Here is a 55,798-nt window from a genome sequence, read left to right on the forward strand (position 1 = left end):
TGCTGCCGGTCCGGCAGCACGCCCCGAGGGCGATCTACTCGGCGACGCCCGAGTCGACTTCGGCCTGCGTCCAGTAGCCGGAGTCGATCAGCAGGGACGTGATGTTGTCCTTGTAGACGATGTCGGACTGCAGCAGGTACGAGGGCACGACCTTCACCCCGTTGTCATAGGTCTCGGTGTCGTTCGCCTCGGGCTCGTCGCCCTCGAGCATCGCCTCTGCGGCGACGACCGACTGTTCGGCGAGCTTGCGGGTGTCCTTGAAGATCGACGAGAACTGCACGCCCTTGTCGATCAGGGTGATGGAGGCGATCTCCGCGTCCTGGCCCGTGACGACGGGCAGGCCGTCGGCGATGGTGGCTCCGAATCCGCCGGTGCCCTGCAGGGCCGTGATGATGCCGCGGGAGAGCCCGTCGTACGGCGACAGCACTCCGTCGAGCTTCGTGCCGTTGCCGTAGGTCGAGGTCAGCAGGTCCTCCATGCGCTTCTGCGCGGTCTCCTGCTGCCAGCGCAGGGTCGCGGCCTGCTCGATCTCGACCTGGCCGGACGGAACCGCGAGCACGCCGTCGTCGATGAACGGCTGCAGGGTGTCCATCGCGCCCTTCCAGAAGAAGTGCGCGTTGTTGTCGTCGAGCGAGCCGGCGAACAGCTCGATGTTGAACGGTCCCTTCTGGCTGGTCTCCTTGCCGTCCGCGTCGAGGACGCCGAGGCCGACGAGGAGCGAGGTGGCCTGCTGCACGCCAACCTTGTAGTTGTCGAACGTCACGTAGAAGTCGACGTGCTCGCTGTCGCGGATCAGGCGGTCGTAGGAGATAACCGGGATGTTGGCAGCCGCCGCGGCGTCGAGCTGCGACGACAGCGCGGTGCCGTCGATGGCCGCGATGATGAGCAGGTCGGCACCCTTGGTGATCATCTGGTCGATCTGCTGACCCTGGGTGGGGATGTCGTCGCCGGCGTACTGCAGCTCGACCTGGTATCCGGCATCCTCGAGGCCGGCCTGCACGGCGTCGCCGTCGGCGATCCAGCGCTCCGAGGTCTCGGTCGGCATCGAGACGCCGATGAGCATGTCGCCCTTGTCGGCACCCTCGGCTCCTGCGGGTCCGCCGGTCGAGCCTGCTCCGCCTCCGCCACAACCGGCGAGGGCGAGGGCCCCGACCAGGCCGAGTGCGGCCAGTGCGTACTTCTTCTTCATCACGAGCTCCTTCGCTGTGCATGCGTGGTGGGCGCCATCGCCCGAGATCGGAATCCCTGCCATTCGGGACTCGCTCGGGAGACACTTTCCTTGAGTTCGAGTCTCGAAGTCAAGGGGCTGTGATCATTTCGTGACTTCCCGAATCGCGCGGGGGATCAGGATGCTGTTGACGTCAACCCATTCGCGGTGTGAATTCGTTCGGTTCGAGATTCGAAGTCAAGGTGGTCGTCGCGGGCGCGAGAAGATCGGGTCTTCCGTGGCCCCGAATCGATTCGATATCCTGAACGCTCCCCCCGATCATCCCCAGTCCTGCGAGCCGCTCCCTCATGGCCACCTCTCTCACCACGGGTCGTCCGTGGCGTGTCATCCTCTCGTTCTCGATCCCCCTCCTGCTCGGCAACGTCGTGCAGCAGATGTACCAGTTCGCCGACGCCGTCGTCGTCGGCAGGCACCTCGGCGTGCAGTCGCTCGCCGCCGTCGGTGCGACGGGCAGTCTGCTGTTCCTGCTGATCGGATTCGCCTGGGGTCTCACCAGCGGCTTCGCGATCCCCATCGCCCAGGCGTTCGGCGCGGGCGACGGGGCCGCGGTGCGTCGATCCGTCGCGACCGGCGTGATCCTCACGGGTGCGACGAGTGTCGTCCTCACCGTCGTCGCGCCGTTGATCGCGGCGCCCCTTCTCGACCTGCTCCAGACGCCCGCCGAGCTGATGCCCGAGGCCACGACCTTCACGCAGATCAGCTTCATCGGCGCGAGCGCGACGATGTTCTTCAACTACCTCTCCGCGATCATCCGCGCGATCGGCGACTCCCGCACCCCGCTGATCTTCCTCACCGTCTCGTGCGTCCTCAACGTCGCACTGGTCGTGCTGATGGTGGGTCCGCTCGCCTGGGGCGTCGGCGGCGCGGCGCTGGCCACGGTCATCGCGCAGGCGGTCTCGGTGGTGCTCTGCCTCGAGTTCGTCCGCCGCCGTCTGCCCATGCTGCACCTGCGTCGTGCGGACTGGCGCGTCTCTCGCGACGACGTCCGCGAGCACCTGCGGCTCGGCCTGCCGATGGGATTCCAGGCGTCGATCATCGCGATCGGCACTCTCACCGTGCAGGTCGCGTTGAACACGCTCGGCTCCGACGCGGTCGCCGCGTACACCACGGCCTCCCGTGTCGACGGCCTGGCGGTGGCGTTCCTGTCGTCGCTGGGACTCGCGTCGTCGATGTACGCGGCGCAGAACCTGGGCGGTCGGCGGCCCGACCGCATCCGCCGAGGAGTCATCGAGGGCACCTGGATGGCGGTGATCACCGGCGCCCTGCTGGGCGCGCTCATCATCACGTTCGGCACCGCCATGGTGCGGCTGTTCGTGGGGGAGGGGTCCGACGAGGTCGTGCGGCTCGCGCACCTCATGCTCGTCATCAACGGATGCGGCTACTGGGCGCTCGGGGTGCTGTTCGTGCTCCGCGGCGCGCTGCAGGGGCTCGGCCACACGCTGATCCCCACGGTCACCGGGGTGATCGAGCTCGTGATGAGGGTGGGCGCGGCCGTCGTGCTGGGCGCACTGATCGGCTTCGAGGGGGTGGCGCTCAGCAACCCGCTGGCCTGGCTCGGCGCGATCACGCTGCTGGTTCCCGCGTACGTGCGCGCGCACCGGTCGCTCGCGCGCATGCCGGTGGATCCCGTCGAGTCGACCGAGACGTCCGCCATCGCGATCGTCGGCCCTACGGACGGGTCCATGGTCGTCGACGCGGTCCTCACCCAGCCCGTGCGGGTGGTCCGCGGTTCGCGGTTCGCCTGGTTGACGCGGCGCTGACGCGGGGCGTCACGATCGCAGAACATCATCCTTGAGACGGATGCCCGGAATGCCGACACTTCGTAGTGTTGGTTGTACGGAGGTTCCGTTGACCGGGGGGTCGAGATGACGTCATCGAGGGTGGCAAGCGAACTGGCATCGATTCTGGTGCCGCTCGGTATGGCCGGGGCGGTGTTCGCGGCACTGTGCGCGATCGTCGCAGCCGTGGCCATCATGCGCGGCGCGGCAGGACTCGCCGGCGGAGCAGTGGGTCTGTGGATCCCCGGAGCCCTGCTCAGCTCCACGGCGTCGTTCGCGAGCCAGTGGACGCCGCTGCTCGTCTCGGGCGTCGCGCTCGTCGCGATGCTCGTGATCGGAGCGGTGGCGCGCGGGGTCGTGAACGCCGGCGAACCCGCACGGCAGGCGGCACGCGAGGCTCGGGCTGCCGCGATCGTCGACGCCGTCACGCTCGCCGACGGCGCGGCGCCCGCCGCTCCCCGCACCACGAAGCCGGCCACCACGACGGGTGCTCAGCCGGCGCTCGCCGGCTGACGCCGCGCCCCGTCGGCGCTCAGCAGTAGGCGCTCAGCCGTCGGCGCTCAGCGGTAGTCGCGGTCGCGGTGCTGCGCCGCCTCGTCTCCCGCGGCGACGCGCTCGCTCTCGCGCGCCCGCAGCTCGACGCGGCGGATCTTGCCCGAGATCGTCTTGGGCAGTTCGGGCACGAACTCGATGATGCGCACGCGGAGGTGCGCCGAGAGCCGGTCGTGGGCGTACGCGAAGATCGACCGCGCGGCGCCGGCGTCGTCGCCCACGGCATCCGCCCGCAGACAGACGTAGGCCTTCGGCACCGCCAGCCGCGTGGGATCGGGGCTGGGGATCACCGCGGCCTCGATCACGAGGTCGTGTTCCAGCAGCACCGACTCGAGCTCGAACGGCGAGATCTTGTAGTCCGATGCCTTGAAGACGTCGTCGGCGCGACCGATGTAGGTGAGGTAGCCGTCGGCATCGCGCTGGGCGATGTCGCCGGTGTGGTGGTAGCCGCCCACCCGTGACTCGGCCGTCTTCTCGGGGTCGTCGTAGTACCCGGCCATGAGCCCTGTGGGCGGATGCGCGAGGTCCAGCGCGATCTCGCCCTCGGCGTCGGCGAGCTCGCCGGTCGCGGGGTCCAGCAGCACGACCGGGTAACCGGGAAGGGGGCGGCCCATCGAGCCGACCTTCACGACCTGGCCGGGGGAGTTGCCGACGCAGGCCGTCATCTCGGTCTGCCCGAATCCGTCGCGGATCGTGCCGCCCCAGGCGTCTCGCACGCGGTCGATGACCTCGGGATTCAGCGGTTCGCCGGCGCCGACGAGTTCGCGCGGCGGGTGGGTGAGGCGCCCGAGATCCGCCTGGATCAGCATGCGCCAGACCGTCGGCGGGGCGCAGAACGTCGAGACGTGGTGGGTGTCCATGACCTGCATGAGAGTGTTCGCGTCGAAGCGGTCGTAGTTGTACACGAACACCGTGGCCTCGGCGAGGAACGGCGAGTAGAAGCTCGACCAGGCGTGCTTGGCCCAGCCGGGTGACGAGATGTTGAGGTGCACGTCGTCGGGACGCACGCCCAGCCACCACATCGTCGACAGGTGCCCGATCGGGTACGAGACGTGCGTGTGCTGCACGAGCTTCGGACGGCTGGTGGTGCCGCTCGTGAAGTAGAGCAGGGCCGTGGCGTCGGCGGGGGTCGGCGCATCCGGCTCGAATGTCGTCGGCGCGCTGGTCGAGTCGTCGAAGCGCGTCCACCCCTCGGGGATGCCGTCGCCCACCCCGATGCGCAGCACCTGCGCGTCGATGTCGGCGATGCGCTCGGCGAGTCCGCCCGTCGTCACGATCGCGCGGGCGCGGCCGTGCTCGACGCGGTAGGCGAGGTCGGATGCCGAGAGCAGCGTCGAGGTGGGGATCGACACGGCCCCGATCTTGGTGATCGCGAGCATCACCTCCCACAGCTCGATCGTGTTGCCGAGCATCACGACGACGTGGTCGCCCCGGCGGATGCCGATGCCGGTGAGCCACGCGGCGACCTGGTCGGAACGCGCCGACAGCTCGCCGTACGTCCACGACCTGCGGGTGAGGTCGGCCGAGACGATCTGCACGGCCGGGCGCTCGGGCCTCTCGCCGGCGATGACGTCGAACCACTCCAGTGCGAAGTTGAAGGTCGCGGGTGTCGGCCACGAGAATCCGTCGCGGGCCGCGGCGTAGTCGGTCGCGTTCGCGAAGAGGAAGTCGCGCATCTCTCGGACCGATGTCGTGGCTGCGGTGGCGCTGCGGCTCATGAGGGGCTCCCTTGCTCGACGGACGACGTGTCCATCCTCGCCCACGATCCTCTCAGCGCGCGAGCAGACCCGCGCCGTCGCGCAGCTCGAACACCAGTTGGGTCTCGGTACCGCGCACCACGGGGTGCACCGTGATGTGCTCGAGCACGATGTCGCGCAGCGCCGTGGCATCCTGCACCGCGACGTGCACCAGGAAGTCGTCGACGCCCGCGACGTGGAACACCTGCAGCACCCGGGGGATGCCGGCGAGCGCGTCGAACAGTGCGGTGACCTTCGGGCCGGTGTGGTTCGCCAGCCGCACTTTGATGATCGCCTGCAGCGGAGATCCGAGGGCGGCCTCGTCGACCCTGATGCGGGTGTCGCGGATGATCCCTCGTTCGCGCAGAGAGCGCACCCGGTGGGCGCAGGTCGATTCGGCGAGACCCAGGCCGTGGGCGAGCGCCTTGTTGGTGACCTCGGCGTCTCGGGTGAGCACGGCGAGGATCTCGAGATCGACCTCGTCGAGTTGCGCTTTCGCCAACGTGACCATCTCCCTGCAGCTCCGTTCCGCTCAGAATAGCGAGATCGCCCCCTGGAGCGAGTGATTCTGTCGAACTACGGCGGCAAGAACGTATTTCCGGCAACGTGGAAGCATGACTGCACCGTTGCATCCAGACACCGTCGCCGTGCACAGCGGGCGCGCCGACCTCGACGGACTCGGCGTGCACGCCCTGCCGATCGACCTCTCGACGACCAATCCGCTTCCCGACATCGAACGGGGCGGCGATTCGTACGAGGCGATGGCGACAGGGGGCCGTCCGCCCGCCGACGGCAGCCTCGTCTATGCGCGTCTCTGGAATCCGACCGTCGCCCGGTTCGAAGACGCGCTCGCCGAGCTGGAGCACGCCGAGGCGTCGGTCGCGTTCGCGTCGGGGATGGCGGCGATGACCGCGGTGATCCTCGCCCACGGTCCGGCGGCGGGTAAGCACCACGTGGTGGCGGTGCGTCCGCTCTACGGGGGCACCGATCACCTGCTCGGGTCGGGGCTCCTCGGCGTCGAGACGACCTACTGCGACGCGGCCGACGTCGCCGCGGCCATCCGCCAGGACACGGGTCTGGTCGTGCTCGAGACTCCGGCGAACCCGACCCTCGATCTCACCGACATCGCCGCCGTCGTGGCTCGCGCCGGAGACGTGCCGGTCGTCGTCGACAACACCTTCGCGACGCCGGTGCTGCAGAACCCGATCGATCACGGCGCGGCCATGTCGCTGCACAGCGCGACCAAGTATCTGGGCGGCCACGGCGACGTGATCGCCGGAGTCGTCGCCTGCAGCGAGACGACGGCCGAGGCCCTGCGCCGGGTGCGGGCGGTGACGGGCGGCCTGCTGCATCCGCTGGGCGCCTACCTGCTGCACCGCGGACTCACCACTCTGCCGGTGCGGATGCGCGCGCAGCAGGAGAACGCGCGACGCATCGTGCAGTGGCTAGGGGATCGGCCCGAGGTCGCCGAGGTCTTCTACCCGGGGCTCGACGGCGACCCCGCCGGCATCCTCGAGAGACAGATGCGGGGCACCGGGGCGATGATCGCGATGCGGATGCGGGGTGGCTTCGCCGCGGCATCCGCGGTGACCTCGTCGACCACCCTGTTCACCCACGCGGTGTCGCTGGGCGGCGTCGACTCTCTGATCCAGCATCCCGCCGCCCTCACGCACCGACCGGTCCCGGAGGAGGCGCGACCCGACGCCGACGTCCTGCGTCTGTCGATCGGTCTGGAGAACGTCGACGATCTGATCGCCGACCTCGCGCAGGCGTTCGCGGAACTGCCCGCGGCGCGCACACTCGTCGGCGTCGGACACGACTGAAAGACCGGGTCGTCTGCAGGATCGATGCACGGATGCAGGATGATCCGGCCGATCCGGCCCTGCATCCGTGCTCCGGCCCTGCATGTGTGCGGAGTGTGCGGAGGCCCTGACGGCGGACCTTGTGGCAGGTCGACCGCGGGTGCCGGGCCTACGGCAGGCGGATGGTCCCCGTGGCCAGGCGCTCGGTCGGCATCCGGTCGCGGTTGTACGTGATCTCGCTGTAGCCGTGCGGGGTGGGCAGGCCGTCGTCATCCAGGCTCACGAACACGATCTTTTCGATCGTGAGGATGCGCTTGCGGGTGATCATGTTGCGGGCGACGGCCCGCATGGTCAGCGACGTGGTGCCGAAGTGCGTCGCCTGCAGGCCGATCTCGATCAGATCGCCCTGCACCGCCGACGCCTCGAAGTTGATCTCCGAGATGTGCTTGGTCACCGCCCGGTAGTTGCCGAGCTGCACGATCGCGTAGATCGCCGCCTCCTCGTCGATCCACTTCAGCAGGCTCCCCCCGAACAGCGAGCCGTTCGCGTTCAGGTCCTCCGGCTTGACCCATTTGCGGGTGCGGAAGTTGATGCCGTCCTCGGACCACTGCCACTCGGGAGTCTTGTTCGTCGCCATGCTCCGAGGGTAGGAGCCTCATGAGTCGGGGGTGTTACGCGAGCGCGCCGACCCGATCCGCTCCGGGCGGATCCGCTCGGGGCGGATACCCGCCCACGGCGGAGCGAGGCGACGGATGCTGGGGTCATGAGCGAAGAAAACCCCCTCCCGCAGTTCGGGCCCGAGGCTCGCCGAGCACTGTTCCACGAACGCGTCCTGGTGCTCGACGGCGCCCTCGACGACGACAACGGCACGCTGCTGATGACGCAGCTGCTGACCCTCTCGGCCGAAGATCCGACCACCGACATCGCGCTCTGGATCCACTCGCCGGGCGGTTCCGTTCCGTCGATGCTCGCGATCCGCGATCTGATGACGATGGTGCCGAACGACGTGTCGACCCTTGCCCTCGGGCTCGCCTGCAGCGCCGGACAGTTCCTGCTGTCGGCCGGCGCGAGGGGCAAGCGCCGCGCGCTGCCGCATGCGCGCATCCTCATGCATCAGGGGTCGGCGGGCATCGGCGGCTCGGCGGGCGAGATCGAGACGCAGGCCGACGACCTGCGGCACATGCGCGACACGGTGCTCGGGCTGATCGCCGACGACACGGGCCAGACCCGAGAGCGGATCTTCGAGGACTCGCTGCACGACCGCTGGTACACGGCGGCCCAGGCGAAGGACTACGGCTTCGTCGACGAGATCACCGCGTCCCTCGGGGACCTCATGCCGCGTCGCCGCACCCGTGTCGGACTGGGGGCGAGCGCATGAGCGGCTACACGATCCCGAACGTCATCGCGCAGCATCCGCGGGGCGATCGGGTCATGGACGTCTACTCGCACCTGCTCGCGGAGCGGGTCATCTATCTCGGCACCGGAATCGATGCGGGCGTGGCGAATGCGCTCATCGCGCAGCTGCTGCATCTGGATGCCGACAGTCAGGATTCCGGCATCCAGTTCTACATCAACAGCGAAGGCGGCGACCCGGGGGCGGCGCTCGCGATCTACGACACGATGCAGCACATCCGCCCCGCCGTCGCGACGACCTGCGTCGGGCAGGCGATCGGACCTGCCGCGCTGCTCGTCGCCGCCGGAGCACCGGGGCAGCGCGCCGCACTCGCCCATGCCCGGATCGTGCTGCATCAGCCGGCCGGACAGTCGCGCGGGGCGATTCCCGACCTGATCCTCGCCGCCGACGAGGTCGTGCGGGTGCGCTCGGACATGGAGGCGGTCCTCGCCAGGCACAGCGGACGGTCGCTGAACGAGCTGCGCGCCGACACCGACCGGGACCGCGTCTTCACGGCATCCGCCGCCCTCGACTACGGGCTGATCGACACCGTGTTGGGGGAGCGGGCCGTCTGATGGTCCGGCGTCCGGCTGCGGGGCCTGGCGTCGGCCTGCCGGGTCCTGCAGACGGCGGGCGGAAGACAGGAGCCGTCAGGCGGCGAGGGCGAAGGCGCCGCGGGTGGTGGATACCGCCGCGGATGCCGGTGCCGCCGTGGCCTGGCGCAGCTCGTCGGCGACGGCGCTCGTCAGCTCGATCAGTGACGTGTCGAGCGCACCCGCGATCGCGGCGATCATCTCGCTCGAGGGCTCCTTGAGTCCTCTTTCGACCTCCGAGAGGTACTGGGGCGACACCCCGGCGTTCTCGGCCGTCTCGATCAGGGTCTCGTCTCGGTCATGTCGTCGCCGCCGCAGCTGGTCGCCGACCATCCGGCGCCACAGGGGTTCGGGCTCACCGGGGCGAGGGCGGGCAGGACGAGGTGCGCGGGAGAACGGGACGAGGTCGGCCATGCCTCACGATAAACCGCCGTCAGCGGGTGATTCGAGCCGTTCTGCTCAGAGCAGAAAGCTCGGCTCACGCGTCGGTGCGCTCCGCCGACGCGGTCTCAGAAGATGCCGCGGCATCCGTCGCCGCCCAGCTGGCGAGCATCCGCAGCTTCTCCTCGGATGCTGAGCCCGGCTCCGCCGTGTAGGTCGACATCTGCAGACCGGGATCGGCCGGCAGCTCGAAGGCCTCGTAGGTGAGTTCCATCTCGCCGACGACGGGGTGGCTGATCCTCTTGACACCGCTGCGGTGGAAGCGCACGTTGTGCGCGGCCCACAGGGTGCGGAACCGCTCGCTGCGGGTCGACAGCTCGCCCACGAGATCGGTGAGCGTGCGGTCGAACGGGTTGCGTCCGGCTTCGCCGCGCATCGCGGCCACGAGCTCCTGGGTGTTGCGCTCCCACTCGGGGTAGAACTCCTGCGCCGCCGGGTCGAGGAAGGCGAAGCGGGCGCTGTTGGGAACCGGGGTCGTGAACAGCGGGGCGTAGAGGGCGCGGCCCAGCGCGTTCGCCGCGAGGTAGTCGAAGTAGTTGTTGCGCACGATCGCGGGCGCTTCCGTCATCGCGTCGAGCAGGCGCAGGATGCTGGGACGCAGCGTCGCGGCCTTCTTGCGCGGCGTGCGGGCGACCGGTGAGACGTTGGCCGTGCGGGCGAGGTCGAACAGGTGCGCCGTCTCGGCCTCGTCGAGCTGCAGGGCGCGGGCGAGCGCGTCGAGCACGCTGTCGGAGACACCGGAGAGATCGCCGCGCTCGAGTCGGGTGTAGTAGTCGACGCTGACACCGGCGAGCAGCGACACCTCTTCGCGGCGGAGCCCCGGTACGCGACGATTGCCGCCGTATGCGGGCAGGCCCGCTTGATCGGGGGTGATGCGGTCGCGCCTCGACGAGAGGAATTCGCGGACCTCGGTGCGGGTGTCCATGTGATCGACGGTACGCCCCCCTCGCGGGATGAAGGGAGGTAGTGCCAGGCACTCCCTCACCTCCCCGAGGCCTGACTCAGAGCGCCGCAGTCACACCCGGGAGCAGCTTGGTGAGGATCTCGCCGAGATGCTCCCGCTCTGCGTCCGTGAGCGGGTCGAAGATCAGCTCACGGATCTGCGCCACGTGCACGGGGGCTGCGCCCCGGAGCAGTTCGCGACCGGCATCCGTCAGAGCGGCGGTCAGCGTGCGCTTGTCCGTGCTGCACGAGGTGCGCGTCACCCAGCCGAGCTCTTCGAGCGAGTCGATGGCATGGCTGAGCCGCGAGCGGCTGAGTCCGGCGGTCTGCGCGAGTTCGGTCATCGGGATCGCGCGGTCGTCCTGGCCTGCCAGCGTCACGAGGATCGCGTAGTGGGCGTGCTTGAGTCCGGTCTCCGCCTTCAGCGCGCGATCGAGCACCTGCGGCAGCAGCTGGACGAACCGGATGGTCGGCAGCCACGTCTGCATCTCGATGTCGTCGAGCCGTCGGTCGCTCGCAGGGCGCTCGCTCACGACGCTGTCGACCATCACGCGGCGGAGAGATCGAGCGTGTGAGCGGTGTGGTCGCGCTTGGCCTCGAGGTAGCGGTGGTTCGCGTCCGACAGGTGCACACCGGTGCGCACGTGCTCGGTCACACGGATGCGGAGGGATTCCAGCTGCGCCGCCTTGTCGGGGTTGTTGCTCAGCAGGCGGATGCGGTCGGCGCCCACCGTGTGCAGCATCTGCGCAGCGACCGTGTAGTCGCGCTCGTCCTCACCGCGGCCGAGGGCCACGTTCGCCTCGTAGGTGTCGAGCCCTGCGTCCTGCAGCGCGTAAGCGTCGAGCTTGGCGTACAGGCCGATGCCTCGGCCCTCCTGGCGCAGGTAGAGCAGGAATCCGCCCTCCTCGGCGATGCGCTCGACGGCCTCTCGCAGCTGCGGACCGCAGTCGCAGCGCTCGGATCCGAAGACATCACCGGTCAGGCATTCGCTGTGCGGGCGCACGAGCGGTGCATCTCCGCCGTCCGCCGCGCGATCGAGCGCGCCCTTCCAGTCGCCGAGGCCCAGGAGCAGGTGCTCGCGGTCGTCGACCAGCCCGTCGAACGTCACGACGTCTGCGGCGGTGGAGAACCCGTCGGCGAAGCGCATCGGCACGCGCACCCGGGTGCGCTCCGTGGCGACCGGAACGACGGTTGAAGTTTCAATCATGTCGGATGAAACGCGATGTGCGCCCGTCTATTCCCGCGAAGGGTGTCTTGTCAGAGCCTCCCGCGGACGCGACGGAAGGAGTTGACTGGACGCACAACACCGAAGGAGCACCACTCATGCGTGGAGTAGTCATGTACGCACCCGGCGACGTTCGCGTCGAGGACCGCGAGAAGCCGACCATCACCCGTCCGACCGATGCCGTGATCCGGATCGCCGCGACCTGCATCTGCGGATCCGACCTGTGGCCCTACCGGGGCGCGAACGAGGTCGACCACGACCCGATGGGCCACGAGTACGTCGGCATCGTCGAAGAGGTCGGCGCCGACGTGAAGACCGTGAAGATCGGCGACTTCGTCGTCGGGTCGTTCATGGCCTCGGACAACACCTGTGAGATCTGCCGGGCCGGGTACCAGTCCCGCTGTGTGCACGTGGTGCCGATGGGCCGATTCGGCACGCAGGCCGAGTACTCGCTGATCCCGCACGCCGACGGCACGCTCGTCGCGACGCCGGGACAGCCCGACGCCGATCTGATCCCGTCGCTGCTCGCGGCATCCGACGTGCTGGGCACCGGCTGGTTCGCCGCCGTCGCCGCAGAGGTCGGCCCGGGCAAGACCGTCGCAGTGGTCGGCGACGGCGCGGTGGGGCTGCTCGGCATCCTCGCCGCGCGTGAGCTCGGCGCCGAGCGGATCATCGCGATGAGCCGTCATGCCGACCGCCAGGCTCTGGCGCGCGAGTTCGGCGCGACCGACATCGTGGAGGAGCGCGGAGACGAGGGCGTGGCCCGCATCAAGGAGCTCACGAACGGGCTCGGCGCGCACTCGGTGATCGAGGCGGTCGGCACGCAGGAGTCGATGATGCAGGCGATCCGCGCGACCCGCCCCGGCGGTCATGTCGGGTACGTCGGTGTCTCGCACGACGTCGCGCTGCCCGGCGAGGAGCTCTTCTTCTCGGGCGTGCACCTGCACGGCGGCCCGGCTCCGGTCCGTCGCTTCCTCCCCGAGCTGATCCAGCTCATCTGGGATCGCAGGATCGACCCCGGCAGGGTGTTCGACCTCACGCTGCCGCTCGAGGACGCCGCCGAGGGCTATCGCGCCATGGACGAGCGCCGCGCCACCAAGGTGCTGCTCACGGTCTGAGCCGACCCTCGACGGCGCGATCACGGCGGCGCACGAGTCGGAGCTCACTGGCCAGGATGCCGAGCACGACGAGTGCGCCGCCGATCAGCGCCGTGGCGGGCAGGCGCTCGCCGGCGATACGTCCGATCGCGGCCGCCCACACCGGCTCGCCCGCGTAGATGATCGTCGCGCGGGTCGGCGAGACCGACTTCTGCGCCCAGTTCATCGTGAGCTGGATGATGCAGCTCGCCGCCCCGAGCCCGACCGCGCATCCGACCCAGATCCAGGAGAACTCGGGGAGCCCTTCACCGACGACCGGCATGGTCAGGATGCCGAGCGCACCGGCGGTGAGGAGCTGGATGATCGTGATCCGGCCGAGGTCGATCCTGCCGGCGAACACGCTGATCAGGATGATCTCGGCCGCGATCGGCAGAGTGCTGATCATCGTGAGGATCTCGCCCGATCCCAGAGTCAGCGCGAACGCGTCGGGGCCGGCGATGAGCAGCAGGCCGAGGAACGCGAGTCCCGCGCCCACGAACGCCATGGCCGGCGGGCGCTTGCGGAACACCGCCCACTGCGCGAGCGGCACGAGCGGGATGTACATCGCGGTGATGAAGGCCGACGTGCTCGAGTCGATGGTCTGCAGCCCGACGGTCTGCAGCCCGTAGCCCAGGTAGATCATCACGCCGATCGCGACTCCCGCCCCGATGTCGCGCCAGCGGATGCCGCGGAGAGCGCTCCGGAAGATGACGATGCTGATCACCCCGGCGACGAGGAATCGGAGGCCGACGAAGAACCAGGGCCCTGAGTGCTGCATCGCCCAGTGCACGAGCAGGAAGGTGCCGCCCCAGACCGCCGTCACGGCGATGAGCGCGACCTCCTGTCGACGCAGCTCCATCCAGCGGAATCGAGTGGACATGCGGGTCCCTTCTCGACGCGGCCGGATCGAGCCTAGTGCCCGGCGGATGCGGCATCCGGCGCCGCCCTCGGTACCCTCGCAGCATGAGCAACTTCGTGAGCGCCGAGCAGCTGAGCGCACTGCAGTCCTCGGGGGCACCCGTCCGGGTGATCGATGTGCGCTGGCGCCTCGACCGACCGGACGGTCACGCGGAGTACCTCGGCGGACACATCCCCGGGGCGGTCTACGTGCCGCTCGCCACCGAGCTCGCCACGCACGGGGAGGCGTCGGAGGGACGGCATCCGCTCCCCTCCACGCTGACCCTGCAGGATGCCGCGCGCCGCTGGGGCGTGCGCCGGGGCGACCTCGTGATCGCATACGACGACGCGAAAGGCCTGAGCGCTTCCCGCGCCTGGTGGCTGCTGCGTCAGGCGGGTGTCGAGGTCCGAGTGCTCGACGGCGGCCTCCGTGCGTGGATCGAGGCCGGCCTTCCCCTCGCGACGGACGACGTACGGGTCGACGCCGGAGACGTGGTGCTGGCCGAGATCGGGGGCGATGCGATCTCGATCGACGAGGCCGCGGCTTTTCCCGAGAACGGCATCCTGCTCGATGTGCGCGCTCCCGAGCGGTACCGCGGGGAGCACGAGCCGCTCGACCCGGTCGCCGGCCACATCCCCGGCGCGGTGAATCTGCCGATGGCGGCGCACCTGGATCCCGAGGGACGGATCCTCGACATGCACACCCTGCAGGCCACCTTCGCGAAGGTCGGGGTGACCGAGGGCACGCCGGTGGCGGCGTACTGCGGATCGGGGATCACCGCCGCGCACACCGCGCTGGTGCTCGACGAGGTCGGCATCGCGGCGAAGGTGTTCCCCGGCTCCTGGAGCCAGTGGTCGAACACACCGGGCCGCCCGGTCGCGACCGGCGACCGGCCCGCCTGAGGCGCCGGCATCACGCGGGCAGTCGCGTAGTCGGGCGTCGCGTAGTCGAGAGTTGCGTAGTCGGGGTGTCGACCGCGCTCAGGCCGGCCGCCGTCAGCGACCGTCGGCGTAGCTCCAGCTGACGCCGAGCGCCCCCGGACCGAACGCGCGGCGCACCTGGTGCACAGACCCGCGACCTTCGAGCGACAGCTCGGTCGTCGTCACCCCGGTGGGAGTCTCGACGCGCTCTTCGATGCGGTCGGGCAGGGCATCGGGGTGGAATCGCGTCCAGACGAGCAGTTCCCGGCACTGTCGCGCCATGGCATGCCCCGTCTCGCGCTGCGGCGGATAACCCGCGGGGTACTCGACCGACCATTCGACCATCGCGGTCGCCGGCGCGGTCAGCGGCGCATCGAACTCGAACAGCACGCCGTGCACCTCGCCGTTCGGGTGCGAGTAGTGCGCCGAGATGCGTCCGCCGGACACCGCTGTGATGATCGGGGCAGGCGTGCTGATGCCGGGACTGATCTCGAGGAACGGCGTGGACGTGACGGTGCCGACCGTCGCCTGCAGGATGCTGCGGGTGATCGAGTACGCGACGTTGCCCGCCGCGTCGACGTCCGTCACGGAATGCGTGGTGAGCTCGCGGGTGGTGTCGGGGTACTCCGCGCCGAGTGCGGCGTACGCGTCCTTCACGGCCTGTTCGAGTTCCTCCTCGTCGAGGGGGAACTGACTGGGCCCGAGCGGGCCGGTGCGGTTGGTCGTGCCCAGCAGGCTGGTGAGCGATCCCGGGGCGAGATGCAGGAGCTGCTCGATGTCGCCCAGTGCCGCCATCGACTGCGCGCCCTCGGGGCGACGCGCCCCCGACCGCCAGTAGCTGAGCGTCGCCATCGACACACTGTTGCCCCGGGCGCGCAGCAGCTCGTGCAGCTTCGCCAAAGTCAATCCACGCGCATTGATCGCATCACGGAGCGAGCCTGCGAAGGCATCGGCGTACCGGCGGATCCCCGTTTCCAAACCCATCACAGCACCCCCTCCGGTATGTGAAGAATCGAGCTCTACAGTGAGCTTACGACCACACCAGCATCGCGTAGGGGTACGAGGTGCTATTTCTGGGGTCTTTGGTGCGGACAGTCGTGGGTAGGGTGCCCGAACTCACGACGAATCCGAGCCTCGACGCAGTGTCGCCCCCGTCGCTGCGTTCTGTCGCGGGGTCTGATGATCGATCTGGGGAGATCCATCGGGCCCCGCGAACACCTCTCCTCCGGGTCCGACCCACTCCGCACCCCCGCGTAGACTGGGGGGAACACCTCGGAGGACCCTGCATCGTCATGTCTGCCCCTGCCCGCGCGTTCACCGTGCGTCACGTCCAGTTGCTGCGCGCGCTCTTCGCCGCGGCCGCCGCGGTGATGATCACGTTCTCTCCTGACCACTCCGCGGCCGTCGGGCTCTCGGTGTTCAGCGGCTTCGTGCTGACGACAGGTCTCGTGATGCTGCTCGCCGCATGGCTCGTGTACCCGGCAGGGCAGCGCTGGCCCGCCATCGTCTGGGCGCTGCTCGGCTTCGTCGCCGGAATGACGGCGGGGGTGCCGGCCTGGCGCACCGAAGACGTCTTCTTCATCGTCGTGATCGCCTGGGCCGCCGCCACCGGCATCCTCGAGCTCGTCGTGGGCCTGCGCGGTCGACGGACGGGCGACGTCGCGGCGCGCGACTCCCTCACCCTCGGTGCGTTCGGACTGCTGCTCGCCGTGCTGCTGCTCGCGATCCCCGCGGGCTTCGTGCAGCCCTACGCGATCGAGGGGGCCGGCGAGTTCGAACTCACCGGCATCATCCTCGGCGTCGGCATGTTCGGCGGATATGCGGCGATCGTCGCGGTCTTCCTCGCCATCGCGGGGCTCAGCCCGAAGGGCGACGACGCGGTCGCCGATCCGCAGACGATCGAGAACGACCCCGCCCCCACCGGGCACGGAGGAGAGCGATGAGCGACGAGAAGCCCACGCGGCGCGACATTCTGCGCCCGCTGCACCTGCTGGGGATCGCGCTCGCCTGCGGTGTGTTCGCGGCGGTCGTGACGCTCGTGTCGACCGGCGCCTTCACGGCGCGGGTGAACAGCGCCATCGCGAACGGCACCTACGACGGCCTGACTCCGATCGCCCTCGGGCTCGTGGTCGGCGGCGGGGCGTTCATCGTGACGCTGCTGTTCCTCGCGATGCTGATCCTCGTCGTCGATCCGGCAGAGGTCACCAAGACCGTCGACCGTCCGGTGCTCTACGACGCCGAGACCCCCGACGAGCCCGACGCCGACAAGCCCGGTCGCGCTGACTCCGCCTGATCCGCACCGCCTGATCCGCACCGCCCCTTTCTGACTCGTTGCGGTGCGGGGTCACTTTCGCACCTGATTCCGCAGTTTCCGACGCGTTATTGACCCCACAGGGAGCGTGCGCTGCACTATTGACCCCACAGGGAGCGTGCGCTGCACTATTGACCCCACAGGGAGCGTGCGCTGCACTATTGACCCCGCAGGGAGCGGGATCTCCGGCATCGATCCGGAATAGTCGCGGGGCGCCGCCGCTTGTGCCTGTAGTGACTGCCTCGATCGATCGCGCCTCCGTCGGACTCCGCTCGACGCGTGGCCCGGTGCTCGGTGCGCTCATGCTCGCCACCGGACTCATCGCGATCGACGCGACGATCCTCGCGACGGCGGTGCCCAGCATCGTCCGCGATCTCGGCAGCTACCAGCAGTTCCCGTGGCTCTTCTCGGTGTATCTCCTCGCGCAGGCGGTCAGCGTGCCGATCTACTCGCGCTTCGCCGACACCGTGGGGCGCAAGCCGATCATCCTGCTCGGCATCGGACTCTTCCTGCTCGGCTCGGTGCTGTCGGGGTTCGCCTGGAGCATGACCGCACTGATCGTCTTCCGGATCGTCCAGGGCCTCGGTGCCGGGGCCGTCGCGCCGATGTCGATGACGATCGTCGGCGACATCTACACGGTCGCCGAGCGGGCCAAGGTGCAGGGCTATATCGCCTCGGTCTGGGCGATCTCCTCGGTGGTCGGCCCCGCGCTCGGCGGGATCTTCGCCCAGCTCGACGCGTGGCGGTGGATCTTCTGGGTCAACATCCCGCTGTGCCTGATCGCGGGGTGGATGCTGCTGCGCAGGTACCACGAAGAGAAGCAGACACAGCGGCACCGAATCGACTACGCCGGAGCCGTGCTGCTCACCATCGGACTCACCGGCCTGATCCTCGGGATGCTCGAGGGCGGCAACGCCTGGGCCTGGATCTCCGTGCCCAGCGCGATCTGCTTCGGGCTCGGAGTGCTGGCGCTGATCGTGTTCGGGGTCGTCGAACGGCGGGCCGCAGAGCCGATCGTCGACCTGCGGCTGGCCGCTCGTCCGCTCATCCTCACGACCACGATCGTGTCGCTCGGCGTCGGTGCACTCATGACGGGCGTCACGAGCTTCGCACCCGCCTATCTCGAAGGGTCGATCGGCATCGCCCCGCTGCTGTCGGGGCTCGCGGTGGCGGCGCTGACCCTCGGGTGGCCGCTGGCTGCGGCGAACTCCGGACGTCTGTATCTGCGCATCGGGTTCCGCCGCACCGCGCTCACGGGCATGTCGATCACAGCCGTCGCGGCGATCGCTCTCGCGGTGGTGTCGCCCTGGCCCAACCCGTTCTCGATCGCAGCCGTCGCGTTCGTGCTCGGGTTCGGTCTGGGGTGGACCGCGGCACCCACGCTCATCGCCGCCCAGGCCTCGGTCGGCTGGGGAGAGCGAGGAGCCGTCACCGGCATGAACGCCTTCGCCCGATCGGCGGGAAGCGCGCTCGGGGTGGCCGTGTTCGGCGCGATCTCGAACTCGGTCATCGCCCGGGGCGCCGGCCCCGAGGATCCGGCGACCATCATCTCGGCATCCGTCTGGGTGTTCATCGCCGCCGCGATCGTGGCGGTCTTGACGTTGCTCGCCGCGGCGTTCATGCCGCGCGACTCCGCCGGGGCGCATTCCGGCGAACCGCGCCCGTAGCCGTTCGCGACCGTCTCCGCGGCGTCGTCGATCCGGTGCGGGCTTTCCCGGTACGGGGTCGCTTGTGCATCCCTGATCGGTGCGGGGTCGCTTGTGCATCCCTGATCGGTGCGGGGTCACTTGTGCATCCCTGATCGGTGCGGGGTCACTTGTGCATCCGATTCGGCCCGTTGCGGAGCGTAATTGACCCCGCCTGGAGCGCGCGATGCGTTATTGACCCCGCCTGGGGTGCGGGGTGCATTATTGACCCCGCCTGGTGCGGTCGGATGCGACCCGCTCACGTCCCGTCAGGATCGGTGCGGGGTCACTTGTGCATCCCTGATCGGTGCGGGGTCACTTGTGCATCCCTGATCGGTGCGGGGTCACTTGTGCATCCCTGATCGGTGCGGGGTCACTTGTGCATCCGATTCCGCCTGGAGCGCGATGCGTTATTGACCCCGCACAGATCGCGCGGTGCGCAATTGACCCCGCACAGATCGCGCGATGCGTTTTCGACCCCGCACAGAGCGCGCGACGCGCTGTCGCCCGCGCGGAAGACGCGGAGGGATGCGCTGATCCACCCGCACCGAGCGCGCAGACTACGTGGCGAGCTGCTCGGCGATCCCCGTGTAGGTCGCGGGGGTGAGTGCGAGCAGGCGCTGCTTCGCGGCATCCCCGATCTCGAGCTTCTCGACGAACTCCGCGAGATCCGCCGCACCGACGCGGTGGCCGCGGGTCAGCTCCTTGAGCAGGGCGTAGGGGTCGGTGATCGACGAGCGGCCGGCGACGACCTCGGCGCGGATGACGGTCTGGATCGCCTCGGCGAGGACCTCCCAGTTCACGTCGAGGTCGGCGAGCAGGACATCGCGCGACAGCGAGATCGCGTTCAGGCCCCGGCGCAGGTTGTCGATCGCGAGCAGCGAGTGCCCGAAGGCCACACCGATGTTGCGCTGGGTGGTCGAGTCCGTGAGGTCGCGCTGCAGGCGGCTGGTCACCAGCGTCTGCCCGAGGGACGCGAGCAGGGCGCCCGAGATCTCGAGGTTCGCCTCGGCGTTCTCGAAGCGGATCGGGTTGATCTTGTGCGGCATGGTCGACGATCCGGTCGCGCCGGCGACGGGGATCTGCGCGAAGTAGCCGAGCGAGATGTACGTCCAGATGTCGGTCGCGAGGTTGTGCAGGATGCCGCCGGCATGACGGATCCGGTCGTACAGCTCGACCTGCCAGTCGTGGGATTCGATCTGCGTGGTGAGCAGATTGAAGCCGAGTCCGAGGCCCTCGATGTACTCGCGGGAGATCGTGGGCCAATCCGCGTCGGGGTCGGCCGACAGGTGGGCGGACCAGGTGCCCGTCGCCCCCGAGAACTTGGCGAGGTAGTCGGATGCCGCGATCTGCGCGCGCACGCGCTCGAGGCGCCACGCGAAGACGGCGATCTCCTTGCCCATCGTCGACGGCGTGGCCGGCTGCCCGTGGGTGCGGGACAGCATCGGGGCGTCGGCGTGCTCGGCCGCCAGCTCGCGCAGCTTCGCGATCACGACGTCGAGGCCGGGCAGCCAGACCTCCTCGACCGCGCGCTTGACGGTCAGGGCATACGAGGCGGAGTTGATGTCCTCGCTGGTGCAGGCGAAGTGCGTGAGCTCGGCGATCCGGTCGAGTCCGAGTGCGCTCAGGCGGTCGCGCACGAGGTACTCGATGGCCTTCACATCGTGCTGCGTGACGGCCTCCTTCTCCGCGAGCCAGTCGATCTCGGCCTGGCCGAAGTCGCGGTACAGGGCGCGCAGGCGCTCCTTGTCGGCATCCGACAGCGGGCTCGTCTCGAACAGCGAGCGGTCGGTGAGAGCGATCAGCCACTCGACCTCGACCTCGACCCTGGCGCGGTTCAGGCCCGCCTCCGAGAGGAAGTCGGCGAGTCCGGTGACGGCGCCGCGATAGCGACCGTCGAGGGGGCTCAGGGGCTGGGGCGGGAGCGAAGGCTGGAAAGTCAGGGGAGTCCTCCTGATAGGGCCCCTGGCGAGGGGGGCGTGCGGGGCCGACGGATGGCCGGCTCGAGCTGGCGGAACAGGCCACGGGTCGCCGTCTCAATCATACCGAGCACGGAATCGAACATCTCGGGGCCCGCGTAGTACGGATCGGGCACGTCGTGGGTGACGGCGCCGGGGTCGAAGCCGAGCAGCAGCGTGACCTTGCCCTCTTCGTCTTCGTCCCGCGCCCATTCGCGCAGGTTCCGTTCGTGGGTGCGGTCGAGCGCGACCACCAGATCGTTGTCCGCGAACGAGGCGAAGGTGAACTGCTTCGCCCGATGCTGCGAGCCGTCGTACCCCCGTCGGGCGAGGGCGTCGAGCGTGCGGTGGTCTGCCCGCTCGCCGAGGTGCCAGTCTCCCGTACCCGCGCTGCGCGAGATGATCCGCGAGCCGAGGCCCTGGCGTTCCGCGAGATCGCGGAAGACGACCTCGGCCATCGGAGAGCGGCAGATGTTCCCCGTGCACACGAAGATCACGCGGAAGGGATCCGGGGATGTCACCGTCCTATTCTGCCGCTCGTCGTCGATCCGCGCGACGCCCGCGTGCCACTCCGGCGGTCTCGACGCCCTCTGCACCGTTCTCGTTCGCCGCCCGACTGCTCACCGCGGCCGGGAAATCGGGGATTCCGCGGCCTGCGGGCACCCCCGGATCGCGGATGCTGGCCGCATGCATTCCTCCTACGCACTCGCACCGACGAGCTCGGCAGATGCCGCATGGGCCAAGGCGCGGGCCGCCCGCGAGATCCGCGCCGCGATCGACGCGCTCGACGACGCCGCGGCGGCCCTGCGCGGTCTCGCCGTCGACACCCGATGGCACTCCGGCGGGGTGACGGCGTTGCGCGAGACGCTGGCCGACATCGCCCGGCGCGTGGGCGCAGAGGCGGCGGGCGCCCGCGATCGCGAGGCCGAGGTCGCCCGGATCGATGCGGCATGAGCGGGCTGACGATCGATCACGGCGGGGTGATCTCCATCGATCCCGAGGTGCTGCGCGAGGCCGCTGGTCGCCTCGACCGGGTCGCCTCGCGCATCGACGCTGCGCGGGTCGCGCTCGACAGTGCGCAGCGGATCATCGTCGACACACCGGGGTTCAGCGCGTACGTCGACACGATCGCGCTGTGGGGCGCCGTCCAGCACGTGTCGTCGCTGACGGAGGAATGCCGCGAAGCCGTGTCGAGCACGCTGCTCATGGCGGATGTCTACGAGTACGTCGAGCTGCGGGCCGAGGCCGAGATGCTCGCACGGACGGATCCTGCGGTGGCCGATCGGCTGAGACTCCGGGCGGAACGGCTCGGCGCGTCGGACGACCGCATCCGCGCGATGGTCGTTCAGCTCGAGGCCGACTGGCGCACGCGACGATTCGACGGGCTGGTCGGCAACCCGGTGCTGCCGGCGCTGTACGGCGACGTCTTCGGACTGGCGGCGCTGGTGGGCGTGTTCTCGGGGTTCGGCAAGGTGCTGCCGGGCGAGACGCTCTCCGGCACGGCCGATCGGGTGTCCGTCGCCCCCGTGAAGACCTCGTCGCCGTCGAGCGGCCCCACCGGTCTGGCCGCGGCCTTCCGCCGCATGCCCACCGCCGAGGGAGCGCAGGTGGCGGTGGAGAAGTACTCCTATGCCGACGGACGCACCCGCTACGTCGCCTACCTGAAGGGCACGCAGAGCGTCGGCTGGGGCGGCCGCGAGCCCTGGGACCTCAAGTCCAACGCCGAGCTGTACACGAACAAGCGCTCCGCGTCGTATCAGGCGACCCTCGACGCCCTCGCCGCCGCGGGCGCGGAGGCCGGCGACGAGGTCGACGTCGTCGCCCACTCCCAGTCCGGCATGGTCACCGGGCATCTGTCCATGGAGAGCGAGTTCGACGTGCAGGTGCAGATCACGGCGGGGAGCCCGGTCGAACCCACGCTCGACCCCGACCAGACCCTCGTGCAGCTGCGGCACACCGATGACCCGGTGTCGGCGCTGGCCGGCGGCGGTTCGCCCGAGGGCACGGGGTCACCCGACAGCGTCATCCTCTCGCGGGAGGGGGATCCGCTCGACACGATCGAGGACATCTGGGTCGACACCCATCTGCTGCACTCCTACACCGAGACCGCGGAGATGGCGGATGCCTCGGGAGACCCGAGGGTGGAGGCCCTCGACGGCTTCTGGAAGGAACTCTCCGACGCCGAGATCATCGAACGCACCGAGTACCACGCGGAGCGGGTGCAGTGACCGGCCGGTCGTGTCCGTCACTCAGTCGCTGTCCGCCGCTCAGTCGCGGCGCTGCTTCTTGCTCTGCGGGCGCAGGATGAAGCCGAACACTCCGTTGATCAGCGAGATGATCAGCGCGGCGAGCACACCCCACCAGAAGCTGCCGACCGTCAGGCCCCAGCCGAAGCCGCTCGTGATCCAGGCGGTGAGCCACAGCAGGAAGCCGTTGATGACGAAGCCGATGAGCCCCAGGGTCAGGATGTACAGCGGGAACGCGACGATCTTGACGACGGTGCCGATGATCGTGTTGACCAGCGCGAAGATGGCGGCGACCGCGAGAAGGGTCAGCACGAGCTGCAGGGTCTCGCCGGGCGCGAACGCTCGGATCTGCACCTGCAGGGCGGGGATCAGCGTGACGACCCAGAGGGCGAACGCGTTGACGACGACTCGGATGATGAAGCGCATGGTGAGGCCAGTCTTCCATGCGTGGCGCGAGAAGTCAGCGGATGTGTGCCCGAAGCGAGTCCGCGATCTCGTCGAGTGACGCGGAACTCTGGGCGGTTCGCAGGATCAGATCGAACGCCGTCTCGAGATCCATGTCGATGATCATCCCGTTGAGCTCCAAGAAGGTCATGGTCATGATCCAGGCGAACCGCTTGTTGCCGTCGAAGAGGGGGTGATTCTGGCTCAGCGATGAAAGCAGCGACGCCGCCTTGAGCTCGAGTCCCGCGTACGCCTCCACACCGAACATCGAGCTCCCCGGGCGCGAGAGCGCCGACGACAGCAGGCCGATGTCCCGGACATGGAAGCCGAGTGCCTCGAGAATCCCGACCGCCTGCGGAAGCTCGAGGTAACGGGTCACGCGTCTTCCAGCTTCTTCATCAGCTCCGAGTACCGATCGGCGACATCACGTGCGATAGTCACGGCCTGTTCGGTGGTGACCTCCTCGCGGAGAAAACGATCTGCGGCCTCGATGAGCAGCGCGTGCTTGGACGTGTGTCGGCGCTCGGCGAGCGCGTTCAGCTGGGCATCGAGTTCCTCGGGAAGTCTCACCGTCATCGCCATACCAAAATGGTACTACCTCGGGAAAGTGGTCGCCAGGGCCTGGGGGATCCTTAGACTCATCCTTGTGACCGACCCGATCCTGCCGCGCATCCGTCCCGCCATCGCCGCCCTCGCGCCGTATCGACAGGGCAAGCAGGCGGGCCCCGACGCGTACAAGCTGTCGAGCAACGAGAACCCGTTCGAGCCGCTCCCCTCGGTCGCCGCCGCGCTGCAGCACACCACGCCGATCAACCGCTATCCCGACGCCACGGCCACGCGGCTGCGCGAGCGGCTCGGCGCGCGGTATGCGGTCGAGCCCGACCAGGTGCACGTCGCAGCCGGGAGCGTGTCGATCCTCCACCAGCTCATCCTCGCCACCGCCTCCGTGGACGACGAGGTCATCTACGCATGGCGCTCCTTCGAGGCCTACCCGAGCCTGCCGCTGGTCGCCGGGGCGACCGGGGTGCCGGTGCCGCTGACCGCGGAGTCGCGTCACGATCTCGACGCGATGGCGGACGCCGTCACCGACCGCACCCGGGCGATCATCCTCTGCACGCCGAACAACCCGACCGGGCCGATCATCACCAGCGACGAGTTCGCGACCTTCGTCGAGCGCGTGCCGACCGACGTGCTGATCGTCCTCGACGAGGCCTACGCCGAGTTCGTGACGGCACCGGATGCGGTCGACGGACTCGAGGAGCGGGTGTTCGAGCGGCATCCGAACGTGGTCGTGCTGCGCACGTTCTCGAAGGCATACGGGCTCGCGGGTCTGCGCATCGGGTACGCGATCGGCAACGAGAAGGTGCTCGACGCGGCCCGGACGACGGGCATCCCGCTCTCCGTCACGTCGGCGGCGGAGAACGCGGCGATCGCGAGCCTCGATGCCGAGGCCGAGCTCTTCGAACGGGTCGCCGTGATCGTCGAGCGACGCACCCGCCTGCTCGAGGGGCTGCGCGCGCAGGGCTGGGACGTCCCGGACACCCAGGCGAACTTCATCTGGCTCCCCACCGGGGAGCGCACCGAGTCGGTGGCGGCCGCGTTCGTCGCGGCCGACCTGATCGTGCGTCCGTTCCCCGGCGACGGCATCCGCATCTCCGTGGGCGAGGAGGCCTCGGTCGACCGCGTTCTCGAGGTCGCCGCCCGCCTCCGCTGACCTCGCCTCGAGATCGGCGGGGCGCGCCGAGACCGCCTGTTCTCCGGTTTCCCGGCAGATGCGAGGACGTCCTAGGTATGCGTGACCACGCATGCGCACGCCGGTAGCGTGGGACCGTGACCTCGCCAGAGACTGAACTCGTCCGCGTCCTCGATCAGGACGGTCGCTTCACGCCCAGCCCGGCCGCCGAGCGCTATCTGCCGTTGATCGAGGCGATCAGCGACGCCGAGCTCGAGCAGTTCTACAGCGACATGGTCGCCATCCGCGCGATCGACACCCAGGCGACGAACCTGCAGCGTCAGGGCCAGCTCGCCCTGTGGCCGCCGAGCCGGGGGCAGGAGGCCGCACAGGTCGGATCCGCCCGCGCCGCGCGTGCGCAGGACACGATCTTCCCGTCGTACCGGGAGCACGCGGTCACCCGCATCCGCGGCGTCGACCCCGTCGACATCATCAAGCTCATGCGCGGTGTCTCGCACGGCGGATGGGACCCCACGGATCCCAAGAACGGCAACACCCGGCTGTACACGCTCGTGCTCGGCTCGCAGGTGCTGCACGCGACCGGGTACGCGATGGGACTGAACTTCGACGGTCGCTCCGGCACCGGGGACCCCGAGCGAGACGAGGCCGTCATCGTTTACTACGGCGATGGGGCATCGAGCCAGGGCGATGTGCACGAAGCCATGGTCTTCGCCGCCAGCTACCAGGCGCCGACCGTCTTCTTCCTGCAGAACAATCACTGGGCGATCTCGGTGCCCGTGTCGACGCAGTCGCGCGTGCCGCTCGTCGAGCGCAGCGCCGGCTACGGCATTCCCAGCATCCGGGTCGACGGCAACGACGTGCTCGCGAGCTACGCGGTGTCCCGCATCGCCCTCGACGAGGCGCGGGGCGGGGCCGGACCCCGGGCGATCGAAGCCGTCACCTACCGGCTCGGTGCGCACACCACCAGCGACGACCCCACCAAGTACCGCGGTTCGGACGAGGAGCAGTCCTGGGCCCTGCGCGACCCGATCGACCGGATGCGCGCCTTCCTCGAGAACCGGGGAGCATCGGCGCAGTTCTTCGCCGACGTCGAGGCCGAGGCGGCCGACGCGGCAGAGGACCTGCGCGCCCGGAGCGTCGAGCTCGGCGCCCCGACGGCTGACAAGATCTTCGACCACGTGTACAGCGATCCGCATCCGCTCATCGCGGAGCAGAAGGCCTGGCACAAGAGGTACGAGGCATCGTTCGAAGGAGACGGCAAGTGACCCTCGAGACGATGCCGTTCAGCAAGGCGCTCAACGCCGGGCTGCGCAAGGCGATGGAGGATGACCCCAAGGTCCTGCTCATGGGCGAGGACATCGGCAAGCTCGGCGGCGTGTTCCGCGTCACCGAGCACCTGCAGCGCGACTTCGGCGAGCAGCGCGTGCTCGACACGCCCCTCGCCGAGTCCGGGATCGTGGGCACCGCGATCGGACTCGCGATGGTCGGGTTCCGTCCGGTGATCGAGATCCAGTTCGACGGATTCGTGTTCCCGGCGTTCGACCAGATCACGACGCAGCTGGCGAAGCTCACCAACCGTCACGAGGGGAACCTCAGCCTGCCCATCGTGATCCGCATCCCGTACGGCGGGCACATCGGTGCCGTCGAGCACCACCAGGAGAGCCCCGAGGCCTACTTCGCGCACACCCCGGGTCTGCGCGTGGTGTCGCCGTCGACCCCGAACGACGCGTACTGGATGATCCAGGAGGCCATCGCGTCGAACGATCCGGTGATCTTCATGGAGCCCAAGAGCCGCTACTGGCCCAAGGGCGAGGTCGACCTCGCCGGATCCGCGGCGCCACTGCACTCGTCGCGCGTGGTGCGCACCGGCTCCGACGTGACCCTCGTCGGTCATGGCGCCATGGTCACGACCCTGCTGCAGGCGGCGGCGCTCGCCGAGTCCGAGGGCACCAGCTGCGAGGTCGTCGACGTCCGCTCGCTGTCGCCCATCGACTACGAGCCCATCCTCAACTCGGTGCGCAAGACCGGTCGCATGGTCTACGCGCAGGAGGCGCCGGGCTTCACCAGCATCGGCAGCGAGGTGGCGGCGACCGTCATGGAGCGCGCCTTCTACGCCCTCGAGGCACCGGTGCTGCGCGTCTCGGGGTACGACACCCCGTTCCCACCCGCGAAGCTCGAGGGCACCTACCTCCCGGATGCCGACCGCATCCTCGAGGCCGTCGACCGCTCGCTGGCCTACTGATCTCGCCGTTCCGAAAGGACCGCTCATGAGCACGCAGAACTTCACCCTTCCCGATGTCGGCGAGGGGCTGACCGAGGCCGAGATCGTGACGTGGAAGGTCGCACCCGGTGACACGGTCGCCATCAACGACGTTATCTGCGAGATCGAGACGGCCAAGTCGCTCGTCGAGCTGCCCTCGCCGCATGCCGGCGTCGTCGGCGAGCTGCTCGCAGCCGAGGGCGAGACGGTCGAGGTCGGCGCCCCGATCATCACCTTCGTGACGGATGCCCGCGACGACGCCGGTCCCGGCGTGGTCGCGACCGCCGAGGCGCCCGCGCCCGAAGAGGGCGGCGGGTCGGTCCTCGTCGGCTACGGCACCGGCGGCGGCGCGACGTCTCGTCGCAAGCGTCCGGCTGAGCGTCCGGTGCGCTCGTCCGTCGGCGTGATCGCGAAGCCTCCGATCCGCAAGCTCGCCCGCGACCTCGGCGTCGACCTCACGACGGTCACGCCGACCGGCGCCGACGGCGAGGTCACCCGCGACGACGTGGTCACCCACGCCCAGCAGGCCAGTGTGTTCCGCAACATCGAGACGCCCGAGTGGGGTGCCGTGCGCGAGGAGACGGTGCCCGCGCCGCAGAGCGCACCCTCGGGCCTCGCCCGGGGTCTGTCGCCGGCCGCTCCGGCAGCGACCGCGTCCGACGACCGCACCGAGTCGATCCCGGTCAAGGGCGTGCGCAAGGCCACCTCGTCGGCGATGGTGCAGAGCGCCTACTCCGCCCCGCACGTGACCGTGTGGAAGGAGATCGACGCGAGCCGCACGATGGAGCTCGTCAAGCGCCTCAAGGCCTCGCCCGATTACGCCGACATCCGCGTCTCGCCGCTGCTCATCATGGCTCGCGCGGTCATCTGGGCGGCCCGCCGCACCCCGATGGTGAACGCGGCCTGGGTGGAGACCGAGGGCGGGGCCGAGATCTCGGTGCGCCACTACGTGAATCTCGGCATCGCGGCGGCCACCCCCCGTGGCCTGCTCGTGCCGAACATCAAGGACGCACAGGACCTCAGCATGAAGGACCTCGCCCGGGCCCTGAACCGCCTCACCCTGACGGCGCGCGAGGGCAAGACCAGCCCCGCCGACCAGCAGGGCGGCACGATCACGATCACCAACATCGGTGTGTTCGGGATGGATGCCGGCACGCCCATCATCAACCCCGGCGAGGCGGGAATCGTGGCCATGGGCACGATCAGCCAGAAGCCGTGGGTCGTCGACGGCGAGGTGCGTCCCCGTTGGGTCACCACGGTTGCCGGATCCTTCGACCACCGCGTGATCGACGGCGACGGCATGAGCCGCTTCATCGCCGACGTGGCCTCCGTGCTCGAGGAGCCCGCACTGCTCGTGGAGTGATGTGAGCCGGCCCGCAACAGTGCATCGGCTGAGAGCACTTCAGGGGGAGGGGCTGATCTTCTGGATTGGTAAGTCGACACGTGACCCCGGGCAGTGTGAAAGCGACGAGGGCCCCATGGGGCCTCAGGCTCTGTTCTCGAGTTGTCAGGATGCTGCGCCGACGCGTGCCTGCTCACCCTGGGCTCGCCCGTGCCGCGACCGTTTTACGGGGACGGAATGAGGTGTGTCAGGAAGTGCTCGCCAGTCCGAAAGGGCCGCCGTGTGTCCCCCGAAAGGGTGACATACGTGGCGCTCGCCGATTCCTATAGTGAGCGGGACAGCCGATCCATCGAGCGAAGGATGACGTATGACGACGAAGAGGCGGTTCCGGTCTGCACTGGTCGCGACTGTGGTGATGGTGGGCGCACTTCTCGTGCCGTCAGCCGCGCACGCTGCGGACGCTGCGGACGACCCGACCTCCTTCACCACTTTCGGCTACGTGCCGACGGGTGCAGAAGGCACAGCCGCGCAGGCTGATGTCGAGGCTCAGGTCACGCGGGCCGACTCGTTCGACGCGTCGTCGCGGTCACGCTCTGCGGCGCCCGATACCTCGCAGATGGCGCCGGCATCGCCTGAGGATCTGGCGGCGGCCGCCGCAGCGGATCCTGCGTATCGGATCGTCTCGAGGTGGACAGACAAGATCGCGAAGTCGACAGTCGCGCGCGCGGGAAATGGCACCACCTGGGGTCTGACGAAGGTTCAGAACAAGCATCACGTGAACCTGAACATGATCCAGAAGACCACGAAGTTCCCTCGCCCCGACGGGGGCCGTGTGATTCAGGGCAGCGCCATCATCTACGTGACGGACGCGATTGAATGGGAGTGCTGGTTGGGCTCCTGCACCCCGAAGCGCACCATGGCCGTCAAGGTGGTCGTCGAGAACACCCGCATGAGCGACAACTACCAGAAGGGCCTCATCACGGCATACTGCATGGGCGTCACCGTGTGCCCCCAATGGGTGATCAACGTCGCCAGCTGAGGAAAGGCCCTGTCATGGAACCCGACACATCCGACGACGCACTCGTCCGCGCGGTCCGCAGCACGTGGGACACCGCCCACGGAACTGCGCTGATTCCGGCGAGGCTGCAGCTGCTGTCCGTCGCCGCTCGCGGCGCGGTGCTGGAAGTACTCGTCTCAGACGAGAACGCGGCCCGCTTCGGGTTCGCAGCCCAGGTCCCCGTGCTCGATGACGGCGAAGACGACGGAGAGCCGGGTTCGGCCGAGCACTGGGCGCTGTGGCAGGTGATCGTCCCGTTCATCGAAGAGATCGAGACGGATGCGGTGCGCCGCTACACGGCGAACGCCGCGGGAGTCAGATGGGTCTCTGCGACCTAGTCGCGAAAGCGTCGGCATCGACGAGGGTGGCAGTGCTCGAGACATCCGGCACCGCCACCCTTCTCGCTGCCCGAGACCCGCGGACTTAGCCGACCGCGCTGAGGCGTCGTTCCGCCAGCACGGGCACGGCCACCTCGCGGGCGGCCATCCGCGCGGTCGCGACGGCGCCGATCGACACGACCTCGGCGCCGAGCGTGGAGGCGAGGATCTCGGGGGCCGGCAGGTGCAGCTGGGCCGGCAGCACCTCGCGTGCGGCGGCGAGCACGGGCTCGATGCTCTCGGCGACCCCTCCGCAGATGATCACGCGCGCCGGGTCGTACATGCTGCCGAGCACGCCGACGACGCGGGCGAGGGTCGCGCCGACCCGCGACGTCGCGAGCAGCGCATCGGCATCACCGGCGGATGCCGCGGTCAACACGGTCCGCGGATCGATGCGCTCCGCGCCCGCGAGCCGACCGATCGCCGATTCCGACGAGATCTCGCCGCTCTCGACCCCCGCGCGCACCTCGTCCTGCAGGGCGTATCGCAGACCGAAGGCCGACCCGACTCCGATGATGTGGTCGAACACGACGCCCTCGCCGACGCCGCCGTGGGCGCCGTGCAGCACGTGGCCGTCCACGACCACGCCCCCGCCGAACCGTTCGCTCGCGAGCAGGGCGACGTAGTCGCGGCATCCGATCGCGGCCCCCGCGGATCCCTCGGCGATCGCGGCGAGCTGCGCGTCGTTCTTGATCTCGACGACGGGAGCCCACTCGTCGAGAGCGTCGGCGAGCCCCGGGTTGGTGCGCTCCCAGAAGCCCTCGGGGTGCGGCGGTGAGATGCCGGCCCTGTTCACCGGCGCGGCGACGCCGACGCAGATCGCGAGCACCGCCTCGCGCGAGACGTCGGCCTCGGCGAGCGCGTGCGCCATCTGATCCAGGATCGTCGCGCGCCGCGCAGCCGCCGACTGCGTCGGATCGAGGTCGGTGCGGTGGTGCACGAGGGTGCGCTCGAGCGGATCCGAGATCGTGACCGCGAGGTGGGTGTCTCCGGCATCCACCCCGATGACGACGCCGAGGTCGGATGCCAGCACGAAGCGCCGCGCGGGGCGCCCCGCGCGGTAGCTCCCGGCCACCCGTGCGTTGGGGAGTTCCCGCAGCACGGCGGCGTCGACGAGGGTGTCGATCGCGTCGATCGCGGTCGAGCGGGTCAGCGTGGTGGTCGCCATCGCCTCACTCGCGGTGAACTCGCCGGCGGTCCACGCGAAGTCGAGGATCGCGCCGACACTGGCTCGTCCGGTGCCCAGACCTGCGGATACTTCTGTCACGGGTCTTGACCTCACTCTCGTTCACATGAGACAGTACCGTTCATCGAAGTAAATTCGCTCACTAGATTTAGTCTGCGTATCTACAGCACGAAAGGACAACGGTGTCTGTGAAACCACCACGCCCGGCGCAGATCGTCGCCGGTGCGGCCGCTCTCGCCCTGGTCGGGGCCGCCCTCACCGGCTGCTCGACGGCCGGCGGAACCGAGACCATCCGCTTCACCTTCAGCAAGCGGGAGGCGATCGAGTTCATGACCGAGCTCGTGGCGCAGTACAACTCCTCGCAGGACGACGTCCGCGTCGAGATCGACACCTCGGGTGTCGACGTCGTCTCGGCCAGCTTCGTGCGGGGCAACCCGCCCGACATCATGCTCGCCAACTACAACTACGAGATCGCCCGCTTCGTGCAGCGCTGTGCGCTCACCGATCTGTCGGGCACCGACGCCGCCTCGACCATCCGCGACGACCTGCAGCCCCTGATGGAGCAGTACGGGTCGTGCGAGGGGCGCACGAGCGCCCTGCCCTACTCGGTGATGGGCGCCTCCGTGATCTACAACAAGGAGATCTTCGCGCAGCAGGGCCTCGAGGTCCCGCAGACGTGGGACGAGCTCGTCGCGGTCTGCGACCGGTTGAAGGAGGCGGGCATCGATCCGTTCTACGCCACCTTCAAGGACGACTGGACGGTCGCCCAGGGCTGGTACGACTACACCGCCGGCGGCTCGGTCGACGTGATCGACTTCTTCGACACGCTCGCGCAGGAGGGCGCCGAGGTCGGCCCCGACTCCCAGGCCTCGTTCGAGAAGGACTTCGCCGAGCCCATGGACCGCATGATGACGCTGGTGAAGGACTACACGAACGCGGATGCCGCGAGCCGAGGCTACGGCGACGGCAACCTCGCCTTCGGCAAGGGCGAGGCCGCGATGTATCTGCAGGGGCCGTGGGCGTTCAGCGAGATCGAGAAGACCGCACCCGACCTCGACCTCGGCACGTTCCCGCTGCCGATGACCGACGACCCCGCCGACCTCGGCGTGCGCGTCAACATGGACCTCGCCGCGATGATCCCCGAGGGATCGCGCCACCAGGAGGCCGCCCGCGACTTCCTCGAGTACCTGTTCCTGCCCGAGCACATCGAGGAGTACAACGCCTCGCAGCTCGGGTTCACCCCCACGAACGATGCTCCGGCTCCCGACGACCCGCGCGTCGCGGGCATGGTCGAGTACTACCAGAACGGCCAGATCTATCAGGGTCCGTCGGTGCTCGTGCCCAAGACCCTTCCGGTCTTCAACTACGCGCAGGCCATGGTGCTCGGCGCGTCCCCGACCTCCACGTTGCGCACCATGGATGCCGACTGGGCGAGGATCGCGTTCCGCGCTCCGATCCCGTCGACCCAGGACAACGCCTCCGGTGAGGACTCCGCATCCGGCGAGACAGAGGAGTCCACGCCATGACGAACACCGCTCTCCCGAATCCCGCTCTCCCGAATCCCGCGGCGACTCCCGCCGCGTCGAACCTCACCAGGCCGAACAGCGCGACGACCGACACCACGGCGATCGTCACGGGCGGCACCCGCAAGCTCGGGCGCCGCACTCGCAAGGTCGAGCCGATCTACTACCTGTTCCTGCTGCCGACGCTGGTGCTCTTCACGCTCGCGATCACGGTGCCCGGCGTCATGGGGATCTTCTTCAGCTTCACCGACTCGATCGGCATCGGAGAGTGGAGCTTCAACGGGCTGACCAACTACATCGCGATCTTCAGCGACCCGGCCATCCTGCAGAGCTACCTGTTCACGTTCGGCTTCTCGATCGCGACGGTGATCGTCGTCAACGTGATCGCGTTCCTGCTGGCGGTGGGGCTGACCTCCCGCATCCGCTTCAAGACGGGTCTTCGCACGATCTTCGTGATCCCCATGGTGATCTCGGGCATCATCATCGCCTACGTCTTCAACTTCCTCTTCTCCAACTCCATCCCGGCCGCGGGCGCCGCCACAGGCATCCCGTGGCTGTCGACCAGCCTGCTCGCCAATCCGGATCTCGCCTGGGTCGCGATCGTCATCGTGACCGCCTGGCAGGCCGTACCGGGCACGCTGCTGATCTACATCGCGGGGCTCCTCTCGGTGCCGGGCGAGGTGTATGAGGCCGCGAGCATCGACGGGGCGAACAAGACGCAGCAGCTGCTCCGCATCACGCTGCCGCTCGTCGCCGGCTACGTGGTGATCAACGTGATCCTCGGCTTCAAGGGCTTCCTGAACGCCTACGACATCATCGTCGGACTCACCAACGGCGGACCCGGCACGTCCACCCGCAGCGTCGCGATGACGATCATCGCGGGCTTCAACGGCGGCGACTACGCCTACCAGATGGCGAACGCGACGATCTTCTTCATCGTCGCCGTGCTCATCTCCCTGCTGCAGCTGTCGCTGACCCGCGGAAGGAACGCACTCTGATGTCGACGCAGACACTCACCACCATCCCCACCTCGGGAAAGAAGCCGCGCATCCGTATGGAGCGCGTCAACTGGTCGGGCACGATCATCCTGATCCTGTGCGCGGTCACGGTTCTGCTGCCGCTGTACGTGACCATCTCGATGGCCTTCAAGACCACCGGTCAGGCAGTCGACGGCAACGCCTTCTCACTGCCGGCTCCGTTCAGCATCGACGGCTTCGTCGAGGCGTGGAACCTCACGAAGTTCCCGGTCGGCGCCGGCATCTCGCTGCTGGTCACGGCCGGAACGGTCATCGCGACGATCATCCTCGCGGCCTTCGCGTCCTACGCGATCGTCCGCAACTGGGACCACTGCCTGTTCCGCTGGTCGTTCTTCTACCTGCTGGCCGCGATGTTCATCCCGTTCCCCGTGGTCGCGCTGCCGCAGATCCAGCTCACCGGATGGGTCGGACTCGACAACCCGTTCGGCGTGATCATCCTCGCGACGATGTTCCAGCTGAGCTTCAGCGTGCTGCTGTTCACCGCATTCCTGCGGTCGATCCCGCTCGAGCTCGAGGAGAGTGCGCGCATCGACGGCGCGACGACGTGGCAGACGTTCTGGCAGCTGATCTTCCCGCTGCTCGCACCGATGAGCGCGACCGTCGGGATCTTCGCGTTCCTGTACGCCTGGAACGACTTCATGATGCCGTCGCTGATCATCTCCGATCCCGCGATGCAGACCCTGCCCGTGCGGCAGAACCTGTTCCAGACCCAGTTCAGCAACAACTACAACGTGTCGTTCGCCTCGTACCTGATGGCGATGGCCCCGGCGATCCTGGCGTACCTGTTCACGCAGCGCTTCGTCATGGAGGGCGTCACGCAGGGCGCCGTCAAGGGCTGACGCATCTCCCACCGCAGACCGCAACACGAAGGAGCAGTACCCCTCATGACCGATGCGCTTCTCACCGAGACCCGCGACGACACGACGGCAGCATGGTGGCGACAGGCCGCCGTGTATCAGATCTACCCCCGCAGTTTCGCGGACGCGAACGGCGACGGACTCGGCGACATCCCGGGCATCGTCTTGCGCGCCGACTACCTGCGCGATCTCGGCATCGACGCCGTGTGGCTCAGCCCGTTCTACCCCTCGGCCCTCGCCGACGGCGGATACGACGTGGCGGACTACCGCGACGTCGACCCGCGTCTCGGCACGCTCGACGACTTCGACGACATGGTCGCGGCGCTGCACGAGCGCGGCATCCGCGTGATCGTCGACATCGTGCCGAACCACTCGTCGGATCTGCACGAATGGTTCCGGGAGGCGCTCGCCGCAGGGCGCGGCTCGGCGGCGCGCGAGCGGTACATCTTCCGCGAGGGCTCCGGGCCCGACGGCTCCGAGCCCCCGACGGACTGGACCGCCGCCTTCGGCGGATCGGCCTGGGAGCGCGTCGAGGACGGACAGTGGTTCCTGCACAGCTTCGCGCCCGAGCAGCCCGACCTCAACTGGGATCACCCGGAGGTGCGGGAGGACTTCCTGACGACCCTGCGGTTCTGGTCGGACCGGGGCGTCGACGGCTTCCGCATCGACGTGGCGCACATGCTCACGAAGGACCTCAGCGAACCGCTGCCGAGCACCGCCGAGCTCGAGCTCCTGCCGCACGACGGCAGCCACCCGCTCTACGACCGCGATGACGTGCACGAGGTGTACGCCGAGTGGCGCCGGGTCTTCAACGAGTACGACCCGCCCCGCACGGCCGTCGCCGAGGCGTGGGTGAGCACACCCGAGCGCCGGGCCAAGTACGCCTCGGCCGAGGGGCTCGGACAGGCGTTCAACTTCGACCTGCTCGTCGCGGACTTCGATGCGACCCAGTTCCGCACGATCATCGCCGACAACCTCGCGCAGGCTCGCGAGACCGGCTCGTCGACCACCTGGGTGCTGTCGAACCACGACGTGACCCGGCACGCGACCCGCTACGGTCTGGCGCCGCTCGCCGGTCGCACCGGGGTGAAGCAGGGCGTCGAGTGGGTCGCCGCCGGCGGCCCCGCCGATCAGCTCGACCGCGAGGGCGGTCTGCGCCGCGCGCACGCCGCGACGCTGCTGCTGCTCGGTCTGCCCGGCAGCACATACCTCTACCAGGGTGAGGAGCTCGGTCTGCAGGAGGTCGCCGAGATCGGTCCGGACGAGCGACAGGACCCCTCGTTCTTCCGCGGAGCCGATTTCGACGGTCTCGGGCGAGACGGATGCCGTGTGCCGCTGCCGTGGACGGCATCCGGCCCCTCGTTCGGATTCGGATCCGGCGAGGCGCACCTGCCCCAGCCCGACTGGTTCGGCCGGTACGCGGTGGACGTCGAGGACGGCGACCCGTCGTCGACCCTGACCCTGTACCGCGAGGCCCTGCGGCTGCGTCGCGAGCTGCAGACCGACGAGAGCCTCGAGTGGATCGAGACCGGGCGCGCCGACGTGCTGCGCTTCGCCCGCCCGAACGGCTGGCAGGTCGTGACGAACTTCGGGGCGGAGCCGTTCGAGCTCGGGACGGATGCTGCGGATGTCGTGCTCGGCACCGTCGTCGACGGGGCTGTACCGGCGGATTCGACGGTGTGGATCGCGTCCGGTCTGATCGGCTGACGCGTTTCGTCTCGTCGCTGCGCTCCTCGCTCAACGACCGGGCTCCCACTCGACGACTGGGGCCCGGTCGCTGAGTGAGTGGGGTGGCCGTGGACTCCGGTCATTGAGCGAGCGCAGCGAGACGAAATGCGCCCGCCACCAATTTGATAATGGTTCTCATTAGCGTCTAGAGTGGGCGACATGAAGAAGCCGTTCGTCGCCCTCGCCCTCGCATCCGTCGCCGCCCTGACGCTGGCCGGATGCTCCTCCGCCCCCGCGGGGGCCGGTGCGGACGACGGCACCGTCACGGTGGCGGCGAGCACCAACGTCTACGGCTCCCTGGCCGCACAGATCGGCGGAGACCGCGTCGACGTCACCTCGATCATCGAGTCCGTCACGCAGGATCCGCACTCGTACGAGGCCTCGGCGCGCGACCGCCTCACGGTGCAGAAGGCCGACCTCGTCATCGAGAACGGCGGCGGCTACGACGCCTTCATCGACACGCTGCTGCAGGATGCCGGCGACCCGCATCTGGTCACCGCGGTCGAGTTCTCGCACGACTACCCCGGAAACGAGGGGCACGAGCACTCCGCCGAGGAGGGCGAGGACGCGCATGACCACGCAGATGGCGAAGAGGGTCACGAAGGCCACGACCACATCGAGGGCTTCAACGAGCACGTCTGGTTCGACCCGCACACGATGATCCACGTCGTCGAGGCGATCGCCGACGAGCTGAGCGAGATCGACCCCGACGGCGAGGCGGACTTCACCGCGAACGCGAAGAAGATCGTCGCCGACCTCGAAGGCTTCGAGACCGACCTCGAGACGCTGAAGACCGAGGCCGGTGGGGCGAACGTCATCATCACCGAGCCCGTTCCCGGATACCTCGCCGCGGCCGCCGGGCTCACCGACGTCACCCCCGAGGGCTTCGCGGAATCGGTCGAGGAGGGCAGCGACGTCGCCCCCGCGACCCTGCTCGAGACGCTGAACGTGATCGAGAGCGGAGACGTGCGTGCGCTGCTCACCAACGCGCAGACCGGGGGAGCCGAGACGCAGCGCGTCGAGGACGCCGCGACCGCCGCCGGGATCCCCGTCGTGGCCTTCACGGAGCTGCTCCCCGACGGATCGTCGTACTCTGAGTGGATGAGTGACGCGATCACGAGCCTCGCCGACGCGCTCCAGTCGTGAGCGCCGCCGCCGACGCGCGGGCAGGAGCCGAGACGCAGGACCCCGTTCTCGACGTGCGTGGAGCCGCTCTGCAGCGCGGCGACCGGGAGCTGTGGTCGGGTCTCGATCTGACGGTGCAGGCGGGCGAGTTCATCGCCGTGCTCGGTCCATCGGGGTCGGGCAAGACCACACTGCTGCGGGCGATCCTCGGCCTGCAGCCCCTCTCGTCCGGGGAGATCACGGTGGCCGGCGGGCCGGTGCGCAAGGGGAATCCGCGCATCGGGTACATCCCGCAGCAGCGCTCGCTCGCCCCCGACACGAGCATGCGGGCCCGCGACCTCGTGGCGCTGGGGGTGCAGGGCAGCCGATTCGGCTTCCCCGTGCCGCATCGGGGCGACCGGGAGAAGGTCGACCGGCTGCTCGAATCCGTCGGCGCCTCGCACTACGCCGACAGGCGCGTCGGACTCCTCTCCGGCGGCGAGCAGCAGCGGCTCCGCGTGGGGCAGGCGCTCGCCGACGAGCCGACGCTCCTGCTGTGCGACGAGCCGCTGTCGAACCTCGACCTCGCGAACCAGGTCGCCGTCACCGACATCATCGATCGGCAGCGCCGGGAGCGCGGCGCGGCCGTGCTCTTCGTCACGCACGACATCAACCCGATCCTCGGCAGGGTCGACCGGATCCTGTACATCGCCGGCGGGCGGTTCGTTCTCGGCACCCCCGAAGAGGTGCTGCAGACGCGTGTGCTCACCGCCCTCTACGGCACCCCGGTGTTCGTGCTGCGGGCAGGCGACCGTCTCGTCGTGGTCGGCGTGCCCGACGCCGAGCCCCACCACGACCACGCCCACGATCACGGAGGTGCCGCATGACCGTCATGACCGGCATCGTCGCGGCGGTCGACTGGAGCGACGTCTTCTCGTTCCAGGACTACGGCGAGCTCGTCGCCCTGCTCGCGAACTCGATCATCGCGGGTGCCGTGCTCGGCATCGTCGGCGGACTCATCGGCGTCTTCGTGATGCAGCGCGACCTCGCGTTCGCGGTGCACGGGGTCAGCGAGCTGTCGTTCGCCGGAGCCGCCGCGGCGCTGCTGTTCGGCGGCAGTGTGGTCGCGGGGTCACTCGGCGGGGCGCTCGTGGCCGCCGTCCTGATCGGCGTGCTCGGTGCGAAGGCCAGGGACCGCAACTCGATCGTCGGCGTGCTGATGCCGTTCGGCCTCGGCCTCGGCATCCTCTTCCTCTCGCTCTACGACGGGCGCAGCGCCAACCGCTTCAGCCTGCTCACCGGACAGATCGTCTCGGTGTCGAGCCCCGACCTCGGCTGGCTGCTCGGCATCAGCATCGTGGTGCTGCTGGGGCTGCTGCTGATGTGGAACCCGCTGCGCTTCGACTCGCTCGATCCCGAATCCGCCGCCGCGCGCGGAGTGCCCACGCGTGCCGTCAGCCTGCTGTTCATGGTGCTGCTCGGACTCATCGTGGCCGTGAGCGTGCACATCATCGGCGCGCTCCTCGTGATGGCGCTGCTGGTGACCCCGGCCGCCGCCGCGATGCGCCTCACCGCAGGACCCATGGCCGTGCCCCTGCTCGCGGCCCTGTTCGGATTCGTGTCGGCGGTCGGCGGCATCCTGCTCGCTCTCGCCGGCACACTGCCGGTGAGCCCGTACATCACCACCCTGTCGTTCACGATCTACGTCGTGTGCTGGATCATCCAGCGCGCTCGCGGCGGTGTGCGCCGCGTGCGCGCCTGACACTCCCAGGGCCCGGCAAGGGCGGCGCGCCTAGAATCGTGGGTATGGCTCAGCGGAACACCTGGCAGCGCGAGCGCGTGCGCGAAGCTCTCGCCGATGCGCGCGGCTTCGTCAGCGCGCAGAACCTGCACGCCGGGCTGCGCGACGAGAACACCGGCATCGGGCTCGCGACGGTCTACCGTGCGCTCGCCGGACTCGCGGCTGCCGGCGACGCCGACTCGCTGCAGAGCCCCGAGGGCGAGGCGCTGTATCGCGCCTGCACCACGCAGGGCCACCACCACCATCTGATCTGCCGCAACTGCGGGCTCACCGTCGAGATCGAGGCGACCGACGTCGAGCAGTGGGCGCATCGCACCGCGGCACTGCACGGGTTCACGGATGCCGCGCACGTCGTCGACATCTTCGGCCTGTGCGCCTCCTGCACCAACAAGCGCGACGCCGAAGAGGCAGCGACCGCGTGAGCGCCCCGACCGCCACCCACACCCCGCACCCGCAACGACTCTCTCGGTCGCCGCGCTCGCCGTGGGTCGGCGTCGCACTCGGTGCGGCCCTGGTGGTCGCGCTGTTCCTCGTGGACCGGTTCCTGCCCGAGCTGTTCACCGCCAGCCTTCCCGCCAGGGCCCAGGACGGCCTGACGCTCGCGATGAGCGTGCTGATCGAGGCGCTGCCGTTCGTGGTCCTCGGCGTGCTGCTCTCGATCGTGGTGCAGGTGTGGCTGCCCGCCGACGTCATCCACCGCTGGCTGCCGAAGCGCGCCTGGGCCCGTCGTGCGGTGCTGTCGCTGCTGGGCATGCTCATCCCGGTGTGCGAATGCGGCAACGTGCCGTTCGCGCGCGGGCTCATGATGCGCGGACTCGCGCCGGCCGAGGCCATGACCTTCCTCATCGCCGCGCCGATCGTGAACCCGATCGTCATCCTCACCACGCACGCGGCGTTCGGCTTCGATGACGGCATCCTCGTGGCCCGTCTGATCGGCGGCTACCTGATCGCCAACCTCATCGGCTGGATCTACAGCCGTCACCCCGACCCGAACGCCATGCTCACGCAGCGATTCGTCGACACGTGCGACCGCGTCACCCACGAGCACGGCACGCCGGTGCGCCGCAGCCTCACGCAGTTCCTCGTCGAACTGCGCGCCGTGATGCCCGCGCTCATCATCGGATCGGCACTCGCCGGAGCCGTGCAGGTGCTGATCCCGCGCGACGTGCTGCTGGCCATCGGCTCGAACCCGGTACTGTCGATCCTCGCGATGATGGCCCTCGCGATGACGGTCGCCATCTGCTCGAACGTCGACGCGTTCTTCGCGCTCTCCTTCGCCTCGACCTTCTCGTCGGGTGCCCTGGTGGCGTTCCTGCTCGTCGGCCCCCTCGTCGACGTGAAGATGCTCGCGCTGATGCGCACCACCTTCACCACCCGCACGCTCGTCGGCATCGTCGGCGTCGTCGTGTTCGCCGCCTTCGCGATCGGGATCGGGGTGAACGTCTTTGTCTGACCGCGCGCACGACCGCACCCACGACCGCGTCGACCGACGCCGGGCACTCGGCAGCCGTTGGCTGGGCATCGGCCTGGCCACGCTCGTCGCCGTCGTGACGCTCGGCCTCGGGTTCACCGGTCGACTGAATCTCTACATCAGCCCCGAGTCGATCTGGTTCGCGTGCACCGCTGCCGTCGTGACCATCGCGGGCGCGATCTGGTCGTTCGCGCTGCCGCTCGGCGAAGAGGGCGATCACGGGCACGATCACGGGCATGCGGCCGCGGAGTCATCGGAGCATCCGGATGCCGCGTCCACGCCCCGCCGCACCCTCGCGCTGGCCGGCACGGTGACCGGCGGCGTCGTGGCATCCGGTGTCGTGATCGCCGCGCTCGTGCTGCCTCCCGCGTCGCTGTCGGTCGAGCTCGCGATGTCGCGGGGGGGAGAGCAGACGGCGCTCTTCGCGGGCGCGGACGACGTGACCCTCGGCGTGGCCGACACCTCCACCTTCGGTGTGGGCGACTGGGCGAGCGTGTTCGCGACGGCCACCAACACCGCGGCGTACGACGGCAAGACCGTCACCCTCACGGGGTTCGTCACGCCGACGGATGCCGACGGCGTGAACCTCACACGCCTGGTCATCACGCACTGCGTCATCGACGCACAGCCCGCGACGCTGCCCGTGACGATCGAGGCGGGCGAGTACTCCACCGGTCAGTGGGTGCAGGTCGAGGGCACGGTGAAGGCCGACGTCGACGGATCGCTGCACGTCGAACCGACCACGGTGACGGCGATCGACGAGCCGCGGGACCCGTATGAGTACTGACGATCAGCGACCCGACGTTCCCGACGTTCCTGACGTTCCTGACGTTCCCGACGTGCCGCGCACGAGGGCCGAGATGCGGGCCGCCCGCGAGGCTGAGGCCGCAGCAGCGGCAACAGCAACCGCTGCGGCGGCGGCAGCGGCAGCGGACGACGCGACCCTCCCCATTTCGGGGGCCGACACGCCACATGTCGGACGTAGTCCGCAGAAGGGTCCGACATCTGGCGTGTCGGCCCCCGCCGCCGAGGCCGGGACGTCTGCTGTCGAGGCCGGGACCCCTTTTGCTGCCGAGGCCGAGACTCCCGCCACCGCCGCCCCTCCCGCCGCCGCCTCGCCTCCCGTCACCGCCTCCTCTCCCGCCGCCTCCTCTCCCACCGCCGTTTCCGCACCCGACACCCTTCCGGTATCGGGGGCAGCCACGCCACATGTCGGACGTAGGCCGCAAAAGGGTCCGAGATCTGGCGTGTCGGCCCCCGGAGCGGCGCAGCCGAGCCCCGCCGCTCCGCGCGACCGACGCTTCCTGTTCGCCCTCGCCGCGGTGCTGGGCGTGCTCGTCCTCGTCGGCGGCACGCTCGGGTTCGTCAGCCTGACGCAGGGGCCGCGCATCACCGAGGTGCAGGTGAACCCGAAAGAGGCGATCGAGTCGTCGGGCAGTCGCGTCATCCTCACGGCCAACCAGTCGCTCGCGGCGATCGACGAATCCCAGGTGACGGTCGAACCCGCGGTGCCGTTCACCCTCGATGCGGCGGGCCGGGGCATCGGCATCCGCTTCACCGTGCCGCTCGACGACGACACCGACTACACCGTGAGCGTCGCCGACGCCGTGGGGGCGGGCGGTGGACCCTCGTCGACGCTGACCACCAGCTTCTCGACGCCGGCATCCGCGCTGTTCCTGCTGCAACGTGACCCCGATGGAGACGACTCGATCTTCCGCACCGACCTCGCCGGCGAGGGCGTCAAGGTGTTCACCGCCGACAAGATCAACGACTTCCGTGCGACCTCGTCGCAGCTCGTGGTGTCGATCGAGGAGGCCGAGGGCTCGAAGCTGCTCGTCATGGATCGCGACGGCAAGAACCCGCGCGAGCTCGACCTGCCGGGCGTCGGCTTCGTCGGGGCGATCCAGGTCTCGGATCGCGGCGGCTACGTGGGGTACAGCTACTCCGACAAGAAACTCACCGACACCGAGGGGCGCGCGAGCGTGCTCGTCACCCAGTCGCTCAGCGGCGACGACGAGCCCGTGGTGACCGAGGTCGGCGACAAGGAGGCGAACATCTTCGTCTGGCAGTTCGTGCCGGACAGCGCGGCGGTGCTGTTCATCGACTTCGACGGGGCGCTGTCGCTGGTCGACCGCTCGACCGACGCGGGGGTGCAGTCCCTCGGACTCGCGACGACGATCCAGGGCATCTCCCGGGGCACCTACACGGCCATCGTCGAACGGCTCGACGGAACGGTGGTCGAGCTGAACCTCGCCGACGGCACGGAGGTGCCGCTGGAGCCGTCCGACCCGGACTACGGCACGGCGACCACGATCACGCCGTTCCCCGGCGGCACGCTGCGCCATGTGGTCGCGCGCGATGAGAACGGGATCCCCAGCGGCCAGGCGGTGGTGCGCGTCGACGACGACGGAAAGGCCACCAAGCTCGCCGAGGTCGACTCGTCGGACTCGATCCTGCAGGCCTGCGCCTCACCCAGCGGGCAGTACGCCGCCGTCGTGATCGCCCCGGATCTGACCGACAACCCCTACGACCAGATGCTGCTGCCGCTGCCGCAGAAGCTCGAGACGCACCTGCTCGATCTGCGCACCGGAGATGAGATCGTGGCCCTCACCGGCTTCGACGCCTCGTGGTGCCAGACCGCTCCCCAGTTCTGACCCTCATGTCCTCGGATGCCCTGCATCGAGCAAGCCGCGCCGAGCTGAGCGGACTCGCCGCCGAGGTCGCCCCGCGGCTGCTCGGCGGCGAGCTGCGCACACTCGTCGCCGGCGCGGAGGTGCGTGTGCGACTGACGGAGGTGGAGGCGTACCACGGGCAGGGCACCGGCCCGCAGGCCGATCCCGGCTCGCACGCGCGCATGGGCCGCACCGCACGCAACGCCACGATGTGGGGCGAGCCGGGCCACCTGTACGTCTACCTGAGCCACGGCATCCACTCGTGCGTGAACGTCGTGTGCGGGCCCGAGGGGCAGGCGGGCGGAATCCTGATGCGCGCGGGCGAGGTCGTCGACGGGGCGGATGCCGTCGCGGTGCGCCGCCGCGTGGCGACGTCCCTGACCCGCACGGCACTGCGCGACCTCGCGCGCGGACCCGGTCGATTCGGCCAGGCGGTGGGGCTGCGGCATCCGATCCACGACGGCATCGACGCGATCACCGGCGCGGAGTTCGAGGGGGCGCGCGCTGAGCTGTGGCTGCGCGACGAGCCGATCACCGACGTCGCGACCGGGCCGCGCGTCGGCGTCGCGGGGGTCGCGGGGACCGAGGCGTTCCCCTGGCGCTTCTGGATCTCCGGCGACGCGACGGTCTCGCCGTTCCGCTGGGGGAGGGGCGCTCAGGCAGAGTCCCTCCACACCACGGGCGTCGGCAGCAGGATGCCCTCGCGCGGTCGCTGATCGTCGCGCAGCTGCGCGAGGACGGATGCCGCCGCAGCCGCGCCGAGCCCCTCGGCCGGCTGGTCGACGGTCGAGAGCTGCGGGGTGGTGCGCGTCGCCCACGAGCTGTTGTCGAAGCCGATCACGCCCACGTCCTCCGGCACCCGTCGCCCGGCGTCGCGCAGGGCGCCCATGGCGCCGGCGGCGACCGCATCCGACGCCGCGAACACGCCGTCGATGTCGGGCGCGCGCTCGAGCAGCCTGGCCATCGCGGCCGCGCCGTCGGCATAGGAGTACAGCGGCACCTCCTCGACGAGGAACGGATCGAAGCGCGCGCCCAGCGCGTCGGTGAAGCCGGCGAGACGATCGGTGCCCGAGTCGCGGTCGAGGGCGGCGGCGATCATCGCGACCCGCGTGCGTCCGGTCTCGAGCAGTCGTGACGTGACGGCCCGGGCGGCGCCGCGGTTGTCGACGCCGACCCAGGCGGCATCCACATCGGGTGGGTGTCCGACGTAGGCCACCGGAAGGTCGAGGCGCATGACGGCCTTGGTGATCGGGTCCTGCGCGCGGGCGGAGACGATGACGGCCCCGTCGACGAAGCCGCCGTTGAGATACCGCGCGACGCGCTCGGTGTCGCGCACCGAGTCCACGACCAGGCACACCATCTGGTAATCGGCCTCGGACAGCGTCTCGTTCGTGCCGAGCATGATCGCGCCGATGTTGGGGTCTTCCAGGAACAGTGCGTGCGGCTCATGCACGATGAAGGCGATGGCCTGCGTGCGCTGGCGGACGAGGTTCTGGGCGGCCGTGTTCGGCACGTAGCCGACCTCGCGGATCGCCTCTTCGATCGCGTTGCGGGCGGAGTCCGAGACGTAGCCGCCGTTGATCACGCGACTCACGGTTCCCCGCGACACCCCGGCCACGCGCGCCACGTCGTGCACAGTGCTGCGGCGGCGCGCGGAAGTACTCATGATCGACAGCCTAGCGACCCCGACTTGACGCGATTCGTCTCGCCATGCGACGATGTGTGCACGTTCACAGAAATCTGACCCGCTTCTTTCGCCGCGTCTACTGTGCACGTGCACACATGAACCGCAAAGGAGCGTCACCGCATGGCCGCCGCAGTGTCCGACCGCATCGCCTCCCTCTCCGCAGGGAGCGGCCTCGTCTTCGGATGCGACTACAACCCCGAGCAGTGGGATCGCAGCGTGTGGCCCGACGACGTGCGCCTCATGCAGCAGGCCGGCGTCGGACTCGTGGCGATCAACATCTTCGGCTGGTCGTCGATCAACCCGGCCGAGGGCGTGTGGGACTTCGATGCGCTCGACGAGATCATCGGCCTCCTGCACGAGGGCGGCATCCGCATCAACCTCGGCACCGGCACGGCGTCGCCCGCACCGTGGGTCACCGCCCGGCATCCCGAGATCCTTCCGGTCGGCGACGACGGCACGGTCTTCCAGCAGGGCGGACGTCAGGGCTACTGCCCGAGCTCGCCGGTCTTCCGCGCCTACGCCGCCGAGGTCGTCACCCGTGTGGTCGAGCGCTACGGCGACCACCCCGCCGTGTCGCTCTGGCACGTGTCGAACGAGCTGGGCTGCCACAACGCGCTCTGCTACTGCGACACGAGCGCCGAGGCGTTCCGCGGATGGCTGCGCGACCGCTACGACGACATCGACGCGCTCAACCGGGCGTGGGGGACGACGTTCTGGAGCCAGCGGTACAGCGACTTCGGCGACGTGCGCGTACCCGCCCAGGCGCTGTCGCTGCGCAACCCCGGTCAGATCCTCGACTTCCAGCGCTTCAGCTCCGACGAGCAGCTCGCGCTCTACCGCGCCGAGGCCGCCATCCTGCGCGAGCGCAGCGACGTGCCGGTCACGACGAACTTCATGGTCACCGCTCACATCCGCAACCTCGACTACTGGACGTGGGCGGGCGAGATGGATCTGATCGCCAACGACCACTATCTCGACCGTCGCCTCGACGACCCGCGCGGCGAGCTCTCGTTCGCCGCCGACCTCACCCGCGGACTCGCCCAGGGTGCGCCGTGGCTGCTGATGGAGACCTCCACCGGCGCCGTGAACTGGCAGCCCTACAACCTCGCCAAGGCCCCCGGCGAGCTGCAGCGCAATGTCGCCGCGCACGTCGCGCGCGGTGCCGACGGCATCTGCTTCTTCCAGTGGCGCGCCTCGACCCAGGGCGCCGAGAAGTACCACACCGCGCTCGTGCCGCACGCGGGCGAGGACTCCGACCAGTGGCGCGAGGCCGTCGCGCTCGGCGGCCTGCTCGAGCGTCTCGGCGAGGTCGCGGGCACTCGGGTCACCGCCGACGCCGCACTGCTCTTCTCCTGGGAGAGCTGGTGGGCCACCGAGAACGAGGGGCGACCGAGCGAGGGGCTCACCTACCTCGGTCAGGTGCACGCCGCGCACGCTGCGCTGGCGGATGCCGGCGTCACCACCGACGTCGTACGCCCCGGCGGCTCCCTCGACGGCTACCGTCTGCTGATCGTCCCCGCCCTGCACCTGCTCAGCGACGCGGATGCGGCCGCCCTCACCCGCGCGGTCGAGAACGGCGCCACGGCGCTCATCACGTTCTTCAGCGGCATCGTCGACGAGCAGGACCGCGTGCGCACCGGCGGCTACCCCGGCGCGTTCCGCGACCTGCTCGGCATCCGCTCGGAGGAGTTCGCCCCGCTGCGCGCCGACGAGACCGTGTTCCTCACCGACGGCACGAGCGGCTCGGTGTGGTCCGAGAGGCTGCGGGCGACGGATGCCGAGGTCGTGGCCTCGTTCGCCGACGGGCCGTCGGCCGGCGGCCCCGCCCTGACCCGCCGCACCGCCGGCGACGGCGAGGCGTGGTTCGTCGCCACGCAGCCCGACCGCATCGCCTACCGCGACCTCGTCGCCCGCCTCGCCGACACCGCGGGCGTCGTCGCGCATCCCGGCGCGAACCGCGACGTCGAGATCGTCCGACGCTCGGGTGATGCGGGGAGCTTCCTGTTCGTCATCAACCACGGCGACTCCGGAGCCGAGATCTCCGCCACCGGCCACGACCTCGTCACCGACGCCCCTGCGACGGGCTTCGTGCCCGCCGGGGCCGTCCGCATCATCAAGGAGGATGTATGACCACCACGCTCACCGCTCCGGCGGTCGCCTCGGCGCCTCAGGCGCCGGGCCGCCGCCGACGGATCCCGCACAAGGGCGCCATCGCGTTCCTGATCGTGCCCTTCGGCGTCCTTTTCGTCCTCTTCTACGTCGTGCCCATCGCGTACGCCTTCTGGCAGTCGCTGCTCGTCGTGAAGCGCGAGGGGACGTTCGGCAAGGCCGAGCAGGTGTTCGGCGGATTCGCCCAGTACGCGCTCGTCTTCCAGAACGAGGCGTTCTGGAGCTCGATGGGCCGGATGCTCATGTTCGGCGTCGTGCAGGTGCCGGTCATGCTCGGGCTCGCGCTGCTGTTCGCCCTGCTGCTGGACTCGCCGCTCGTGCGCGGCAAGCGCTTCTTCCGTCTCGCGTTCTTCGTGCCGTACGCGGTGCCTGGCGTGATCGCCGCGATCATGTGGGGCTCCCTGTTCTCGCCCAACCTGTCGCCGTTCACCGCCATCACCAAGAACATCGACTTCCTCGGCGCCGACCTCGTGCTGTGGTCGATCGCGAATGTGGTCACCTGGGTCTACGTCGGCTACAACATGCTGATCATCTACTCGGCGCTGCTGTCGATCCCGCAGGAGCTGTACGAGGCCGCGCGCCTGGACGGCGCCAGCCAGTGGCGCATCGCCTGGTCGATCAAGATCCCGCTGGTGCGCCCCGCGATCGTGATGACGGCGATCTTCTCGATCATCGGCACTCTGCAGCTGCTCGCCGAGCCGCAGGTCTTCCGGTCCTTCAGCTCGGCCGTGACGAGCACGTTCACGCCGAACATGACCGTCTACGCCACGGCATCCATCCCCAACACCAACCTGGCGGCCGCGTTCTCGGTCGTGCTCGCCGTGACGACGTTCCTGCTGTCGTTCGGGTTCATGAAGTACATGCAGCGCAAGGAGCAGAACGCATGAGCACCATGTCGATCGTCGCCCCCTCCCGCTCGTCGCGCGGCAGCGGCTCGCGACCGCGGTCCGCTCGGGAATCGGGCATCTCGCGCACCGGCGCCATGCTGATCATGGCCGTCTTCACGGTCTACTTCCTGCTGCCGCTGTGGTGGCTGCTCGTCGCATCGAGCAAGGAGACCGGCGACATCCTCACCACCGCACCGCTGTGGTTCGCCGACTTCCACCTGTTCGACAACATCGCGGAGCTCTTCGCCTACCGCGACGGCGTCTACCTGCGCTGGCTGATGAACTCGGTGCTCTACGCGGCCCTCGGCGGCGCGATCGCCACCCTGCTCGCCGCGATGGCCGGCTACGCCCTGGCGAAGTACCGCTTCCCCGGTCGCGACCTGCTGTTCGACATCGTCCTCGGCGGCGTGCTCGTGCCGGCGACCGCGCTCGCGCTGCCGCTGTTCCTCCTCTTCAGCCAGGCGCAGCTCACCAACACCTTCTGGTCGGTCTTCCTCCCCTCGATCGTCAGTCCGTTCGGCGTGTACCTGGCACGGATCTTCGCCGCCTCCTCGGTGCCCGACGAGCTGCTCGAGGCGAGCCGGCTCGACGGCGCGGGCGAGATCCGCACGTTCTTCACCGTCAGCGTCCGTCTGATGACCCCCGCGCTGGTGACGATGTTCCTCTTCCAGTTCGTGGCCATCTGGAACAACTTCTTCCTGCCGATGATCATGCTCCGGTCCGAGGACCTCTTCCCGGTCGTCTTCGGTCTCTACAACTGGAACAACCAGCTGAACCAGCTGCCTGAACTCCGCGGTCTCGTGCTGATCGGCGCTCTGCTGTCGGTCATCCCGCTGATCGTGACCTTCCTCCTGCTCCAGCGCTTCTGGCGCAACGGACTGGGCGCCGGCGCCCTGAAGTGAGCAGGCGGTCGTCCGGCCACTCCCGGGCGACCCGCACCACCGCACCACCCTCAACACCGCACCACCCTCGCAACACCGCACCACCACACATCGCATCCACGAAAGGGATCGAAATGCAGCATTCGAAGAAGAAAGCAGCGGCCGTCATCGCCATCTCGGCGTTCGCGCTCGCAGGCTGCTCCGCCGGCGGCGGAGACAGCACCGGAGGCGACGCGGCCGTCGCCTGCACCCCGGCGGACGGCGACGTCACGCTGGAGTTCACCTCCTGGATCCCCGGCATCGAAGACGTCGTGAAGATCTGGAACGACGCCAACCCCGAGATCCAGGTCGATGTGCAGACCGGGCCGAACGGCAACGGCGGCACGTACCAGAACTTCTTCAACCAGATCAAGGCGGGCGACGCCCCCGATCTCGGCCAGATCGAGTACGACGCCCTGCCGAACTTCCTCGTGCAGGACGGCGTCGAGGACCTCAGCGCGTGCGAAGACGTCGTCGCCGCCGAGGACCAGTTCGTCGACTGGGCCTGGGGTCAGGTCACCCTCGGCACCGACAGCGTCTACGGCATCCCGCAGGACACCGGTCCCATGGCGCTGTTCTACCGTGCCGACCTGTTCGAGCAGAACGGCATCGCGATCCCGACCACGTGGGACGAGTACCGCGACGCCGCCGTGAAGATCCGCGACCTGGGCGGCTACATCACGAACTTCTCGCAGTCCGACATCAACCAGTTCGCCGGCTTCGCCTGGCAGGACGGCGCGCAGTGGTTCTCGAGCGACGACAAGGGGTGGACGGTCTCGCTGGCCGATGACGCCACCACGACGGTCGCCGAGTTCTGGCAGAGCATGCTCGACGACGACCTCGTGGCCACCGTGCCCGCGTGGACGGACGAGTGGAACAACGCCTACAACTCCGGACAGGTCTGGACCTGGAACTCCGCCGTCTGGGGCGCCAACTCCATCTCCAGCGGCGCACCCGACACGGCAGGCGACTGGTCTGTCGCACCGCTGCCGCAGTGGCAGGCCGGCGGCACCGCCGCAGGCAACTGGGGCGGATCGTCGACCGCCGTCCTCAAGGGCAGCGAGCACGTGTACGAGGCGACGAAGTTCGCGCTGTGGCTCAACACCTCGGACGAGGCGCTGACCGCGCTCGCGGACGCCGCCAACCTCTACCCGGCCACCACCGACGGGCTGACGCTGCCGGTCTTCGCCGACGGCGTCGACTTCTACGGCGGACAGAAGATCTACGACGTCTTCGCCGACGCCGCGACTCAGGTCTCGCCGGACTTCGCCTGGGGTCCGACCATGACCCAGACCTACTCCGACGTCTCCGACGGTTTCAAGGCCGCGGTCTCGGGCAGCGGCACGCTGCTCGATGCGATCGAGAAGGGTCAGACGGCGACCGTCGACGCGCTCAAGGCGGCGTCGATCCCCGTCACGGAGTAACACCCCACGGAGGCCCGCCCGTATGCTCACGGGCGGGCCTCCCTTTCTTCGTCTGGAGCGGCAATGAGCGCACTCGTCCACCTGACCTCGGCCGGCGTGAGCGTGGTCGTCGACACGGCCACCGCGCGCCTGCTGCACTGGGGCGCGGCGCTGCATCCCGCCGACCTCGACGTGCTCGCGGAGACCTCGAGCGGGTCGGTGACCTTCAGCTCCTTCGACGCGTCGCGCACGCTCCCGCTGCTGCCCGTCGAGGTCGACGGCTGGTCCGGCGCCCCCGCGCTCGCCTGGCACCGGGACGGCCTGCACAGCGCCCCGCTCCTGCGCGTGGGGGAGTGGGAGTCCACGGCGTCCTCGCTGCGCGGACGCTTCGCGGATGCCGCAGCCGGCGCCGCCGTGGCCCTCGACCTCGACCTCGACGCCGCCGGAGTGCTGACCGCGCAGGTGACGGTCACCAGCACGGCCGACCCCGACGCCGCCCCACTCGACCTGCTCGCCGCACGCGTGCTGCTGCCGATCCCCGCGCACGCGACGGAGGTGCTCGACCACACCGGACGCTGGACGGGCGAGCGCCGTCCGCAGCGCGGCACGCTGCGCCACGGCGCGCATCTGCGACAGGTGCGTCGCGGACGCGGCGGACACGACGCCCCCTACCTCACCGTGCTCGGCACCGACGGGTTCGGCTTCCGCCGTGGCGAGCTGTGGGCAGCCCACGTCGCGTGGAGCGGCGACCTCGAGGTGGGGGTCGAGAGGCTCCCCGAGGGTGCCGGCGTGCACGGCGCGGTGCTCGGCGGCGGAGAGCTGCTGCTGCCCGGCGAGATCCGGCTCGGCGCGGGCGAGACGTATGTGTCGCCGCGGGTGTACCTCGCCTACGGCGAGTCCGGGCTCGACTCGGTGTCCGCGCGCCTGCATCGGACCGCTCGGGCGCTGCCCGGGCACCCCGAGACGCCGCGCCCCCTCGTGCTCAACACCTGGGAGGCGGTCTACTTCGACCACGACCCGGCGAAGATCACGGCTCTCGCCGAGGCCGCCGCATCCGTCGGCGTCGAGCGATTCGTGCTCGACGACGGCTGGTTCCGCGGCAGGCCGGACGATCGCTCCGGGTTGGGCGACTGGTACATCGATGACGCCAAGTGGCCCGATGGCCTCCGTCCCCTCGCCGATCACGTGCACGGACTCGGGATGCAGTTCGGGCTCTGGTTCGAGCCCGAGATGGTCAATCCGGTCTCGGAGCTCGCTGCGCGGCATCCGGACTGGGTCCTGCAGGCCTCGCCCGACTCGCCCACCTGGCGGCACCAGAAGGTGCTCGACCTCGCGAACCCGGATGCCGCGGCCCACCTGCTCGAGCGCCTGAGCGCCCTGGTGGCGGAGATCGGGGTCGATTTCATCAAGTGGGACCACAACCGCGACCTGCACGCCGCGGTCTCCCCGCACACCGGACGCGCCTCGGTGCACGCCCAGACGACGGCGTTCTACGCGCTGCTCGATGCGCTGCACGAGCGGCATCCGGCGCTCGAGATCGAGTCGTGCGCGAGCGGAGGCGCCCGCGTCGATCTCGGTGTCCTGCAGCGCACGCAGCGGGTGTGGGCCTCCGACTCGAACGACCCCGTCGAACGTCAGCGCATCCAGCGCTGGACGGGAACCCTCGTGCCGCCCGAGGTGGTGGGCTCGCATGTCGGACCCGCGATCGCCGAGACGACGCATCGCGCCGCATCGCTGCCGTTCCGCATGACGACCGCGCTGTTCGGTCACGCCGGCATCGAGTGGGACATCACCCGGTGCACGCCGGAGGAGCTCGCGGCGCTCACCCGCTGGACGGCGCTCTACCGCGAGCTGCGACCGCTGCTGCACTCGGGCATCACGGTGCGCAGCGACGAGGTCGACGACGAGACCCTTCTGCACGGGGTCGTCGCCCCCGACGGTTCGCGCGGGGTGTTCGCCTGGGTGCGGCTGGGCACGTCGGTCGACGGGTTCACGCCGCGCACGCGCATCCCGGGCCTGCAGGCGGGGGAGCGGTATCGGCTTCGGGTGCGCGAGGACCTCGGGGCGGTCACGCGGCACCAGGTCGCGGACCCCGCGTGGCTCGACGCCGGGATCGAGGCCACCGGTGCGTTCCTCGAGACCGTGGGCGTGCCGCTGCCGCTGCTGGCACCGGGGTCGGCGCTGCTGCTCGACGCCGTCCGGCTCTGAGCATCCGCCGTGCTAGACTGACTCCTTGTCTGTGCACACTCCTGTGCGCAGTTCGTGTGCTCCCCCCTCTGTTCCGATCCCTGAGCTTGTCGACGGGCGGCGATGGGGGGTGGCGCGCAGACAAGGGATCTTGGGTGGGGCCGTCCGGCCTCACGGTATAGAAGGAGTCACATCATGGCAGCAGTGTGCCAGGTGACAGGAGCTGTTCCCGGCTTCGGTCACAACGTCTCGCACTCGCACCGCCGGACGAAGCGTCGCTTCGACCCGAACGTGCAGAAGAAGACCTATTTCGTCGCATCGCTCGGTCGTAAGATCACCCTCAACGTGTCCGCCAAGGGCATCAAGGTGATCGACGTCCGCGGCATCGAGAACGTGGTCAAGGACCTCCAGGCGAAGGGTGTGAAGCTCTAATGGCCAAGAAGGCTCAGGACGTACGTCCGATCATCAAGCTGCGCTCGACGGCAGGTACGGGGTACACGTACGTGACGAAGAAGAACCGCCGCAACACCCCCGACCGCCTCGTGCTGAAGAAGTACGACCCGGTCATCCGTCAGCACGTCGAATTCCGAGAGGAGCGTTGATCAATGGCTAAGAAGAGCAAGATCGCTCGCAACGAGCAGCGCAAGGTCATCGTCGAGCGTTACGCAGAGCGTCGCGCCGAGCTGAAGAAGACCCTGGTCGACCCGAACGCCACCGACGAGGCCCGCGAGGCCGCACGCGTCGGACTGCAGAAGCTGCCGCGCAACGCGTCGCCGGCTCGCGTGCGTTCGCGCGACGTCATCGACGGCCGCCCCCGCGGTGTCCTCACGAAGTTCGGCATCTCGCGTGTCCGCTTCCGTGACATGGCACACCGTGGCGAGCTGCCCGGTGTCACCAAGTCGAGCTGGTAAGTCTCAGCAGACGAGCCGAAAGGGGCGAGGATCTTCGGATCCTCGCCCCTTTCGCCGTCCCCGGTCGGTCGACTGTCGCGCTGGGTCGGCTGTCCCGGTCGGTCGACTGTCCCGCTGATGGGCGGACTTCTCCCCGGTCGGCGGATCCATCGGCCCGAAGTCATCCGCCAGACGGGGAGTTCTCCGCCGGACGGGGGGAGTTCGCCGCCGGACGGGCGGGCAGCGCCGTCGCCGTGCGAAGGTGATCTGACACGCCTGGATGCGGTGGGTGGGACGATCACGGACGCGGCGGGCGGATGGCGGCCTGATGGCGGCCAGGTGGCGGCCGACTGGCGGCCCGGTGGCGTGGCGGCCGATCGCGGGCGCTGAGGAGCATGGAGAACATGAACACGACACGGATCACCGCACTGCGCCAGGCGCAGGGATGGACACAGGAACGACTCGCGAACGAGAGCGGCGTCGGGCTCAGAACGGTGCAGCGGCTGGAGGCCGGGCAGGACGCGAGTCTCGAGACGCTGTCGCTGGTCGCGGATGCACTGCAGGTGCCCGTGCGAGACCTCTTCGCCGAGATCGACGATGAGATGCTCAGCAGTCGAGTCGACTCGCTGCAGCAGCGCGCGGACGAGCAGCAGGCGTCGCGTGACCGGATCGCGCACGCCTGGACGTGGCTGTACGTCGGGGTGGGGATCGTCTGCACACTGCTCAGCTTCACGTTCTCATACGGGCTCGTGCTCTTCCTCTCGTACTGGGTGGGCGGGTACGCGATCCTCACGGCACTGCGCCGCATCGTCCTGGAACCCCGTCTCGATGCCCGGTATCCGCTCTCGAAGGAGACGCGCACCCGCCGGGCCAAGCGTCGAGCAGCGGCGACAGCCCGCGGCGACGACGGCGCCCTCTCCGGGACGCCTGCCGCCCCCTGACACGGTGGGATCGTCCGCCCGGGGCGTCGGTTTCCGCCAGGCTGTCCCCCTGCGTCGTCGGGCGGACTGCTCCGCCGTGGGCGGACTGCTCCGCCGTGGGCGGACTTCTCCGCCGGGGTGGTCGCCCCTCGTCATGGGGCGGACTTCTCCCCGGTGGGCGGACTTCCTGGCTCGAGCTCTCCGCCGGTCGGGGAGTTCTCCGCCGGGCTGACACCCCCTCGTCATGGGGCGGACTTCTCCCCGGTGGGCGGACTTCCTGGCTCGAGCTCTCCGCCTGTCGGGGAGTTCTCCGCCTGTCGGGACGGGAGCTATGTCCACGAGAGCTCCTGCACGAGGCGGGCGACCGCGATGTCATCCACAGATGCTGAGATGCACGTCCGGGCGGATGCTGCCTGAACGGCATCATCGACGGATGGATGTGGAAGCGGCACTCGGCGGAAGAGGAGGGGTCGCCCGCGTTCGGACCCTGCGGAGAGACGGGGTGACCGAGCACGCACTGCGACGCGCGGTCCGCGAGGGCCGCGTGTTCTCGGTCTGCCGGGGGTGGGTGGCGGTTCGCGGTGCGGATCCGATGCTGGTCGCTGCAGCCAGGCGAGGCGTGGTGATCAGTTGCGTCACCCTCTGCGCTCGGAAGGGGCTCTGGGTGACGTCGGCATCCGCGGTCCACGTCGCCGCTCCTGCGAAGTCGGGGCACGCGAACTCGGCGCGAGGAGTCGTCCATTGGAGTCGGCCGACCTTTCCGCGAGACCCGGATCTGCTCGAGGACTCGCTCGAGAACGCGCTGATCCTGGTGTCGCGATGCCAGTCGCACGAAGACGCGCTCGCGACCTGGGAGTCGGCGCTGCGGCAGCACGTCGTGGACCCGGATGTGCTCGCGGAGGCGTCGTTGACACCGCAGGCGCGTCGGATGCTGAGCGAGGCGACGCCGTTCGCGGATGCCGGCACCGAGACGATCTTCCGGACGAGGCTCGGATGGCTGGACGTGCCGATCATCCCGCAGGTGTGGATCCTCGGCCACCGGGTGGACTTTCTCATCGGTGAGAGACTCGTCATCCAGATCGACGGCGGACACCACGTCGGGCCGCAGCGATCGAGCGATATCGCCCACGACGCCGAGCTGATGCTCCGGGGGTATCACGTGATCCGCATCGGCTACGAGCAGCTGATGCACGGATGGCCTGAGGTGCAGAGCCTGATTCTCGCCGCTGTCGCGCAGCGGCGTCATCTCGCGGCGTGAGGGGCACCGTCTCGGGCGGACTTCTCCCCAGTGGGCTGACGTCCTGGCCCGAGCTCTCCGCCTCGCGGCGTGAGGGGCACC

57 protein-coding genes are annotated in these 55,798 nt (G+C 69.4%); 40 read left to right on the forward strand and 17 right to left on the reverse strand.

What is annotated here, in order from left to right; translation table 11 throughout:
• Nucleotides 1–34 precede the first annotated feature (34 nt).
• Entirely contained in the window at nt 35–1,189 is a 1,155-nt protein-coding gene (gene chvE / locus ABTZ43_RS00005) for a multiple monosaccharide ABC transporter substrate-binding protein (RefSeq protein WP_350537440.1), read from the reverse strand.
• Between the two features lie 326 nt (nt 1,190–1,515).
• Between chvE and ABTZ43_RS00010 the strand changes: the two genes are divergently transcribed.
• Nucleotides 1,516–2,988 (forward strand): MATE family efflux transporter, encoded by a 1,473-nt coding sequence (locus ABTZ43_RS00010; RefSeq protein WP_350537441.1) that lies wholly within the window; start codon nt 1,516–1,518, stop codon nt 2,986–2,988.
• 120 nt (nt 2,989–3,108) lie between these two features.
• Nucleotides 3,109–3,519 (forward strand): hypothetical protein, encoded by a 411-nt coding sequence (locus ABTZ43_RS00015; protein WP_157550837.1) that lies wholly within the window; start codon nt 3,109–3,111, stop codon nt 3,517–3,519.
• Nucleotides 3,520–3,566: 47 nt separating this feature from the next.
• Here the strand turns inward: ABTZ43_RS00015 and ABTZ43_RS00020 are convergent, their stop codons facing one another.
• On the reverse strand, nt 3,567–5,276 hold the full coding sequence (locus ABTZ43_RS00020; protein WP_350537442.1) for an AMP-binding protein: 1,710 nt from the start codon (nt 5,274–5,276) through the stop codon (nt 3,567–3,569).
• Nucleotides 5,277–5,328: 52 nt separating this feature from the next.
• On the reverse strand, nt 5,329–5,796 hold the full coding sequence (locus tag ABTZ43_RS00025; protein WP_502885286.1) for an Lrp/AsnC family transcriptional regulator: 468 nt from the start codon (nt 5,794–5,796) through the stop codon (nt 5,329–5,331).
• Nucleotides 5,797–5,908: 112 nt separating this feature from the next.
• On the opposite strand from ABTZ43_RS00025, the gene ABTZ43_RS00030 reads away from it, so the two are divergent.
• On the forward strand, nt 5,909–7,117 hold the full coding sequence (locus ABTZ43_RS00030) for a trans-sulfuration enzyme family protein (protein ID WP_350537444.1): 1,209 nt from the start codon (nt 5,909–5,911) through the stop codon (nt 7,115–7,117).
• Nucleotides 7,118–7,265: 148 nt separating this feature from the next.
• On the opposite strand, the gene ABTZ43_RS00035 is transcribed toward ABTZ43_RS00030, so the two are convergent.
• Nucleotides 7,266–7,733 (reverse strand): acyl-CoA thioesterase, encoded by a 468-nt coding sequence (locus ABTZ43_RS00035; protein ID WP_082068796.1) that lies wholly within the window; start codon nt 7,731–7,733, stop codon nt 7,266–7,268.
• Between the two features lie 126 nt (nt 7,734–7,859).
• Between ABTZ43_RS00035 and ABTZ43_RS00040 the strand changes: the two genes are divergently transcribed.
• Both ABTZ43_RS00040 and ABTZ43_RS00045 read left to right on the forward strand, forming a co-directional pair.
• The gene (locus ABTZ43_RS00040; RefSeq protein WP_350537445.1) at nt 7,860–8,474 is read left to right on the forward strand and encodes a ClpP family protease; all 615 of its coding nucleotides are present in this window, start codon (nt 7,860–7,862) and stop codon (nt 8,472–8,474) included.
• Nucleotides 8,471–9,064, forward strand: a complete 594-nt coding sequence (locus tag ABTZ43_RS00045) for a ClpP family protease (protein ID WP_314096196.1) — start codon at nt 8,471–8,473, stop codon at nt 9,062–9,064. The genes ABTZ43_RS00040 and ABTZ43_RS00045 overlap by 4 nt, the downstream gene beginning before the upstream one ends.
• A 75-nt stretch (nt 9,065–9,139) precedes the next feature.
• Here the strand turns inward: ABTZ43_RS00045 and ABTZ43_RS00050 are convergent, their stop codons facing one another.
• The 4 genes from ABTZ43_RS00050 to ABTZ43_RS00065 all read right to left on the reverse strand — a co-directional run bounded on the left by ABTZ43_RS00050 (nt 9,140) and on the right by ABTZ43_RS00065 (nt 11,672).
• On the reverse strand, nt 9,140–9,496 hold the full coding sequence (locus ABTZ43_RS00050; RefSeq protein WP_350537446.1) for a helix-turn-helix domain-containing protein: 357 nt from the start codon (nt 9,494–9,496) through the stop codon (nt 9,140–9,142).
• A gap of 64 nt (nt 9,497–9,560) precedes the next feature.
• A complete protein-coding gene (locus ABTZ43_RS00055; protein ID WP_350537447.1) occupies nt 9,561–10,448 on the reverse strand; it encodes a helix-turn-helix transcriptional regulator in 888 nt (295 codons plus the stop codon).
• 76 nt (nt 10,449–10,524) lie between these two features.
• Nucleotides 10,525–10,998 carry a MarR family winged helix-turn-helix transcriptional regulator gene (locus ABTZ43_RS00060; protein WP_350537448.1) on the reverse strand — a complete coding sequence of 158 codons (474 nt, stop codon included), beginning with the start codon at nt 10,996–10,998 and terminating at the stop codon, nt 10,525–10,527.
• Nucleotides 10,999–11,012: 14 nt separating this feature from the next.
• A complete protein-coding gene (locus ABTZ43_RS00065; RefSeq protein WP_350537449.1) occupies nt 11,013–11,672 on the reverse strand; it encodes a GTP cyclohydrolase II in 660 nt (219 codons plus the stop codon).
• 116 nt (nt 11,673–11,788) lie between these two features.
• Here ABTZ43_RS00065 and ABTZ43_RS00070 point away from each other — a divergent pair, with 116 nt between their 5' ends.
• Nucleotides 11,789–12,808 carry a zinc-dependent alcohol dehydrogenase family protein gene (locus ABTZ43_RS00070; RefSeq protein WP_350537450.1) on the forward strand — a complete coding sequence of 340 codons (1,020 nt, stop codon included), beginning with the start codon at nt 11,789–11,791 and terminating at the stop codon, nt 12,806–12,808.
• Here the strand turns inward: ABTZ43_RS00070 and ABTZ43_RS00075 are convergent.
• Complete coding sequence (locus ABTZ43_RS00075; protein ID WP_262492027.1) at nt 12,798–13,706, reverse strand: DMT family transporter; 909 nt, start codon at nt 13,704–13,706, stop codon at nt 12,798–12,800. The two genes, ABTZ43_RS00070 and ABTZ43_RS00075, sit on opposite strands and share 11 nt — an antisense overlap.
• 83 nt (nt 13,707–13,789) lie before the next feature.
• Between ABTZ43_RS00075 and ABTZ43_RS00080 the strand changes: the two genes are divergently transcribed.
• A complete protein-coding gene (locus ABTZ43_RS00080) occupies nt 13,790–14,626 on the forward strand; it encodes a sulfurtransferase (protein ID WP_350537451.1) in 837 nt (278 codons plus the stop codon).
• Between the two features lie 93 nt (nt 14,627–14,719).
• Here ABTZ43_RS00080 and ABTZ43_RS00085 read toward each other — a convergent pair whose 3' ends face one another.
• A complete protein-coding gene (locus tag ABTZ43_RS00085) occupies nt 14,720–15,628 on the reverse strand; it encodes a hypothetical protein (RefSeq protein ID WP_350537452.1) in 909 nt (302 codons plus the stop codon).
• 308 nt (nt 15,629–15,936) lie between these two features.
• Between ABTZ43_RS00085 and ABTZ43_RS00090 the strand changes: the two genes are divergently transcribed.
• The 3 genes from ABTZ43_RS00090 (at nt 15,937) to ABTZ43_RS00100 (ending at nt 18,622) form a co-directional block, all read left to right on the forward strand.
• A complete protein-coding gene (locus ABTZ43_RS00090) occupies nt 15,937–16,587 on the forward strand; it encodes an acyl-CoA synthetase (RefSeq protein WP_350537453.1) in 651 nt (216 codons plus the stop codon).
• Nucleotides 16,584–16,937, forward strand: a complete 354-nt coding sequence (locus tag ABTZ43_RS00095) for a hypothetical protein (protein ID WP_056414691.1) — start codon at nt 16,584–16,586, stop codon at nt 16,935–16,937. Before ABTZ43_RS00090 ends, ABTZ43_RS00095 begins: the two co-directional genes overlap by 4 nt.
• Before the next feature lie 251 nt (nt 16,938–17,188).
• Nucleotides 17,189–18,622, forward strand: a complete 1,434-nt coding sequence (locus tag ABTZ43_RS00100) for an MFS transporter (protein WP_350537454.1) — start codon at nt 17,189–17,191, stop codon at nt 18,620–18,622.
• Nucleotides 18,623–19,200: 578 nt separating this feature from the next.
• Here ABTZ43_RS00100 and purB read toward each other — a convergent pair.
• On the reverse strand, nt 19,201–20,583 hold the full coding sequence (gene purB, locus ABTZ43_RS00105; protein WP_350537508.1) for an adenylosuccinate lyase: 1,383 nt from the start codon (nt 20,581–20,583) through the stop codon (nt 19,201–19,203).
• Nucleotides 20,580–21,056 (reverse strand): low molecular weight protein-tyrosine-phosphatase, encoded by a 477-nt coding sequence (locus tag ABTZ43_RS00110; protein WP_235564158.1) that lies wholly within the window; start codon nt 21,054–21,056, stop codon nt 20,580–20,582. The genes purB and ABTZ43_RS00110 overlap by 4 nt, the downstream gene beginning before the upstream one ends.
• Nucleotides 21,057–21,285: 229 nt before the next feature.
• Between ABTZ43_RS00110 and ABTZ43_RS00115 the strand changes: the two genes are divergently transcribed.
• On the forward strand, nt 21,286–21,552 hold the full coding sequence (locus tag ABTZ43_RS00115) for a hypothetical protein (RefSeq protein WP_149422027.1): 267 nt from the start codon (nt 21,286–21,288) through the stop codon (nt 21,550–21,552).
• Nucleotides 21,549–22,826, forward strand: a complete 1,278-nt coding sequence (locus ABTZ43_RS00120) for a hypothetical protein (RefSeq protein ID WP_350537455.1) — start codon at nt 21,549–21,551, stop codon at nt 22,824–22,826. Before ABTZ43_RS00115 ends, ABTZ43_RS00120 begins: the two co-directional genes overlap by 4 nt.
• 39 nt (nt 22,827–22,865) lie before the next feature.
• On the opposite strand, the gene ABTZ43_RS00125 is transcribed toward ABTZ43_RS00120, so the two are convergent.
• Genes ABTZ43_RS00125 through ABTZ43_RS00135 form a run of 3 tightly spaced genes read right to left on the reverse strand, consistent with a single transcriptional unit; the run spans nt 22,866 to nt 23,870 of the window.
• Nucleotides 22,866–23,270: a phage holin family protein gene (locus ABTZ43_RS00125; protein WP_045252860.1), complete on the reverse strand. Its 405-nt coding sequence runs from the start codon at nt 23,268–23,270 to the stop codon at nt 22,866–22,868.
• A 34-nt stretch (nt 23,271–23,304) separates the two neighbouring features.
• Nucleotides 23,305–23,667: a type II toxin-antitoxin system death-on-curing family toxin gene (locus ABTZ43_RS00130; RefSeq protein WP_350537456.1), complete on the reverse strand. Its 363-nt coding sequence runs from the start codon at nt 23,665–23,667 to the stop codon at nt 23,305–23,307.
• The gene (locus ABTZ43_RS00135) at nt 23,664–23,870 is read right to left on the reverse strand and encodes a ribbon-helix-helix protein, CopG family (RefSeq protein ID WP_056414710.1); all 207 of its coding nucleotides are present in this window, start codon (nt 23,868–23,870) and stop codon (nt 23,664–23,666) included. The genes ABTZ43_RS00130 and ABTZ43_RS00135 overlap by 4 nt, the downstream gene beginning before the upstream one ends.
• 64 nt (nt 23,871–23,934) lie before the next feature.
• Between ABTZ43_RS00135 and ABTZ43_RS00140 the strand changes: the two genes are divergently transcribed.
• From ABTZ43_RS00140 to ABTZ43_RS00165, 6 genes are all read left to right on the forward strand, one after another.
• Entirely contained in the window at nt 23,935–25,002 is a 1,068-nt protein-coding gene (locus ABTZ43_RS00140; RefSeq protein WP_350537457.1) for a histidinol-phosphate transaminase, read from the forward strand.
• 116 nt (nt 25,003–25,118) lie between these two features.
• Complete coding sequence (locus tag ABTZ43_RS00145) at nt 25,119–26,246, forward strand: thiamine pyrophosphate-dependent dehydrogenase E1 component subunit alpha (RefSeq protein ID WP_056414716.1); 1,128 nt, start codon at nt 25,119–25,121, stop codon at nt 26,244–26,246.
• A gap of 11 nt (nt 26,247–26,257) precedes the next feature.
• Entirely contained in the window at nt 26,258–27,223 is a 966-nt protein-coding gene (locus ABTZ43_RS00150; RefSeq protein WP_045252879.1) for an alpha-ketoacid dehydrogenase subunit beta, read from the forward strand.
• A gap of 25 nt (nt 27,224–27,248) precedes the next feature.
• Entirely contained in the window at nt 27,249–28,604 is a 1,356-nt protein-coding gene (locus tag ABTZ43_RS00155; RefSeq protein ID WP_149422032.1) for a dihydrolipoamide acetyltransferase family protein, read from the forward strand.
• Between the two features lie 346 nt (nt 28,605–28,950).
• A complete protein-coding gene (locus ABTZ43_RS00160) occupies nt 28,951–29,622 on the forward strand; it encodes a hypothetical protein (RefSeq protein ID WP_149422033.1) in 672 nt (223 codons plus the stop codon).
• Between the two features lie 14 nt (nt 29,623–29,636).
• Nucleotides 29,637–29,978 (forward strand): hypothetical protein, encoded by a 342-nt coding sequence (locus ABTZ43_RS00165; protein WP_149422034.1) that lies wholly within the window; start codon nt 29,637–29,639, stop codon nt 29,976–29,978.
• An 85-nt stretch (nt 29,979–30,063) separates the two neighbouring features.
• Here ABTZ43_RS00165 and ABTZ43_RS00170 read toward each other — a convergent pair whose 3' ends face one another.
• Complete coding sequence (locus tag ABTZ43_RS00170) at nt 30,064–31,284, reverse strand: ROK family protein (RefSeq protein ID WP_350537458.1); 1,221 nt, start codon at nt 31,282–31,284, stop codon at nt 30,064–30,066.
• Nucleotides 31,285–31,385: 101 nt separating this feature from the next.
• Between ABTZ43_RS00170 and ABTZ43_RS00175 the strand changes: the two genes are divergently transcribed.
• The 12 genes from ABTZ43_RS00175 to ABTZ43_RS00230 all read left to right on the forward strand — a co-directional run bounded on the left by ABTZ43_RS00175 (nt 31,386) and on the right by ABTZ43_RS00230 (nt 44,112).
• A complete protein-coding gene (locus ABTZ43_RS00175; protein ID WP_350537459.1) occupies nt 31,386–32,729 on the forward strand; it encodes an ABC transporter substrate-binding protein in 1,344 nt (447 codons plus the stop codon).
• A complete protein-coding gene (locus ABTZ43_RS00180; RefSeq protein WP_350537460.1) occupies nt 32,726–33,724 on the forward strand; it encodes a carbohydrate ABC transporter permease in 999 nt (332 codons plus the stop codon). The genes ABTZ43_RS00175 and ABTZ43_RS00180 overlap by 4 nt, the downstream gene beginning before the upstream one ends.
• The gene (locus ABTZ43_RS00185) at nt 33,724–34,602 is read left to right on the forward strand and encodes a carbohydrate ABC transporter permease (protein ID WP_350537461.1); all 879 of its coding nucleotides are present in this window, start codon (nt 33,724–33,726) and stop codon (nt 34,600–34,602) included. Before ABTZ43_RS00180 ends, ABTZ43_RS00185 begins: the two co-directional genes overlap by 1 nt.
• Before the next feature lie 45 nt (nt 34,603–34,647).
• A complete protein-coding gene (locus ABTZ43_RS00190; RefSeq protein ID WP_350537462.1) occupies nt 34,648–36,327 on the forward strand; it encodes a glycoside hydrolase family 13 protein in 1,680 nt (559 codons plus the stop codon).
• 180 nt (nt 36,328–36,507) lie between these two features.
• Nucleotides 36,508–37,494 (forward strand): metal ABC transporter solute-binding protein, Zn/Mn family, encoded by a 987-nt coding sequence (locus ABTZ43_RS00195; RefSeq protein WP_350537463.1) that lies wholly within the window; start codon nt 36,508–36,510, stop codon nt 37,492–37,494.
• Nucleotides 37,491–38,339, forward strand: coding sequence for a metal ABC transporter ATP-binding protein (locus tag ABTZ43_RS00200; protein ID WP_253384791.1), 849 nt, complete (start codon nt 37,491–37,493; stop codon nt 38,337–38,339). The genes ABTZ43_RS00195 and ABTZ43_RS00200 overlap by 4 nt, the downstream gene beginning before the upstream one ends.
• Nucleotides 38,340–38,344: 5 nt before the next feature.
• Complete coding sequence (locus tag ABTZ43_RS00205; protein WP_350537509.1) at nt 38,345–39,214, forward strand: metal ABC transporter permease; 870 nt, start codon at nt 38,345–38,347, stop codon at nt 39,212–39,214.
• 44 nt (nt 39,215–39,258) lie between these two features.
• Nucleotides 39,259–39,675 carry a Fur family transcriptional regulator gene (locus ABTZ43_RS00210; protein WP_253384789.1) on the forward strand — a complete coding sequence of 139 codons (417 nt, stop codon included), beginning with the start codon at nt 39,259–39,261 and terminating at the stop codon, nt 39,673–39,675.
• A complete protein-coding gene (locus ABTZ43_RS00215) occupies nt 39,672–40,706 on the forward strand; it encodes a permease (RefSeq protein ID WP_253384787.1) in 1,035 nt (344 codons plus the stop codon). The genes ABTZ43_RS00210 and ABTZ43_RS00215 overlap by 4 nt, the downstream gene beginning before the upstream one ends.
• Entirely contained in the window at nt 40,699–41,511 is an 813-nt protein-coding gene (locus ABTZ43_RS00220) for a TIGR03943 family putative permease subunit (protein WP_350537464.1), read from the forward strand. Before ABTZ43_RS00215 ends, ABTZ43_RS00220 begins: the two co-directional genes overlap by 8 nt.
• A gap of 460 nt (nt 41,512–41,971) precedes the next feature.
• A complete protein-coding gene (locus ABTZ43_RS00225) occupies nt 41,972–43,378 on the forward strand; it encodes a hypothetical protein (protein ID WP_350537465.1) in 1,407 nt (468 codons plus the stop codon).
• 5 nt (nt 43,379–43,383) lie between these two features.
• A complete protein-coding gene (locus tag ABTZ43_RS00230) occupies nt 43,384–44,112 on the forward strand; it encodes a DNA-3-methyladenine glycosylase (protein WP_350537466.1) in 729 nt (242 codons plus the stop codon).
• Here the strand turns inward: ABTZ43_RS00230 and ABTZ43_RS00235 are convergent.
• Nucleotides 44,052–45,062, reverse strand: a complete 1,011-nt coding sequence (locus ABTZ43_RS00235) for a LacI family DNA-binding transcriptional regulator (RefSeq protein ID WP_350537467.1) — start codon at nt 45,060–45,062, stop codon at nt 44,052–44,054. The genes ABTZ43_RS00230 and ABTZ43_RS00235 overlap by 61 nt on opposite strands.
• A gap of 141 nt (nt 45,063–45,203) precedes the next feature.
• Here ABTZ43_RS00235 and ABTZ43_RS00240 point away from each other — a divergent pair, with 141 nt between their 5' ends.
• The 10 genes from ABTZ43_RS00240 (at nt 45,204) to ABTZ43_RS00285 (ending at nt 55,717) form a co-directional block, all read left to right on the forward strand.
• Nucleotides 45,204–47,213 (forward strand): beta-galactosidase, encoded by a 2,010-nt coding sequence (locus tag ABTZ43_RS00240; RefSeq protein WP_350537468.1) that lies wholly within the window; start codon nt 45,204–45,206, stop codon nt 47,211–47,213.
• Nucleotides 47,210–48,139 (forward strand): carbohydrate ABC transporter permease, encoded by a 930-nt coding sequence (locus ABTZ43_RS00245; protein WP_056414789.1) that lies wholly within the window; start codon nt 47,210–47,212, stop codon nt 48,137–48,139. The genes ABTZ43_RS00240 and ABTZ43_RS00245 overlap by 4 nt, the downstream gene beginning before the upstream one ends.
• Nucleotides 48,136–49,041 carry a carbohydrate ABC transporter permease gene (locus ABTZ43_RS00250; RefSeq protein WP_188042273.1) on the forward strand — a complete coding sequence of 302 codons (906 nt, stop codon included), beginning with the start codon at nt 48,136–48,138 and terminating at the stop codon, nt 49,039–49,041. The genes ABTZ43_RS00245 and ABTZ43_RS00250 overlap by 4 nt, the downstream gene beginning before the upstream one ends.
• A 113-nt stretch (nt 49,042–49,154) precedes the next feature.
• Entirely contained in the window at nt 49,155–50,483 is a 1,329-nt protein-coding gene (locus ABTZ43_RS00255; protein WP_350537469.1) for an ABC transporter substrate-binding protein, read from the forward strand.
• Nucleotides 50,484–50,546: 63 nt separating this feature from the next.
• The gene (locus ABTZ43_RS00260) at nt 50,547–52,670 is read left to right on the forward strand and encodes an alpha-galactosidase (RefSeq protein WP_350537470.1); all 2,124 of its coding nucleotides are present in this window, start codon (nt 50,547–50,549) and stop codon (nt 52,668–52,670) included.
• Nucleotides 52,671–52,844: 174 nt separating this feature from the next.
• Entirely contained in the window at nt 52,845–53,081 is a 237-nt protein-coding gene (gene rpmB / locus ABTZ43_RS00265; protein WP_042540533.1) for a 50S ribosomal protein L28, read from the forward strand.
• Nucleotides 53,081–53,251: a 50S ribosomal protein L33 gene (rpmG, locus tag ABTZ43_RS00270; RefSeq protein ID WP_017203558.1), complete on the forward strand. Its 171-nt coding sequence runs from the start codon at nt 53,081–53,083 to the stop codon at nt 53,249–53,251. Before rpmB ends, rpmG begins: the two co-directional genes overlap by 1 nt.
• Nucleotides 53,252–53,254: 3 nt before the next feature.
• The gene (gene rpsN, locus ABTZ43_RS00275; protein ID WP_017829734.1) at nt 53,255–53,560 is read left to right on the forward strand and encodes a 30S ribosomal protein S14; all 306 of its coding nucleotides are present in this window, start codon (nt 53,255–53,257) and stop codon (nt 53,558–53,560) included.
• A gap of 383 nt (nt 53,561–53,943) precedes the next feature.
• Entirely contained in the window at nt 53,944–54,480 is a 537-nt protein-coding gene (locus ABTZ43_RS00280) for a helix-turn-helix domain-containing protein (RefSeq protein WP_350537471.1), read from the forward strand.
• 481 nt (nt 54,481–54,961) lie between these two features.
• The gene (locus ABTZ43_RS00285) at nt 54,962–55,717 is read left to right on the forward strand and encodes an endonuclease domain-containing protein (protein ID WP_350537472.1); all 756 of its coding nucleotides are present in this window, start codon (nt 54,962–54,964) and stop codon (nt 55,715–55,717) included.
• Nucleotides 55,718–55,798 lie beyond the last annotated feature (81 nt).

Source organism: Microbacterium sp. NPDC097977, assembly GCF_040302605.1.
Taxonomy (GTDB): domain Bacteria; phylum Actinomycetota; class Actinomycetes; order Actinomycetales; family Microbacteriaceae; genus Microbacterium.

Excerpts from the sequence above, each read along its gene's own strand:
- chvE (WP_350537440.1), bottom strand. The coding sequence starts at position 1,189 with ATGAAGAAGAAGTACGCACTGGCCGCACTCGGCCTGGTCGGGGCCCTC.
- ABTZ43_RS00010 (WP_350537441.1), top strand. The coding sequence starts at position 1,516 with ATGGCCACCTCTCTCACCACGGGTCGTCCGTGGCGTGTCATCCTCTCG.
- ABTZ43_RS00020 (WP_350537442.1), bottom strand. The coding sequence starts at position 5,276 with ATGAGCCGCAGCGCCACCGCAGCCACGACATCGGTCCGAGAGATGCGC.
- ABTZ43_RS00030 (WP_350537444.1), top strand. The coding sequence starts at position 5,909 with ATGACTGCACCGTTGCATCCAGACACCGTCGCCGTGCACAGCGGGCGC.
- ABTZ43_RS00035 (WP_082068796.1), bottom strand. The coding sequence starts at position 7,733 with ATGGCGACGAACAAGACTCCCGAGTGGCAGTGGTCCGAGGACGGCATC.
- ABTZ43_RS00040 (WP_350537445.1), top strand. The coding sequence starts at position 7,860 with ATGAGCGAAGAAAACCCCCTCCCGCAGTTCGGGCCCGAGGCTCGCCGA.
- ABTZ43_RS00045 (WP_314096196.1), top strand. The coding sequence starts at position 8,471 with ATGAGCGGCTACACGATCCCGAACGTCATCGCGCAGCATCCGCGGGGC.
- ABTZ43_RS00050 (WP_350537446.1), bottom strand. The coding sequence starts at position 9,496 with ATGGCCGACCTCGTCCCGTTCTCCCGCGCACCTCGTCCTGCCCGCCCT.
- ABTZ43_RS00055 (WP_350537447.1), bottom strand. The coding sequence starts at position 10,448 with ATGGACACCCGCACCGAGGTCCGCGAATTCCTCTCGTCGAGGCGCGAC.
- ABTZ43_RS00065 (WP_350537449.1), bottom strand. The coding sequence starts at position 11,672 with ATGATTGAAACTTCAACCGTCGTTCCGGTCGCCACGGAGCGCACCCGG.
- ABTZ43_RS00070 (WP_350537450.1), top strand. The coding sequence starts at position 11,789 with ATGCGTGGAGTAGTCATGTACGCACCCGGCGACGTTCGCGTCGAGGAC.
- ABTZ43_RS00075 (WP_262492027.1), bottom strand. The coding sequence starts at position 13,706 with ATGTCCACTCGATTCCGCTGGATGGAGCTGCGTCGACAGGAGGTCGCG.
- ABTZ43_RS00080 (WP_350537451.1), top strand. The coding sequence starts at position 13,790 with ATGAGCAACTTCGTGAGCGCCGAGCAGCTGAGCGCACTGCAGTCCTCG.
- ABTZ43_RS00085 (WP_350537452.1), bottom strand. The coding sequence starts at position 15,628 with ATGGGTTTGGAAACGGGGATCCGCCGGTACGCCGATGCCTTCGCAGGC.
- ABTZ43_RS00090 (WP_350537453.1), top strand. The coding sequence starts at position 15,937 with ATGTCTGCCCCTGCCCGCGCGTTCACCGTGCGTCACGTCCAGTTGCTG.
- ABTZ43_RS00095 (WP_056414691.1), top strand. The coding sequence starts at position 16,584 with ATGAGCGACGAGAAGCCCACGCGGCGCGACATTCTGCGCCCGCTGCAC.
- ABTZ43_RS00110 (WP_235564158.1), bottom strand. The coding sequence starts at position 21,056 with ATGGCCGAGGTCGTCTTCCGCGATCTCGCGGAACGCCAGGGCCTCGGC.
- ABTZ43_RS00115 (WP_149422027.1), top strand. The coding sequence starts at position 21,286 with ATGCATTCCTCCTACGCACTCGCACCGACGAGCTCGGCAGATGCCGCA.
- ABTZ43_RS00120 (WP_350537455.1), top strand. The coding sequence starts at position 21,549 with ATGAGCGGGCTGACGATCGATCACGGCGGGGTGATCTCCATCGATCCC.
- ABTZ43_RS00125 (WP_045252860.1), bottom strand. The coding sequence starts at position 23,270 with ATGCGCTTCATCATCCGAGTCGTCGTCAACGCGTTCGCCCTCTGGGTC.
- ABTZ43_RS00135 (WP_056414710.1), bottom strand. The coding sequence starts at position 23,870 with ATGGCGATGACGGTGAGACTTCCCGAGGAACTCGATGCCCAGCTGAAC.
- ABTZ43_RS00150 (WP_045252879.1), top strand. The coding sequence starts at position 26,258 with ATGCCGTTCAGCAAGGCGCTCAACGCCGGGCTGCGCAAGGCGATGGAG.
- ABTZ43_RS00155 (WP_149422032.1), top strand. The coding sequence starts at position 27,249 with ATGAGCACGCAGAACTTCACCCTTCCCGATGTCGGCGAGGGGCTGACC.
- ABTZ43_RS00160 (WP_149422033.1), top strand. The coding sequence starts at position 28,951 with ATGACGACGAAGAGGCGGTTCCGGTCTGCACTGGTCGCGACTGTGGTG.
- ABTZ43_RS00165 (WP_149422034.1), top strand. The coding sequence starts at position 29,637 with ATGGAACCCGACACATCCGACGACGCACTCGTCCGCGCGGTCCGCAGC.
- ABTZ43_RS00180 (WP_350537460.1), top strand. The coding sequence starts at position 32,726 with ATGACGAACACCGCTCTCCCGAATCCCGCTCTCCCGAATCCCGCGGCG.
- ABTZ43_RS00185 (WP_350537461.1), top strand. The coding sequence starts at position 33,724 with ATGTCGACGCAGACACTCACCACCATCCCCACCTCGGGAAAGAAGCCG.
- ABTZ43_RS00190 (WP_350537462.1), top strand. The coding sequence starts at position 34,648 with ATGACCGATGCGCTTCTCACCGAGACCCGCGACGACACGACGGCAGCA.
- ABTZ43_RS00195 (WP_350537463.1), top strand. The coding sequence starts at position 36,508 with ATGAAGAAGCCGTTCGTCGCCCTCGCCCTCGCATCCGTCGCCGCCCTG.
- ABTZ43_RS00205 (WP_350537509.1), top strand. The coding sequence starts at position 38,345 with ATGACCGGCATCGTCGCGGCGGTCGACTGGAGCGACGTCTTCTCGTTC.
- ABTZ43_RS00210 (WP_253384789.1), top strand. The coding sequence starts at position 39,259 with ATGGCTCAGCGGAACACCTGGCAGCGCGAGCGCGTGCGCGAAGCTCTC.
- ABTZ43_RS00230 (WP_350537466.1), top strand. The coding sequence starts at position 43,384 with ATGTCCTCGGATGCCCTGCATCGAGCAAGCCGCGCCGAGCTGAGCGGA.
- ABTZ43_RS00235 (WP_350537467.1), bottom strand. The coding sequence starts at position 45,062 with ATGAGTACTTCCGCGCGCCGCCGCAGCACTGTGCACGACGTGGCGCGC.
- ABTZ43_RS00240 (WP_350537468.1), top strand. The coding sequence starts at position 45,204 with ATGGCCGCCGCAGTGTCCGACCGCATCGCCTCCCTCTCCGCAGGGAGC.
- ABTZ43_RS00245 (WP_056414789.1), top strand. The coding sequence starts at position 47,210 with ATGACCACCACGCTCACCGCTCCGGCGGTCGCCTCGGCGCCTCAGGCG.
- ABTZ43_RS00250 (WP_188042273.1), top strand. The coding sequence starts at position 48,136 with ATGAGCACCATGTCGATCGTCGCCCCCTCCCGCTCGTCGCGCGGCAGC.
- ABTZ43_RS00255 (WP_350537469.1), top strand. The coding sequence starts at position 49,155 with ATGCAGCATTCGAAGAAGAAAGCAGCGGCCGTCATCGCCATCTCGGCG.
- ABTZ43_RS00260 (WP_350537470.1), top strand. The coding sequence starts at position 50,547 with ATGAGCGCACTCGTCCACCTGACCTCGGCCGGCGTGAGCGTGGTCGTC.
- rpmB (WP_042540533.1), top strand. The coding sequence starts at position 52,845 with ATGGCAGCAGTGTGCCAGGTGACAGGAGCTGTTCCCGGCTTCGGTCAC.
- rpmG (WP_017203558.1), top strand. The coding sequence starts at position 53,081 with ATGGCCAAGAAGGCTCAGGACGTACGTCCGATCATCAAGCTGCGCTCG.
- rpsN (WP_017829734.1), top strand. The coding sequence starts at position 53,255 with ATGGCTAAGAAGAGCAAGATCGCTCGCAACGAGCAGCGCAAGGTCATC.
- ABTZ43_RS00280 (WP_350537471.1), top strand. The coding sequence starts at position 53,944 with ATGAACACGACACGGATCACCGCACTGCGCCAGGCGCAGGGATGGACA.